This is a genomic window from Rhizobium vallis (genome assembly GCF_003985155.1).
In the GTDB taxonomy this organism is placed as follows: Bacteria; Pseudomonadota; Alphaproteobacteria; order Rhizobiales; family Rhizobiaceae; genus Rhizobium; species Rhizobium vallis.
In genome coordinates this window covers 223569-279912 of the sequence record NZ_ML133686.1, presented here as the reverse complement: position 1 = coordinate 279912, position 56344 = coordinate 223569, and the positions used below count along the sequence as shown (strand labels likewise).

General features: G+C 61.0%; 51 protein-coding genes, 1 pseudogene and 1 riboswitch (2 of these 53 only partly in view). Of the genes and pseudogenes, 24 read left to right on the top strand and 28 right to left on the bottom strand.

What is annotated here, in order from left to right; translation table 11 throughout:
• A protein-coding gene (bluB, locus tag EFQ99_RS01425; RefSeq protein ID WP_126918878.1) for a 5,6-dimethylbenzimidazole synthase crosses the window boundary here: on the bottom strand, nucleotides 1–261 show its beginning. Its footprint begins 429 nt before the window's first position; only the first 261 of its 690 coding nucleotides appear in the window; the start codon lies at nucleotides 259–261; its stop codon lies off the left edge, out of view.
• A gap of 42 nt (nucleotides 262–303) precedes the next feature.
• Nucleotides 304–491, bottom strand: a riboswitch (cobalamin riboswitch).
• Nucleotides 492–766: 275 nt separating this feature from the next.
• On the opposite strand from bluB, the gene EFQ99_RS01415 reads away from it, so the two are divergent.
• Together EFQ99_RS01415 and EFQ99_RS01410 are read left to right on the top strand one after the other, a co-directional pair.
• The gene (locus EFQ99_RS01415) at nucleotides 767–2638 is read left to right on the top strand and encodes a methyl-accepting chemotaxis protein (protein WP_126918877.1); all 1872 of its coding nucleotides are present in this window, start codon (nucleotides 767–769) and stop codon (nucleotides 2636–2638) included.
• 55 nt (nucleotides 2639–2693) lie between these two features.
• Nucleotides 2694–3278, top strand: a complete 585-nt coding sequence (locus tag EFQ99_RS01410; protein WP_126918876.1) for a hypothetical protein — start codon at nucleotides 2694–2696, stop codon at nucleotides 3276–3278.
• 116 nt (nucleotides 3279–3394) lie between these two features.
• On the opposite strand, the gene EFQ99_RS01405 is transcribed toward EFQ99_RS01410, so the two are convergent.
• A complete protein-coding gene (locus EFQ99_RS01405) occupies nucleotides 3395–3781 on the bottom strand; it encodes a putative quinol monooxygenase (RefSeq protein WP_425376259.1) in 387 nt (128 codons plus the stop codon).
• Nucleotides 3782–4045: 264 nt separating this feature from the next.
• Between EFQ99_RS01405 and EFQ99_RS01400 the strand changes: the two genes are divergently transcribed.
• Complete coding sequence (locus EFQ99_RS01400) at nucleotides 4046–5113, top strand: 3-deoxy-7-phosphoheptulonate synthase (RefSeq protein ID WP_126918875.1); 1068 nt, start codon at nucleotides 4046–4048, stop codon at nucleotides 5111–5113.
• 104 nt (nucleotides 5114–5217) lie between these two features.
• Here EFQ99_RS01400 and EFQ99_RS01395 read toward each other — a convergent pair whose 3' ends face one another.
• Genes EFQ99_RS01395 through EFQ99_RS01385 form a run of 3 tightly spaced genes read right to left on the bottom strand, consistent with a single transcriptional unit; the run spans nucleotide 5218 to nucleotide 8166 of the window.
• Complete coding sequence (locus EFQ99_RS01395) at nucleotides 5218–5571, bottom strand: hypothetical protein (RefSeq protein ID WP_126918874.1); 354 nt, start codon at nucleotides 5569–5571, stop codon at nucleotides 5218–5220.
• 35 nt (nucleotides 5572–5606) lie between these two features.
• Nucleotides 5607–6440 (bottom strand): TolB family protein, encoded by an 834-nt coding sequence (locus tag EFQ99_RS01390; protein WP_126918873.1) that lies wholly within the window; start codon nucleotides 6438–6440, stop codon nucleotides 5607–5609.
• 46 nt (nucleotides 6441–6486) lie between these two features.
• Nucleotides 6487–8166: an NAD+ synthase gene (locus EFQ99_RS01385; protein ID WP_126918872.1), complete on the bottom strand. Its 1680-nt coding sequence runs from the start codon at nucleotides 8164–8166 to the stop codon at nucleotides 6487–6489.
• A gap of 191 nt (nucleotides 8167–8357) precedes the next feature.
• Here EFQ99_RS01385 and EFQ99_RS01380 point away from each other — a divergent pair, with 191 nt between their 5' ends.
• Complete coding sequence (locus EFQ99_RS01380; RefSeq protein WP_126918871.1) at nucleotides 8358–8888, top strand: DUF1003 domain-containing protein; 531 nt, start codon at nucleotides 8358–8360, stop codon at nucleotides 8886–8888.
• A gap of 20 nt (nucleotides 8889–8908) precedes the next feature.
• Here the strand turns inward: EFQ99_RS01380 and EFQ99_RS01375 are convergent, their stop codons facing one another.
• Nucleotides 8909–9556, bottom strand: a complete 648-nt coding sequence (locus EFQ99_RS01375; RefSeq protein ID WP_126919566.1) for a VOC family protein — start codon at nucleotides 9554–9556, stop codon at nucleotides 8909–8911.
• A gap of 124 nt (nucleotides 9557–9680) precedes the next feature.
• On the bottom strand, nucleotides 9681–10082 hold the full coding sequence (locus tag EFQ99_RS01370) for a GFA family protein (RefSeq protein WP_126918870.1): 402 nt from the start codon (nucleotides 10080–10082) through the stop codon (nucleotides 9681–9683).
• Between the two features lie 353 nt (nucleotides 10083–10435).
• Here EFQ99_RS01370 and EFQ99_RS01365 point away from each other — a divergent pair, with 353 nt between their 5' ends.
• The 3 genes and pseudogenes from EFQ99_RS01365 (at nucleotide 10436) to EFQ99_RS01355 (ending at nucleotide 14645) form a co-directional block, all read left to right on the top strand.
• The gene (locus EFQ99_RS01365) at nucleotides 10436–10858 is read left to right on the top strand and encodes a TadE/TadG family type IV pilus assembly protein (RefSeq protein WP_126918869.1); all 423 of its coding nucleotides are present in this window, start codon (nucleotides 10436–10438) and stop codon (nucleotides 10856–10858) included.
• Between the two features lies 1 nt (nucleotide 10859).
• Nucleotides 10860–12595 (top strand): annotated as a pseudogene (locus EFQ99_RS01360) (pilus assembly protein TadG-related protein).
• 211 nt (nucleotides 12596–12806) lie between these two features.
• Complete coding sequence (locus EFQ99_RS01355) at nucleotides 12807–14645, top strand: ABC transporter ATP-binding protein (protein ID WP_126918868.1); 1839 nt, start codon at nucleotides 12807–12809, stop codon at nucleotides 14643–14645.
• A gap of 125 nt (nucleotides 14646–14770) precedes the next feature.
• On the opposite strand, the gene EFQ99_RS01350 is transcribed toward EFQ99_RS01355, so the two are convergent.
• Together EFQ99_RS01350 and EFQ99_RS01345 are read right to left on the bottom strand one after the other, a co-directional pair.
• Entirely contained in the window at nucleotides 14771–16744 is a 1974-nt protein-coding gene (locus EFQ99_RS01350; RefSeq protein WP_126918867.1) for an acyltransferase family protein, read from the bottom strand.
• A 272-nt stretch (nucleotides 16745–17016) separates the two neighbouring features.
• Nucleotides 17017–18390, bottom strand: coding sequence for a class II 3-deoxy-7-phosphoheptulonate synthase (locus EFQ99_RS01345; protein WP_126918866.1), 1374 nt, complete (start codon nucleotides 18388–18390; stop codon nucleotides 17017–17019).
• Nucleotides 18391–18612: 222 nt separating this feature from the next.
• Here EFQ99_RS01345 and EFQ99_RS01335 point away from each other — a divergent pair, with 222 nt between their 5' ends.
• On the top strand, nucleotides 18613–19902 hold the full coding sequence (locus EFQ99_RS01335; protein WP_126918865.1) for a vWA domain-containing protein: 1290 nt from the start codon (nucleotides 18613–18615) through the stop codon (nucleotides 19900–19902).
• A 10-nt stretch (nucleotides 19903–19912) separates the two neighbouring features.
• On the opposite strand, the gene gor is transcribed toward EFQ99_RS01335, so the two are convergent.
• Nucleotides 19913–21298, bottom strand: a complete 1386-nt coding sequence (gene gor, locus EFQ99_RS01330; RefSeq protein ID WP_126918864.1) for a glutathione-disulfide reductase — start codon at nucleotides 21296–21298, stop codon at nucleotides 19913–19915.
• A 177-nt stretch (nucleotides 21299–21475) separates the two neighbouring features.
• Between gor and EFQ99_RS01325 the strand changes: the two genes are divergently transcribed.
• On the top strand, nucleotides 21476–21694 hold the full coding sequence (locus tag EFQ99_RS01325; protein ID WP_037171118.1) for a hypothetical protein: 219 nt from the start codon (nucleotides 21476–21478) through the stop codon (nucleotides 21692–21694).
• A gap of 44 nt (nucleotides 21695–21738) precedes the next feature.
• Here EFQ99_RS01325 and EFQ99_RS01320 read toward each other — a convergent pair whose 3' ends face one another.
• The 3 genes from EFQ99_RS01320 to rpiA all read right to left on the bottom strand — a co-directional run bounded on the left by EFQ99_RS01320 (nucleotide 21739) and on the right by rpiA (nucleotide 23400).
• On the bottom strand, nucleotides 21739–22023 hold the full coding sequence (locus EFQ99_RS01320) for an acylphosphatase (protein WP_126918863.1): 285 nt from the start codon (nucleotides 22021–22023) through the stop codon (nucleotides 21739–21741).
• Nucleotides 22024–22119: 96 nt separating this feature from the next.
• Nucleotides 22120–22686, bottom strand: a complete 567-nt coding sequence (locus EFQ99_RS01315; protein WP_126918862.1) for a DUF2059 domain-containing protein — start codon at nucleotides 22684–22686, stop codon at nucleotides 22120–22122.
• Nucleotides 22687–22701: 15 nt separating this feature from the next.
• Entirely contained in the window at nucleotides 22702–23400 is a 699-nt protein-coding gene (rpiA, locus tag EFQ99_RS01310; protein ID WP_126918861.1) for a ribose-5-phosphate isomerase RpiA, read from the bottom strand.
• Between the two features lie 267 nt (nucleotides 23401–23667).
• On the opposite strand from rpiA, the gene EFQ99_RS01305 reads away from it, so the two are divergent.
• Nucleotides 23668–24372, top strand: a complete 705-nt coding sequence (locus EFQ99_RS01305; protein WP_126918860.1) for an HAD family hydrolase — start codon at nucleotides 23668–23670, stop codon at nucleotides 24370–24372.
• A gap of 130 nt (nucleotides 24373–24502) precedes the next feature.
• Here EFQ99_RS01305 and EFQ99_RS01300 read toward each other — a convergent pair whose 3' ends face one another.
• Nucleotides 24503–26419, bottom strand: a complete 1917-nt coding sequence (locus EFQ99_RS01300; protein ID WP_126918859.1) for a L,D-transpeptidase family protein — start codon at nucleotides 26417–26419, stop codon at nucleotides 24503–24505.
• Between the two features lie 91 nt (nucleotides 26420–26510).
• Nucleotides 26511–26840: a hypothetical protein gene (locus tag EFQ99_RS01295; RefSeq protein ID WP_126918858.1), complete on the bottom strand. Its 330-nt coding sequence runs from the start codon at nucleotides 26838–26840 to the stop codon at nucleotides 26511–26513.
• On the opposite strand from EFQ99_RS01295, the gene fumC reads away from it, so the two are divergent.
• On the top strand, nucleotides 26839–28230 hold the full coding sequence (gene fumC / locus EFQ99_RS01290; RefSeq protein ID WP_126918857.1) for a class II fumarate hydratase: 1392 nt from the start codon (nucleotides 26839–26841) through the stop codon (nucleotides 28228–28230). The genes EFQ99_RS01295 and fumC overlap by 2 nt on opposite strands.
• A gap of 375 nt (nucleotides 28231–28605) precedes the next feature.
• Here fumC and EFQ99_RS01285 read toward each other — a convergent pair whose 3' ends face one another.
• Nucleotides 28606–29433, bottom strand: a complete 828-nt coding sequence (locus tag EFQ99_RS01285; protein ID WP_126918856.1) for a VCBS domain-containing protein — start codon at nucleotides 29431–29433, stop codon at nucleotides 28606–28608.
• 256 nt (nucleotides 29434–29689) lie between these two features.
• On the opposite strand from EFQ99_RS01285, the gene EFQ99_RS01280 reads away from it, so the two are divergent.
• The gene (locus EFQ99_RS01280; RefSeq protein ID WP_126918855.1) at nucleotides 29690–31297 is read left to right on the top strand and encodes a fumarate hydratase; all 1608 of its coding nucleotides are present in this window, start codon (nucleotides 29690–29692) and stop codon (nucleotides 31295–31297) included.
• A gap of 119 nt (nucleotides 31298–31416) precedes the next feature.
• On the opposite strand, the gene EFQ99_RS35445 is transcribed toward EFQ99_RS01280, so the two are convergent.
• Nucleotides 31417–31617: a hypothetical protein gene (locus EFQ99_RS35445; protein ID WP_126918854.1), complete on the bottom strand. Its 201-nt coding sequence runs from the start codon at nucleotides 31615–31617 to the stop codon at nucleotides 31417–31419.
• A 228-nt stretch (nucleotides 31618–31845) separates the two neighbouring features.
• Between EFQ99_RS35445 and EFQ99_RS01270 the strand changes: the two genes are divergently transcribed.
• Complete coding sequence (locus EFQ99_RS01270; RefSeq protein ID WP_126918853.1) at nucleotides 31846–32913, top strand: GGDEF domain-containing protein; 1068 nt, start codon at nucleotides 31846–31848, stop codon at nucleotides 32911–32913.
• A gap of 48 nt (nucleotides 32914–32961) precedes the next feature.
• Here the strand turns inward: EFQ99_RS01270 and EFQ99_RS01265 are convergent, their stop codons facing one another.
• Both EFQ99_RS01265 and EFQ99_RS01260 read right to left on the bottom strand, forming a co-directional pair.
• Entirely contained in the window at nucleotides 32962–33573 is a 612-nt protein-coding gene (locus EFQ99_RS01265) for a pyridoxamine 5'-phosphate oxidase family protein (protein ID WP_126918852.1), read from the bottom strand.
• A gap of 37 nt (nucleotides 33574–33610) precedes the next feature.
• The gene (locus EFQ99_RS01260) at nucleotides 33611–34591 is read right to left on the bottom strand and encodes an alpha/beta hydrolase (RefSeq protein WP_126918851.1); all 981 of its coding nucleotides are present in this window, start codon (nucleotides 34589–34591) and stop codon (nucleotides 33611–33613) included.
• Nucleotides 34592–34637: 46 nt separating this feature from the next.
• On the opposite strand from EFQ99_RS01260, the gene EFQ99_RS01255 reads away from it, so the two are divergent.
• Complete coding sequence (locus tag EFQ99_RS01255) at nucleotides 34638–35105, top strand: MarR family winged helix-turn-helix transcriptional regulator (protein WP_126918850.1); 468 nt, start codon at nucleotides 34638–34640, stop codon at nucleotides 35103–35105.
• A gap of 3 nt (nucleotides 35106–35108) precedes the next feature.
• On the opposite strand, the gene EFQ99_RS01250 is transcribed toward EFQ99_RS01255, so the two are convergent.
• Together EFQ99_RS01250 and EFQ99_RS01245 are read right to left on the bottom strand one after the other, a co-directional pair.
• Nucleotides 35109–36299, bottom strand: coding sequence for a low temperature requirement protein A (locus EFQ99_RS01250; RefSeq protein WP_126918849.1), 1191 nt, complete (start codon nucleotides 36297–36299; stop codon nucleotides 35109–35111).
• Nucleotides 36300–36328: 29 nt separating this feature from the next.
• Nucleotides 36329–36703 (bottom strand): gamma-butyrobetaine hydroxylase family protein, encoded by a 375-nt coding sequence (locus tag EFQ99_RS01245; protein WP_126919565.1) that lies wholly within the window; start codon nucleotides 36701–36703, stop codon nucleotides 36329–36331.
• 134 nt (nucleotides 36704–36837) lie between these two features.
• Between EFQ99_RS01245 and moaA the strand changes: the two genes are divergently transcribed.
• Nucleotides 36838–37884 carry a GTP 3',8-cyclase MoaA gene (gene moaA / locus EFQ99_RS01240; protein WP_126918848.1) on the top strand — a complete coding sequence of 349 codons (1047 nt, stop codon included), beginning with the start codon at nucleotides 36838–36840 and terminating at the stop codon, nucleotides 37882–37884.
• 231 nt (nucleotides 37885–38115) lie between these two features.
• Here the strand turns inward: moaA and EFQ99_RS01235 are convergent, their stop codons facing one another.
• The 4 genes from EFQ99_RS01235 to EFQ99_RS01220 form a co-directional block, all read right to left on the bottom strand.
• The gene (locus tag EFQ99_RS01235; protein WP_126918847.1) at nucleotides 38116–39066 is read right to left on the bottom strand and encodes a sugar-binding transcriptional regulator; all 951 of its coding nucleotides are present in this window, start codon (nucleotides 39064–39066) and stop codon (nucleotides 38116–38118) included.
• A gap of 21 nt (nucleotides 39067–39087) precedes the next feature.
• Nucleotides 39088–40554 carry an FGGY family carbohydrate kinase gene (locus EFQ99_RS01230; protein ID WP_126918846.1) on the bottom strand — a complete coding sequence of 489 codons (1467 nt, stop codon included), beginning with the start codon at nucleotides 40552–40554 and terminating at the stop codon, nucleotides 39088–39090.
• 68 nt (nucleotides 40555–40622) lie between these two features.
• On the bottom strand, nucleotides 40623–41579 hold the full coding sequence (locus EFQ99_RS01225; protein WP_126918845.1) for a transketolase family protein: 957 nt from the start codon (nucleotides 41577–41579) through the stop codon (nucleotides 40623–40625).
• Nucleotides 41579–42388: a transketolase gene (locus EFQ99_RS01220; RefSeq protein WP_126918844.1), complete on the bottom strand. Its 810-nt coding sequence runs from the start codon at nucleotides 42386–42388 to the stop codon at nucleotides 41579–41581. Before EFQ99_RS01220 ends, EFQ99_RS01225 begins: the two co-directional genes overlap by 1 nt.
• A gap of 205 nt (nucleotides 42389–42593) precedes the next feature.
• On the opposite strand from EFQ99_RS01220, the gene EFQ99_RS01215 reads away from it, so the two are divergent.
• The 5 genes from EFQ99_RS01215 to EFQ99_RS01195 all read left to right on the top strand — a co-directional run bounded on the left by EFQ99_RS01215 (nucleotide 42594) and on the right by EFQ99_RS01195 (nucleotide 48065).
• Nucleotides 42594–43574: an ABC transporter permease gene (locus tag EFQ99_RS01215; protein ID WP_126918843.1), complete on the top strand. Its 981-nt coding sequence runs from the start codon at nucleotides 42594–42596 to the stop codon at nucleotides 43572–43574.
• A 117-nt stretch (nucleotides 43575–43691) separates the two neighbouring features.
• Entirely contained in the window at nucleotides 43692–44621 is a 930-nt protein-coding gene (locus EFQ99_RS01210) for a sugar ABC transporter substrate-binding protein (RefSeq protein WP_126918842.1), read from the top strand.
• Between the two features lie 131 nt (nucleotides 44622–44752).
• Entirely contained in the window at nucleotides 44753–46231 is a 1479-nt protein-coding gene (locus EFQ99_RS01205) for a sugar ABC transporter ATP-binding protein (protein WP_126918841.1), read from the top strand.
• Nucleotides 46232–46309: 78 nt separating this feature from the next.
• Entirely contained in the window at nucleotides 46310–47098 is a 789-nt protein-coding gene (locus EFQ99_RS01200; RefSeq protein ID WP_126918840.1) for an SDR family oxidoreductase, read from the top strand.
• A gap of 184 nt (nucleotides 47099–47282) precedes the next feature.
• Complete coding sequence (locus EFQ99_RS01195) at nucleotides 47283–48065, top strand: glucose 1-dehydrogenase (protein WP_126918839.1); 783 nt, start codon at nucleotides 47283–47285, stop codon at nucleotides 48063–48065.
• Nucleotides 48066–48085: 20 nt separating this feature from the next.
• Here EFQ99_RS01195 and EFQ99_RS01190 read toward each other — a convergent pair whose 3' ends face one another.
• Nucleotides 48086–48850, bottom strand: coding sequence for an SDR family oxidoreductase (locus EFQ99_RS01190; protein ID WP_126918838.1), 765 nt, complete (start codon nucleotides 48848–48850; stop codon nucleotides 48086–48088).
• 337 nt (nucleotides 48851–49187) lie between these two features.
• Here EFQ99_RS01190 and EFQ99_RS01185 point away from each other — a divergent pair, with 337 nt between their 5' ends.
• From EFQ99_RS01185 to mobB, 3 genes are read left to right on the top strand one after another with little or no spacing between them, the layout of a single operon-like run.
• Nucleotides 49188–50096 (top strand): DMT family transporter, encoded by a 909-nt coding sequence (locus EFQ99_RS01185; protein WP_126918837.1) that lies wholly within the window; start codon nucleotides 49188–49190, stop codon nucleotides 50094–50096.
• A 21-nt stretch (nucleotides 50097–50117) separates the two neighbouring features.
• On the top strand, nucleotides 50118–50747 hold the full coding sequence (mobA, locus tag EFQ99_RS01180) for a molybdenum cofactor guanylyltransferase MobA (RefSeq protein ID WP_126918836.1): 630 nt from the start codon (nucleotides 50118–50120) through the stop codon (nucleotides 50745–50747).
• On the top strand, nucleotides 50744–51265 hold the full coding sequence (gene mobB, locus EFQ99_RS01175) for a molybdopterin-guanine dinucleotide biosynthesis protein B (protein WP_126918835.1): 522 nt from the start codon (nucleotides 50744–50746) through the stop codon (nucleotides 51263–51265). Before mobA ends, mobB begins: the two co-directional genes overlap by 4 nt.
• On the opposite strand, the gene EFQ99_RS01170 is transcribed toward mobB, so the two are convergent.
• The gene (locus EFQ99_RS01170; protein WP_281024220.1) at nucleotides 51197–53380 is read right to left on the bottom strand and encodes a hybrid sensor histidine kinase/response regulator; all 2184 of its coding nucleotides are present in this window, start codon (nucleotides 53378–53380) and stop codon (nucleotides 51197–51199) included. The genes mobB and EFQ99_RS01170 overlap by 69 nt on opposite strands.
• Nucleotides 53337–54848, bottom strand: coding sequence for an ATPase domain-containing protein (locus tag EFQ99_RS01165; protein WP_126918833.1), 1512 nt, complete (start codon nucleotides 54846–54848; stop codon nucleotides 53337–53339). Before EFQ99_RS01165 ends, EFQ99_RS01170 begins: the two co-directional genes overlap by 44 nt.
• A gap of 435 nt (nucleotides 54849–55283) precedes the next feature.
• Between EFQ99_RS01165 and EFQ99_RS01160 the strand changes: the two genes are divergently transcribed.
• Nucleotides 55284–56344: the 5' portion of a multidrug effflux MFS transporter gene (locus EFQ99_RS01160; RefSeq protein WP_126918832.1), read on the top strand. It continues 136 nt past the right edge of the window; the window shows 1061 of its 1197 coding nt (coding positions 1–1061); its start codon is at nucleotides 55284–55286; the stop codon falls past the right edge of the window.

Below are 56344 nucleotides of genomic sequence, written 5' to 3'. Positions count from 1 at the left end.
GGCCTTGGCAAAGGCATCGCGCACCCGCGTCCTCACCTCCACACTTTTGACCAGGATGAAATTCCACGGCTGCATGAAGCCGACGGAAGGCGCGTGATGAGCGGCCGTCAGAAGCCGCTCCACGACGTCGTCGGGCAAAGGATCGGGCAGAAACTGGCTGCGCACGTCACGCCGCGTCATGATCGCGTGATAGACGGCCTCGCGTTCGGCCAAGGAAAAGCCGGATGCCGCCGAAAGGGCATCCTTATCAAAGGGTCGCATCGTCAAATCCCCAACAACGCAACCGCCCGCCGTCCGCGCGGGTTGGGTCTATCTTGCCAGGCCGGTCTTCTGACTTGGCGTCATCCGTCTGCCGCAAGCCTTCCCGGCGAAAAGCCAGTGGCATGATGTGCGGCAGGCGTCGGCCTTACAGCGTTGGGCACGTTCCGGTCTTGCACCGGATTCCCGATTCTCCCGCTGAGGCAGCGGGCACCTGACGGCGCATCTATTTCAGGAAACCAAGGCAGCGGCAAGCGGACTCGTGACCCACCACTTCCCCGCGTCGCTTTGAAGCGGCCCAGCAGGCCTCAGAGGAAAGCCCGGCCCGCCGATCCGCATGTCACTTTATCATTTCTTTACACAAAAAATACAGACTGCCATTGCGCGTTTTGGGTCGCAAGGAGGACATGGGCATGAGTGCTCATGCTGCGACCGCCTGCGTGGATGCCCGTGTTGATATGCCGGTCGGGGATTTATCCGACCGCGCTTGCATTCGAGGCCCCGCGGCATGTTCCAATTTCTCAAGACGATGCCACTGACGGCAAAGCTGGCCGCGATTATCGTCGCCGTCAATCTCTGCGGCATCTCCGCCTTCGCTGCCTATACCTGGATGAACGAAACCCGGGCATTGGTCGATGGCGCCAAGGCGAACTGGGCCAAGGACGCCGAACAGTTTGCATCCCTGGCCGCCGGCGGCGTCAAGTGGGGCAAGGCGAACGCTGTTCGCGAGGCCTACTCGCTCTACCGCGATGATCCCTCGCTCGACCTCGTCCAGTTTGCCGCGTTCAACGCCGACCTTGCCGCCGTCGATACGTGGACGCGCGACGGCATCAGCGGCTTGCCCACTGCCGACGATTTGAAGAAGCGCCTCAGTGCCAAGCCGGAAAAAACGACGATCGACGACGGCGTGTCGGCCGGCGTGGTCACGATCATTGCACCGCTTCCGCTGGATAAGTCTGGCAAGGCCACCGGTTACGTCCTCACGAATTGGTCCGTCGAAAAGATCACTTCCGAAGTCCGTCAGAAGGTCCTCATTTCGCTGCTCACGCAGTCGGTGATAACGGCCCTTGCCGTCGTCGCATTTCTTCTCGCCATGCGCAGCCTCGTCGGCCGTCCCCTCCGGGTCCTCAGCGGCAGGATCAGCGCTTTGCAGAAAGGCGATCTCGCCTCTCCCGTCACCTACCGCGAAAATGGCGATGAAATCGGCTTCCTGGCGCGGGCGCTGGAAGTTTTCCGCGAGGAGGCGATCGCCAAGGTCGAAAGGGAACGGGCTGCCGCTGAACAGAGCGCCTCGCTCGACGCCGAACGGGCGCGCAACGCAGCGCTGACGGAAGAGGCGAGCAACACGCAGCGGCAGGTCATGAGCACTCTCGCAAATGCATTGGAAAGGCTGGCCGCAGGCGATTTCTCGATAAGTCTCGCCGATCTCGGCCCCGAATTCGACAAGCTGCGGCAGGATTTCAACCGCATGGTCGAAGCGGTCGCAGCCGCCCTGACGGAGATCAAGACCGCCTCCGTCGCGGTCGAAGGCGGGTCGAGCGAGCTTGCCTCTTCCGCCGATCAGCTCGCCAGGCGGACGGAGCAGCAGGCCGCGGCATTGGAACAGACCGCCGCAGCGCTCGACGAGGTGACGACGACGGTCAGGACATCGTCGCAGCGGGCCGAAAATGCCGGGCAGCTGGTCGAGGAGACCAAGCGCAGCGCCCATGTGTCTGCAACGGTGGTGCGCGATGCGATCGGCGCGATGGACCGGATCCAGACCTCATCCAGCCAGATCGGCCGCATCATCGGCGTCATCGACGAAATCGCGTTCCAGACCAATCTGCTGGCGCTGAACGCCGGTGTCGAGGCGGCACGCGCCGGTGAGGCCGGCAAGGGTTTTGCGGTCGTCGCGCAGGAAGTGCGTGAACTCGCCCAGCGCTCCGCCAATGCGGCGAAGGAAATCAAAAACCTGATCAACGTGTCCGGGCAAGAGGTTGCCGCAGGCGTCGGGCTGGTCAACCAAACCGGCGATGCCCTGCTGAAGATCGAGGAACAGGTCAACCGCATCAGCGACAGCATCGCCTCCATCGTCCATTCCTATCGCGAACAGGCGACCGGCCTGCAGGAAATCAACGGTGCGATCAACCAGATGGATCAGGCAACGCAGCAGAACGCGGCAATGGTCGAGGAAACGAACGCTGCCTGCCAGGAATTGCTCACACAGGGACGCCTCCTGCAGAATTCGGCCGCAGGCTTCACCGTTGGCGCGCCTGCCGTCAGCCAGCCCAAACCCGCTCAACCCGTGCGCCAGCCTCGCCAGGAACAGAGAGTGGTTGCACAGCGGCACGCCGGAAATGCAGCCGTTGCCGCTTCTCCCGGCGCCTGGGAAGAGTTCTGACGTCATTCTCATTCAAGCCCTATTCCTCAACAACTGATCATCGAAGGGAACAGTTATGAAGAAAGTTTTGACCGCATTGCTTTTGACCTCAGCCGCATCAGCGCTCCCCATGGGCGTTTCCATGGCGCAGGATGCCGCTCAGCTTGCCCCGATCGCCAATTACGTGAAGAGCGATATCCAGCCCTGGCTGAACGACCCTGCCATCATCGATGCCCTCAAGGCGCAGGACGCCGCCAACGCCAATCTGAGCGCTGGGGATATCGACGCCCTCGACAAGAAATGGCGTGCCGAAGTCGATGGCTCCGACCACTCGATGATCAATGGCGTGCTGGGCAATGCGCTGTCGAAATTCCTTGAGGAAAAGAAGACGGCTTCCGGCGGCAAGATCACCGAGATCTTCGTCATGGACGCCAAGGGCCTGAATGTCGGCCAGAGCGACGTCACGTCAGACTACTGGCAGGGCGACGAGGCCAAATTCCAGAAGTCCTTCGGCGCTGGCAAGGACGCCATCTTCGTCGACGAGATCGAAAAGGATGAATCGACCCAGACCCTGCAGTCCCAGGCAAGCGTCACGATTTCAGACGACAAGGGAACGCCGATCGGCGCCATCACCGTTGGCGTCAACGTCGACGCCCTCTGATCTCGGAGACTGCGTTAGCGCATTGAACCAGCGCAAATATCGCCCGGAATCACGCGTGGTTTCGGGCGATATGCGTAGACAAGGGCCTTTGAGCTCCATCCCGACGCGGACCTCGGTCAGCTCTGATAGTCTGCCGAGACTTCGTAATCACGGCGGATCGCGCTGGTTGCGGCTCCCCATGCCGAAGCCTTGGTACGGATTTGATGTGCCTCAAACGCAAGCCTGTCAGTAAAACGTTCTTCAACGCGCCAGATCATGGGGTCTTCGGTCTGTGTAACCTCAAATGAAAGGCAACCTGGCTCTGACCTGGTCAGCCGCATGTGTTCAGGAAGATATTTCTGGACGATTTCAATCTCGTCCAAAGAGGCACAAATCAATTGTCCCGAAAGGCGGACCTTGCCCGTCTCTTCATTCGGCCCGTTGCTCTGATCCATCTCACTACCGTGTTCTTTGGCTTGCTGACTTTTATTGCACGGCGATGAAGGACGGCAAAGTCCCGTCATCCCTGCCCTACCTCCTTTGAGCCTCCGCAGAAGCGGCCCGGCTCCATGCTGCAAATTCTGCGTGACAACGCCCGAACGTGACGCTACATACGCCTCATGTCGATCACGTCTGTCTACACCTCGCGATTTCATTGGTACCGCTTCTCACAGCGGACGCGGGTCCATGCGTAACTGAATTCGACGCGACGACAACCCGAACAGCCGCTAGTCTACCTGGCGGCTTTTTTTGTTCCGCGCGGGTATGACCAAACAGGAGCATACCCCGTGTCCGATACCATTGATGATCTTCGTATCCTCGAGATCACCCCGCTTACCAAGCCTGCCGATATCATTGCCGAAATTCCCCGCAACGCTCATGTGAGTCAGACCGTGACCAGCAACCGCGATGCGATCCATCAAATTCTCCGGGGCGAGGACGATCGCCTGATCGTCGTCATCGGCCCCTGCTCCATCCACGATCCCGTTGCGGCCCGAGACTATGCCGCGCGGCTTGCAGAGCAGCGACGACGCCTTTCGGGCGATCTCGAGATCGTCATGCGCGTCTATTTCGAAAAGCCCCGCACGACAGTCGGCTGGAAGGGCCTGATGAACGACCCGCATCTCGACGGGAGCTACCGCATCGAGGAAGGCTTGCGCATTGCCAGGCGCTTGCTGCTCGACATCAATGCCATGGGCCTTCCCGCCGGCGTCGAATTCCTTGATACGATCACGCCGCAATACATCGCCGACCTCGTGAGCTGGGGCGCAATCGGCGCGCGCACGACCGAAAGCCAGATCCATCGCCAGCTCGCCTCCGGCCTCTCCTGCCCGATCGGCTTCAAGAACGGCACCGATGGCGGCGTCCGCGTGGCGCTCGACGCGATCCTCGCCGCCTCGCAGCCGCATCACTTCCCGGCGGTGACCAAGGACGGACAGGCGGCGATCGCGTCGACGACGGGCAATGAGGACTGCCACATCATCCTGCGCGGCGGCAAACGGCCGAACTACGAGCCGGCCGACGTCGAAGCCGTAACGAGCGAAGCCATCAAGCTCGCCGTCGCGCCGCGTATCCTGATCGACGCCAGCCATGCCAACAGCGGCAAGGACCCGATGAACCAGCCGATCGTCGTCAAATCCGTCGCCGCACAGATCGCCGCCGGAAACAGCGACATCAAGGGCATGATGATCGAAAGCAACCTCGTTGCCGGCCGCCAGGATCTCGTTCCCGGCAAGCCGCTCGTCTACGGCCAGTCCATCACCGACGGCTGCATCGACTGGGATATGTCGGTTGCTGTGCTGGAAGATCTGGCGGAAGCCGCTCGTACGCGGCGCCGGGCAGCGACCGCGGCCTGATGGCTGCCGGCTAAGTCTTCGCGGCAACTATATCTGAATCGAGAGGCTGAAGCGCGCTGTATGACACACACCTACAACGCGCTTCAAATCGATTTCGTTTCGATTCATGGATCGCGCCTCAAGAACCTATCGCTATATACATCGAATATTTTCGTCAGTATGCGAAGGAATATTCGTTCATCATGGGTATCAAAGTCAGTAACATTCCATTTTGTTGCGATCATATCCAGTTTTGTTCTGGATGCTTTACAGTTGCCAGACTCTGGATAAGAGAAAAACTTCATATCGATAAAGCAATAGTAAAATTCCGGATCATTCTGCTGAGTGAACACGATCGCACTCCCAAGGTTTTCCGGGGTCGTCGAAGACGCGGCCTCAGCTGCGTTAAGCCACCCGCCAATGCCGAAAGCGAGTGCCAAAGCTCTGGCATTTCTGCCCTTCTTGACGTCCGAAAACATTGCCGATCCCCACAAAATCGAATGCAATTTCGGAACTATGCACCGGTCGCCGGGAAGTACCGGACATAGGCAAACTCATCACCGTCAGGTGACCAGCAGGGCACGTTGATCGTGCCCTGCCCGCCGAAGAGTTCGAACACGGTCTTCAGATTGCCGCCATCCATATCCATCAGCCGCAGCCGCACATCGAGGTCGCGCGGATGGTCGAAGACCGATGGGTCGTAGGAGAGGATCAGCACCTTGTCGTTTTTAGGCGACGGATGGGCGAACCAGTTGCCGTAATCGTCCGATGTCACCTGCTGGAGACCCGTGCCGTCGGGGTGAATGCGCCAGATCTGCATCAGCCCGGTGCGGCTGGAGTTGAAATAGATCCACTGGCCGTCCGCCGACCAGTCCGGCCCGTCATTCCGGCCCTCGCCATGTGTCAGCCGCGTCTCCTCGCCGCCATCGACGGAGATGGTGTAGATGTCGAAGACGTCGTCGCGAATGCCGCAATAGGCAAGCTGGCGGCCATCCGGCGACCAGCCGTGCCAGTAGGACGGCAGGTTTTGCGTGATGAGCCGTGGCGTGCCGCCATCGATCGGCAGGATGTAGATCGCCGACTTGTCGAATTCGGTCTTGTCGGAGATGACGATCTCAGTTCCGTCAGGCGAAATGCCGTGATCGTTGTTGCAGTTGACGGCAAAGCCGGTATCGACCTGGACCACCTCGCCACCATCGAGCGGCAGCCGGAAGAGCAGCCCGTCACCGTTCAAGAGCAGATAGGAACCGTCGGGCGAGAAATTCGGCGCCTCCACCAGCTTATCCGTCTGCCAGACTTCACGGGCCCGGCCCGTCCTGACATTGTAGATCTCGACCGAGCTGCGCATGTTTTCCTCCCGAAAAGCCTGATGCCGTCAGCGACCCCTGAAGCGGTTAGCGATCCCGGAACCGGTTGGTTATGGGATAGCGCCGGTCGCGGCCGAAATTCTTCTTGGTGATCTTCACACCCGGCGCCGATTGCCGGCGCTTGTATTCGGCAAGATAGAGCAGATGCTCGACCCGGTGAACGGTCGCCACATCATGGCCGCGCGCGACGATCTCCTCGACCGCCATCTCCTTTTCGACAAGGCATTCGAGAATATCGTCGAGAACGGGATAAGGCGGCAGCGAATCCTGGTCCTTCTGGTCGGGACGCAATTCGGCCGAGGGCTCCTTGTCGATGATATTCTGCGGGATCACCTCGCCTGAGGGGCCGAGCGCATCCGGCGGCACGTTTTCGTTGCGCCAGCGGGAAAGCGCATAGACCTGCATCTTGTAGAGGTCCTTGATCGGGTTGAAGCCGCCGTTCATGTCGCCGTAGAGCGTGGCGTAGCCGACCGACATTTCCGACTTGTTGCCAGTTGTCACCACCATCGCGCCGAACTTGTTGGAGATCGCCATCAGGATGACGCCGCGCGCCCGGCTCTGCAGGTTCTCCTCGGTGATGCCGCTGTCCGTGCCCTCGAAGAGATCGGCGAGCGCGCTGCTGAAGCCCGTCACCGGCTGTTCGATCGGCACGATGTCGTAGCGGCAGCCGAGCGCCTTGGCGCAATCGGCCGCATCCTTCAGCGAATCCTCCGAGGTATAGCGGTAGGGCAGCATCACGGTGCGCACCCGCTCCTCGCCCAGCGCATCGACTGCAATTGCCGCGCAGATCGCCGAGTCGATGCCGCCGGAAAGACCGAGCACGACTGTCTTGAAGCCGTTCTTGTTGACGTAGTCGCGGAAGCCGAGCAGGCAGGCGCGGTAATCGGCCTCCTCGCGCTCGGGGACATGCGCCATCGGCCCTTCGGCGCAGTGCCAACCGTTTTCACCGCGCTTCCATGTCGTCACCGCAAGCGCGGTTTCGAACTGGCTCATCTGGAAGGCAAGCGTCTTGTCGGCATTAAAGCCGAAGCTCGCGCCGTCGAAGACCAGTTCGTCCTGGCCGCCGAGCTGAGCGGCATAGATCAGCGGCAGGCCGGTTTCGATCACCTGCTTCAGCACCACCTGGTGTCGGATATCGACCTTGCCGCGATAATAGGGCGAACCGTTCGGCGACAGCAGGATTTCGGCGCCGCTTTCGGCCAGCGTCTCGCAGACGCCGAGATCACCCCAGATATCCTCGCAGATCGGAATGCCGATGCGCACGCCGCGGAAATTCACTGGCCCCGGCATAGCGCCCTGGTCGAAGACGCGCTTCTCATCAAACTCGCCGTAATTCGGCAGGTCGATCTTGTCGCGCACCGCGATCACCTTGCCGCCGTCGAGCACGGCGACGGAATTATAGCGCCCGGTCTCGTCCTGCCGGGGAAAGCCGATGATCACGCCCGGGCCGCCATCGGCGGTGTCGGCCGCCAGGCTCTCGACAGCCTTCCAGCAGGCGCGGATGAAGGCGGGCTTCAGCACCAGATCTTCAGGCGGGTAACCGGAGATGAAAAGCTCGGTCAGGACAAGCAGATGCGCGCCCTCGCGGGCAGCATCAGCGCGCGCCTCGCGCGCCTTGGCGAGATTGCCGGCGACATCGCCGACCGTTGGGTTGAGCTGGCCGACCGCGATGCGGAAGATATCAGAAAGGGCGTTTTCCTGTGTCATGTCATTTATTTAGCCTGCACCTTCCGCGACCGCAACACGTTCGCGCCGAATGCGGTATCCGGCAGTGACGAAATTTTTATGAACGAAGCGCTGATAGCACCCGCGGCGCCGATACGCATTGCAATTTACCTCCGGAGCGGAATACTGGCGCCGAAAGCGACCGCATCGATAACGGATATCGGAAACAGGCCATGTCTAATCTTTCGAATTTCATGCACCATCATTTCGACAAGCCGGCCGATGAACTCGGCGACATCGAAAAGCGCGTGCTGGCGAAAGCGCACGCGCGTAAGGTCATCTCGACCGACGTCAACGCCGCCTTCTCCGCCGAAGCCTCATTCGGCGAGCGAATCGCCGATGGCATCGCCCGTGTCGGCGGTTCCTGGTCCTTTATCCTCGCCTTCCTGGCCTTCCTGGTCGTCTGGACTATCATCAACACCATCATCCTGGCATCAGGCGCCTTCGACCCCTATCCCTTCGTCTTCCTGAACCTGATCCTGTCGATGCTCGCCGCAATCCAGGCGCCGATCATCATGATGTCCCAGAACCGTCAGGCCGAACGCGACCGCTTCGAGGCCGCCAAGGATTACGAAGTCAATCTCAAGGCCGAGCTCGAGGTGCTCTCCCTGCATCAGAAGATCGACATGCACGTGCTGACCGAATTGACGGCGCTGCGAGAGGAAGTCACCCGTCTCACAACCGCGCTTGCCGCCAAAAGCTGAGGCTGCCTGTAATCCGGCGATCAGCCGCCCGGGCCGGCAAACAGAATGAGATTTCCATCCGGATCCAGCACGATAAAGTTTCTGGCGCCCCAAGGCTCTTTCCTCAAGGTTTGATGGAAGGACACACCTCCAGCCTGGAAATCCAGGAAGAGGCGCTTGATCTCATCTGCTGTATCGACGGTGATCGAGGCTGAAAGCAGATGCTCCCGTTGCCTGATATCGCCTGCGAATACGGGTTCGCATACCAGCCTCAGAGCGAGTTGCGCATTGTCGCGGATGACCTGTCCGTAAAACGGCGGGTCTCCATAGAGGAAATCGACCCTGAAGCCGAGCTTGTCGGTGAAGAATTCGCACGACGCCTTGATATCGGTCACGAACAACTGCGCCGATATCGAACTCAGGACGGCTTGCGGCGCGGGCTGTTTTTTCGGATCTGTCATGGCTGCGGCTCCTGTCTTGAGCGCCTGCCATCCCGCAAAACCCAATTGACGTGCGATCAGCTCCTGCGCGTCGCTGAGCTTGAACGGCGCATCCAGCACTTGCCTGTCATCAAGATGACGGAAGTGCGGCAACGCAGCTCTGATCTCGGCTGCAACAGGATAGTATCCTTCGCGGTGCCATCGCAGATACTGCTTGGCCTGCTTTTTCAGGTTTTCGAGATTCGGCATGGGCGCAACTGTTGATACAGTGTAGGCGGGCATCGCCCTTTCGACATCAGGCCGAAGCGCCCTACGCAGCATGGCAAACCTAGCCTCGGCAATCGACTTTTGTCAATCGCGGAGCCGACGAGGATCACACCGGAGGATACCTGTCATATTGCGGCAGCCCATCTGATATCTCGTAGAAATCGCCCTTATCGGCGCAGTAGATGTGATGGCTGAAGGCAAGGCCGCTCGGTTCGTCGAAGGTTCCCGCCATGACCGAGATCTCCGCCGATTGGTCGCCTTGCCAGAACAACGCCGAGCCGCAATTTGAGCAGAAGCCGCGCTGCGCCTCTTCGCTCGACCGGTACCAGCGGATAGCCTCATCGCCCTCGATCGAAAGAGCCGCGCGCGGCACGTTGACCGCGGCGTAGTAAAACCCCGTCTGCCGGCGGCATTGCGAGCAGTGGCAGCCGACGACGGGTCCGGGCTTTGCCGAAATTGAAAATCGCACGGCGCCGCAAAGGCAGCCACCCGCATGCCGTTCTGTCATAACCACTCTCCCCGTTCAGGCAGAACGTTGCCGCCGATCGTCGCCATGGTCAAATCCATTTCCCTGAATGAAAACATCAGGAAACTTGAAGCCCCGGCCCGACACCTGCCCACCGGCTGAAATGAGAACCTTCCTTTCCCATTACGTGTACGTTCCCCATGAGGCCAAAATTACCAATAGTTGTATTAGCTTACATAATTCTGGCATACCGCGGAAAATATCAAGTAAAACTCTTTTATTCATTAGTCACGACCACAGCCAGTACGTTTATTAGCTAATCCAAAATTAAGACTTTGCGATTTACGATGCAACCAGTGATCGATCTCCAGCACCATCAGTCTGCGGGGTGAAAAATGAATAGGTTCCGGCGCTTGCTTTCGAACCGGCACGGTACATCAGCGATCGAATTCGCCATTATCGCACCACTCTTCCTCATGGCAGTCCTGACGATGATCGCCTATGGCATCTATCTCAGCGCCGCCCATGCGGTGCAGCAGCTGACCGCCGATGCGGCGCGCACTGCGGTTGCCGGGGTGAACAGCCAGGAGCGCTCGCAACTGGTCGACGATTTCATCAGCCGGTCGACCATCGACCATCCGCTGCTCGAAAGGAGCAAGCTGCACGTCGCCGTCAATACCGACCCCGGCAATGCCAACCAGTTCACCGTGACGGCAGAATACGACGCCAACCAACTGCCGATCTGGAACCTCTACACATTCCCCCTGCCCGACCACATGATCCGGCGCTTTGCGACCATCCGGATGGGAGGGCTGTGAGATGCGCACGCTCAAAACCCGCCTGGCACGCATGGCCGCCGATACATCCGGCAATATCGCCATCATGGCAGCGCTCTGTGCCCCTCTCATTCTCTATTCGCTCGGTCTCGGCGTCGATTACGGCATGATGACGCTGCAGCAGCGCCGCCTGCAGCAATTGAGCGATATCGGCGCCATCGTCGCCGCCGCCGATATCAACCACGCCGCCGAAAACCTGGTCACCAATTTCGATGAGAACGGACTGAACGTCGCCGTTCGCAACGGCACGGGTTATGCGACGAAGAAAGGCTTCCTGCCGCTGACATCCGATCTCGAGCAGTTCGACGCCGTCGCCGATTTTACCCCAGGCACCTATCTCGCCGATGCCTCGGTGCCGCTCGGCAGCCGGTTTTCCGCCGGCACGCAGCCCTATGACGCCGTCAGGGTCGGCATTACCCAGAAAGCCGAGCTGGCCTTCGCCGCGACCTTCACCACTGCCCCCGATTTGAGAGCCATCGGCACCGCCTCGGCCTCCAAGCTTGCCGCCTTCTCGATCGGCTCGCGGCTTGCGAGCCTCAATGGCGGTGTGCTCAACGCGCTGCTCGGCAGCCTGCTCGGCACCAACATCTCGCTGAAAGCCGTCGATTACGAAGCGCTCGCCTCCGCCGATATCAAGCTGCTCCCCTTCCTCGACATGTTGGCGACCGATCTCAAACTCACCGCCGGCACCTATGACGAGCTGCTGGCGACCGACATCTCCTATCCCAGACTGCTGAAGACGCTCGGCAAGACGGAAGGCCTCACACCCACCGTCACCAGGGCGCTGGAAGCAATCGAAAAGGCGCTCGGCACGACACAGGTCAAGATCAAACTCGAGGATCTCTTCGACCTCGGCACAACAGGCGAGCGCGTCATTGGCAGCGGCTCCCATCTGGCGGCTGAGGCGAGCGTCATGGATATCGTCTCGGCAGCAGCGCTGGCGGCAAACCAGGAAAAGCAGGTCGCCGCCAATCTCGGCGGCTCCGTGCCAGGGCTTGCCACGGTCAAGCTGACGCTTGCAATCGGCGAGATGCCTAGGGGTGCTGCCTCGAACGGTGTCGGCCCGACCGGCGCAACCGTCCGCACCGCGCAGGTGCGCCTGGCGCTCGACATAACGCTGCTCGGCGCCAATTCCATCGCCGGGCTGAAGCTGCGCGTGCCTCTCTATCCGAGGTCGCCCATGCCGAGGCCAGGCTTGCAAGCATCTCCTGTCTCGGCGGCGGCGTCCAGAATGCCAGCGTCGGTGTCGAAGTCGTTCCCGGCGTGGCGGAACTGTCGCTCGGCGACGTCGACACCAAGGCCTTCGTCAATTTCGACAGCCCGCCACGCGTCACCCGCGCCACGCTGATCGATGCGCCGCTGCTCACCGTTTCCGGCCTCGCGCATGTCAACGTCACCAATCTCAGCAAAAGCAAGCTGACCTTCCAGCCGGCCGACATCGCGGCAAAGACCGTGAAGAACGTCTCCACCAAGGATACCCTGACCTCGGCTATGGCGTCGCTGGTCAAGGAAACCGATATCCAGGTCAGCATTCTCGGTCTCGGCATCGGTCTGTCGAAAACCCAGGTGCAAGGCGCCGTCGCCGATACGCTCTCAGGCTTGACCAAGCCGCTCGACGAGCTGCTCTTCAACCTCCTGACGCTGCTCGGCGTCAAGATCGGCGAAGCTGACGTGCGCGTCACCGATGTGCGTTGCCAGCAATCGGTGCTGGTGCAATAGGCCTGTCATCGCCGGTGCCACGCCCCGCGATTGCGCCGGCAATCTGTTGCATGACGACAACACCTGCCGACCTCGTCCCATGACCGCGTTGTATCGGACGCGGTTCTCGGCGATACTGACGGCTCAAATCCGTCCGATCCTCGGGAGACTGACATGAGAGCGACCCTGTCCAAACAGAAAGGAAACATCCCCCACAAGGACATTCAGCTTCATGAACATTCCGTTCTCCCGCGCGAGGAAAAGCTCGCGACGCCATAACCCCTTCCTGAACTTTTTCCGCGACCAGTCGAATGCCGCCGACTATGAGCGGCGCAGATTGCGTATGCGAAAATTCCTCTCCTACTACCGCCCGCATCTGCCTTTGCTGCTGGCCGACCTGCTTTGTGCGATCCTCGTCGCCGGCACGGCGGTCGCCCTGCCGCTCTGCGCCAATGTCGTCACGAGCCGCCTTCTGGCTCTATCGGATGCGCCGCAGGCCTTTGCACAGATCCTGGCGATGGGCGGCGTCATGCTGGCCGTTCTGGCGATCCAGATCGGCGCGATCTTCTTCGTCGACTATCGCGGCCACGTCATGGGCGCCCGGATCGAGGCGACGGTACGGCAGGAACTCTTCGAGCATTGCCAGAAGCTGTCCTTCAGCTTCTACGACCGCCAGCGCACCGGCCAATTGATGAGCCGCATCACCAATGACAGCCTATGGCTCGGCGAACTCTTTCACCACGGCCCCGAGGATCTTTCCATTGCCGTGCTGAAATATGCCGGCGCCATGCTGGTGCTCTTCTACATCGATCCGCCGCTCGCCGGCCTCATCCTGCTGCTCACCCCGGTGGCCGTGGCCTATGCCCTTTATTTCAACCGGCGCATGAACCGGGCGCTCGAGGCCAGCAAGCAGCAGATCGCCGCCGTCAACGAGCGCGTGGAGGATGCGCTGGCGGGCATCCGCGTCGTCCAGTCCTTCGCCAACGAGGCGCTGGAAACGCAGCGTTTCGCCGAGCAGAACCACCGCTTCCTGCAAAGCCGCGCCGAAGGCTACCGCAGCGAGGCCTGGTTTTCGGTCGGCACGGAGACCTTCGCCCAGCTTGTCACCATATTGGTGATCATCGTCGGGGCCCTGCGCATCCTGGCGGCGGACCTGACCGTTCCCGACATGCTGACTTTCTTGCTCTGCGTCGGCGTGCTGGTCGATCCGGTGCAGCGGCTCGCCAACTTCGTGCGGCTCTGGCAGGAGGGTTACACCGGCTTCGTCAGGGCCATGGAAATCCTGGAAATCGCGCCTGATATCATCGACCGGCCAGCGGCCCTTCCGATGCCGGCACCAAGGGGCGAAATCCGCTTCGCCGACGTCGCCTTCGCTTATGAAGCCGACGGTCCGCGGGTGCTGGAGCGGCTTTCCCTCACCATTGCTCCTGGAGAGTTCGTCGCCCTGGTCGGTCCTTCCGGGGTCGGCAAGAGCACGCTCTGCGCACTCATCCCGCGCTTCTACGATATCGATGCCGGGTCGATCCGCATCGACGGCACCGATATCCGCGACGTCACGCTCGCCTCGCTTCGGCGCCATGTCGGCGTGGTCCAGCAGGATGTCTATCTCTTTGCCGGCACCGTGGCGCAAAACCTGCGTTACGGCAGGCCGGACGCGACCGATGCCGAGCTGGAAGCGGCCGCCCGCGCCGCCAATGCGCATGACTTCATCTTGGCGCTTCCGAAAGGCTATGACACCGATATCGGCCAACGCGGCGTCAAACTCTCGGGCGGCCAGCGCCAGCGCATCACCATCGCCCGCGCCTTCCTGAAAGATCCGCAGATCCTGATCTTCGACGAGGCGACGAGCGCGCTCGACAACGAGAGCGAACGGGCGGTGCAGCAGGCGCTGCTGACCCTCGCCAACGGCCGAACCACCCTGGTCATCGCCCACCGCCTCTCCACCGTCCGCCATGCCGACCGCATCCTGGTCCTGACGGTTGACGGCATTGTCGAACAGGGCACGCATGACGACCTGATGGAACAAGGCGGCGTCTACGCCAACCTGCATAGCATTCAGGCGAGTATCTGAGCGCTTGGTCTACCGACAACGAAAAAGCCCGGCAATCACGCCGGGCTCAGACCGTTGCGCGGGTTTGGCTGCCATCATTCACTGGGATGGTCTGGGTATCAGAGCGTATCAGGCCTGCTTTAGGCCTATTGAGTCACGTGCCTGCTTCCTCGCGCCCCATGAACAGCAAGCTTGTGTTTGATGGTCATGGCGACTTCAGCCATTACCTTTTTCGCACCGAGCCCCGACAAATGAGTGTCGTCGGAATACAGAGGTCCGTCGTTCATGACCTCGCACTCTTTTCCGGCGCAGAGGGCATCAAATGGGTCCACGAATGTCACTGCAGGCGACAAATTTTCCGCCAGCAGATCATTGATCTCAGCTCTTTTCGAAATAGCCGGGTTGGAAATTGGTTGCTCCAGGCATCCTGGGTCAACCCGGTAGAGATTGCCGAAGCAACTGAGCGGAGACCCGATGCCGCCAGATGTAGGAACGCTTCCGAGAACAACCATCTGACGGCCCCCGAAAGACTGCTGGAGCCGCGACACCTCTGCACCCACGAACCGATAGTAGGCTTCCGGCGTCGTGACCGCCCAAGGAGCCTTGCCAACCTCCGATAGCATCCGCACGGGATACCAATACTCGCCCAGGACGATCAGGGCATCGGGGGCATTGCGAATACCGTCGAATGCCTGTTTCCGCGCTTCACGGCAATTGCCGTCATAGAGCACCGGATCGGGATATCCGGCGTAGTCTCGGGTGTATTCCAGGGAAAAGAACTGGCAACTGGGGAACGCGTAGAAGTCCACTTTGAGCCCAGCCAGCGCTTCCTTTGCGCCACGATAATACTGGCGGGAATGTGAGTCCCCGATGAATATGACGTCGGGCTTCCGGTTTTCTGTCGAAGTGCTGCACGGTGTGCGGCAGCCGCTGCCGCCATATTGCGCGTCCACTCTCCGATCTCCCCCACGAACGAACTCTGCGATGAACTCTCCACGGTCACCGAGGCGCCACAGCCAACCGTGGGACGCCAAGACCTGGAGACCGATCGCCGATACGGCAAGTGCTACTACAACAGCACCGCGCATATAGACCCGCGGCAAAATCAGATAGCCCGCGGCGTTTCTTTCCCGGAACGGCCGTTCGACGAAGACGTACATGGCCCAGGCGATTGCAAATGTCAGGATCAGGAGAGCTACGCTTTCATGGGGAGCCAGTGGCTCCGCACGTCCATATTGCCAGAACACCAGCAATGGCCAATGCGCCAGGTATAGCGAATAGCTGGTCAATCCAACCGAGGCCGTTGCCTTGTTGCGCAGAAGCAACCCAGACCACCGTGCCTGTCCGCCCCAGATAACCAGGGCCGCTCCGACTGTAGGCACCAGCGCCGGATAGGACGGAAAGAGAGTGGCTTCCGTGAAATCCCGATAGGCGTAGGCGATCATCGCCAAGCCGGCCAGCAACGCTCCCTCCATCGCAGCATTCGATCGTGCGGCCGGCACGAATACCAATCCTGCCCCTATCGCGAATTCGAAGAAGCGAAATGGCGACAGATAGAATAGCGTCGACTGATAGGGCTCCATCGCCAGGTTCGCGCCGAGGCTTGCGATAAAGACCAGAGCCAATGCAGCCATCGCAGCCTTCCGTCCGGACCGCAAAAGCCACACCAGCCCGAATGGCCAGACCAGATAGAATTGCTCCTCGACGCCCAAGGACCAGGTATGCAACAGAGGCTTCAGGTGCGAACTGACATCGAAATAGCCATGCTCCGTCCAGAACAGAATGTTCGAGCCAGAGAATACCGATGCCGCCAATGATGCGCCGAAGCCTGTCATCTGCTCCGGTGGGAAGATCAGCGCCGCAGCGACGAGAGAGCACAGCAACGTGAAGAGCAATGCCGGGAACAGCCGGCGCATGCGTCTCACATAGAACCGCTTGAACGAAAACCTCCCCTGTTCCACGTCCTCGACGATCAGCTTGGTGATCAGATAACCGCTGATGACAAAGAAGATATCGACGCCCGTGAATCCGCCGGGGAAGGGTCCGATAGAAAAATGGAACAGAAGAACGCCCAACACGGCTACGGCGCGGAGCCCATCGATATCGGGACGATAGTTCATTATCACCTGCTCATCCAGCCGCCAGCGGCTTTAATGTCGCCTCGGCTAGGAGGTCTTCCGCCTCCGGCAGCAAAACGAATTTCGTTGCCGGTCCGCTTTGCGGACGGCTTAGGCGGCGAAACCACAGTTTGGCCGTTGCTGATCGAGCGCTCCGCCTCATGCAGCAGGAGCGCAGCACGCTTTCGGCTGATTCTACAAGGGACGCGCTCTGCTTTTCCGCAAGCACGCCGAGACGTGCCTGCGAATGCGGGTCAATATCTAGCGGTCGGGCCTCAGCCGTTGGCGACCATGCGCTTCTCGTCGCGGCCGCCCTTCATGCGCTCGGCAAGCAGGAAGGCGAGTTCGAGGGCCTGGTCTGAGTTCAGGCGCGGATCGCAATGGGTGTGGTAGCGGTCCTGCAGGTCCTCGGCGGTGACGGCGCGGGCGCCGCCGGTGCATTCCGTCACATCCTTGCCGGTCATCTCGATATGGATGCCGCCGGGATGCGTGCCTTCGGCGCGGTGGATCTGGAAGAAGCTTTCGACTTCCGACAGGATCCGCTCGAAGGGACGGGTCTTGTAGTTGTTGAGCGTGATCGTGTTGCCGTGCATCGGGTCGCAGGACCAGACGACCTTGCGGTCCTCGCGCTCGACGGCGCGGATGAGGCGCGGCAGGTTTTCGGCGACCTTCTCATGGCCGAAGCGGCAGATCAGCGTCAGGCGCCCGGCTTCGTTGGCGGGGTTCAGGATGTCGATCAGCTGCAGCAGATCGTCGGCCTGCAGCGACGGGCCGCATTTCAGACCGATCGGGTTCTTGATGCCGCGGCAATATTCGACATGCGCATGGTCGGCCTGGCGCGTACGGTCGCCGATCCAGATCATGTGGCCTGACGTGGCATACCAGTCGCCCGAGGTGGAATCGACGCGGGTCAGCGCTTCCTCGTAGCCGAGCAGCAGCGCCTCATGGCTGGTGAAGAAATCGGTCTCGCGCAGGCTCGGATGGTTTTCCGAAGTGATGCCGATCGCCTTCATGAAATCCATGGTTTCGCTGATGCGGTCGGCAAGCTTGCGGTAACGCTCGCCCTGCGGGCTGTCCTTGACGAAGCCGAGCATCCATTGATGGACGTTTTCGAGGTTGGCGTAGCCGCCCATCGCGAAGGCGCGCAGCAGGTTCAGCGTCGCGGCCGACTGGCGGTAGGCCATGGCCTGGCGTTCCGGGTTCGGAATGCGCGACTCCTCGGTGAACTCGATGCCGTTGATGATGTCGCCGCGATAGGCCGGCAGCGTCACGTCGCCCTGCTTCTCGACATTCGACGAACGCGGCTTGGCGAACTGGCCGGCAATGCGGCCAACTTTAACAACCGGCAGCTGTGCGCCAAAAGTCAGAACGACGGCCATCTGCAGGAAGGCGCGGAAGAAGTCACGGATGTTGTCGGCGCCGTGTTCGGCGAAGCTCTCGGCGCAATCGCCGCCCTGCAGCAGGAAGCCGTTGCCTTCGGCGACATTGGCGAGATGCTTCTTCAGGCGACGCGCCTCACCTGCAAAAACGAGCGGCGGATAGCTGGCGAGCGTGGCCTCTGTTGCCGCCAAAGCGGCTGCATCGGGATAATCGGGAACCTGCAGGATCGGTTTTTGCCGCCAGCTGCTCGGGGTCCAGTTCTCTGCCATCTCACTCACCTCAATCACATCCGTTCACCAGGATGCCCTATCTCGATATCCGGCGGCTTATAGACTTTTAGATCAGGCTTGCAAAGGCCAATCGCCCGAAGCTTCCGCTGGGAGCCCCGCCACCCGCCGCCTTGTCGTTAAACCGGCATATACCATTTCGATTTCCCCATACTTTAGACTTTGAATGTAGAAGCGGAAGAGTTTCAACATCGGGGACATGCCATGGCGATCCTTCCGCCGGGATTCATATCGGACCGCTCGGGCAATTTCGGCATCATGACGGCACTGCTTTTGGTGCCGCTCCTTGGCGCGGCGGGCATGGCGGTGGATTTCGCCCATGCGCTGAGCCTGAGGACGCAGCTTTACGCTGCCGCTGATGCTGCCGCCGTCGGCTCGATCGCCGAAAAATCCGGCGCGGTCGCTGCCGCGATGAGCATGAGCGGCGATGGCACGATTTCACTCGGCAAGGCCGATGCCCGCAGTATCTTCATGTCCCAGATCTCAGGAGAGCTGGCCGATGTCCAGGTCGATCTCGGCATCGACGTCACCAAGGCCGCCAACAAGCTGAATTCGCAGGTTTCCTTCAACGCGACCGTGCCCACTACCTTCATGCGCGTTCTCGGCAAGGATTCGATCTCCATTTCGGGCACGGCGACGGCCGAATACCAGACCGCCTCCTTCATGGATTTCTATATCCTGCTCGACAACACACCCTCGATGGGCGTCGGCGCCACTGCGACAGACGTCTCGACGATGGAAAAAAACACCAGCGACAGCTGTGCCTTTGCCTGCCACGAGACGCAGAACAACAACAATTACTACAATCTCGCCAAGAAACTCGGGGTCAGCATGCGCATCGACGTCGTGCGCCAGGCGACCAAGGAACTGACGCAGACAGCCAAGACGACGCGCGTCTCAGACAACCAGTTCCGCATGGGTGTCTATACCTTCGGCACCAAGGCCGAAGATGCCAAGCTGACCACCATCTCCGACCCGACCACCGACCTCGACAAGGTCCGCACCTATACCGATGCCGTCGATCTGATGACCATCCCGTATCAGGGCTATAATAACGACCAGCAGACGAGTTTCGACAGCGCACTGACGCAGATGAAAACCATCATCACGACGCCCGGTGACGGCAGCACATCCGCGAATCCGCAGAAGATCCTGTTCTTCGTTTCGGATGGCGTTGGCGACAGCGAGAAGCCGAAGGGCTGCACCAAGAAGCTCACCGGCAACCGCTGCCAGGAGCCGATCGATACCTCTTTCTGCCAGCCGCTGAAGGACAAGGGCATCAGGGTCGCAGTGCTCTACACCACCTATCTGCCGCTGCCGAAAAACAGCTGGTACAATACCTGGATCAAGCCCTTCCAGAGCGAGATCCCGACCAAGATGCAGGCATGCGCCTCGCCCGGCCTCTATTTCGAGGTGACGCCGACCGACGGCATCGCCGATGCAATGAAGGCGCTTTTCCTCAAGGTCATCCGCTCGCCGCGCATCACCAGCTGAAGAATATCACTCAGATGCGCTTGCCCTCGCGGATGCGATAGCTCGGCGCATACATGGTGACGAGCTCTTCGGCCGCTGTCGGGTGCAGCGCCATCGTCTGGTCGAAATCGTCCTTGGTGCAGCCGGCTTTCAGCGTGATGCCGAGCAGCTGCGCCATCTCGCCGGCATCATGGCCGAGAATATGGGCGCCCACCACCTTGCGGCTCGCCGCATCGACGATCAGCTTCATGATCATCCGCTCGGAACGGCCGGAAAGTGTCGCCTTCAGCGGCCGGAACTGGGCGCGGTAGACTTCGAGCTCGGCGTAACGCCTGCCCGCCTCTTCTTCCGAGAGGCCGACAGTGCCGATCTCCGGCTGCGAGAAGACGGCGGTCGGGATCAGCTCGTAATCCGGCCGGGTCGGATTGTTCTTGTACTCGGTCTCGATGAAGCACATCGCCTCGTGGATCGCCACCGGCGTCAGCTGTACCCGGTTGGTGACATCGCCGAGCGCATAGATGTTTTCCACATTGGTGCGGGAATAATCGTCGACGATGATCGCGCCGCGCTCGTCGACGGCGACGCCGGCCGCCTCGAGCCCGAGGCCTTCGGTGTTCGGATCGCGCCCGAGCGCCAGCATCACGACGCCGGCATGGAGCGTGCCGCTGTTCAGCGTCTCCAGAATGAGCCCATCCTCACCCTTTGAAACCTTCTGCAGCGTGTCGTGGCAGAGGATTCGGATACCCTTGGCGACCATCGCCTCATGCAGGCCGCGCCGGAGATCCTCGTCGAAGCGCGACAGGATTTCGGCGCCGCGATAGATCAAAGTTGTCTCGACGCCGAGGCCGTGGAAGATATTGGCGAATTCGACGGCGATATAGCCGCCGCCCGCGATAACGATCGATTTCGGCAGCTCTTCGAGATGAAAGGCTTCGTTGGAAGAGATGCAAAGCTCGTGGCCGGGAAGCGCTGCATGCGGGTTCGGCCGCCCGCCGGTAGCGATCACGATCGTCTTTGCGGTCACCGTCTGCCCTGTTTTCACGAGCCGCACCGTGTGGGCATCGACGAGTTCGGCGCGCGTTTCCAGGATTTCGGCATTGGCGCCGGCGAGCCCCTTCTTGTAGAGGCCTTCCAGCCGGGCGATCTCGGTATCTTTTGCCGCCACCAGCTTCTTCCAGTCGAAGCTGCTTTCGCCGACCGTCCAACCGAAGCCAGCGGCATCCTCGAAATGCTCATGGAATTGCGAGGCATAGACGAAGAGCTTCTTCGGCACGCAGCCGCGAATGACGCAGGTGCCGCCATAGCGATACTCCTCGGCGATCGCCACCCTCTTGCCGAGCGAGGCCGCAACGCGCGCACCGCGCACGCCGCCGGAACCGCCGCCAATGACGAAAAGGTCGTAATCATAGGAAGACATGATGAGCTCCGGAAGGGAATCGCAGGAAGGACGCACCTGATATAGGAGCGATCGCCGTGAAAACAAAAGCCCGCTCCTGCATCATGCCGTTCTCTTTCGCCGAATCCTCATTGATGGTTGACCCAGCCGACCGAGACTGGCAGGCAATCCGTGGGATAAAAAATGCCGGAGCAAAAGATGGATCAAACTCTCTTCGCCAACCTCTGCAGGGCCGGCAAGTTCAAGGAAGCGCTCAACCTCGCCATCCAGGGCCACGAGGACGAAAAATTTACGCCGAGCCGCTTCGCGATGGACAAGAAGACAGGACTGCCGATCTTCTATCGCGGCAACAAACGCGTGGAGCCGGATGAGACGGGCGTGTGGCAATTGGCAAAAAGCTCGAAGGACTGGGGCTGAGCGTTTGGCGCATCTGCAATGCCATCCGTCGGCAGTTGTTGCGATCAGCCGATGATACGGAAATCGCCCGGTATCTTTTCAAGCCGGGTCGTTTCCGTTTGGACGCCTGAAACCGATGATCCCGCAGGCCCGCGCCTCAAACGCTCGATCATCGTCGAGATCGCGGTATCGGATCCGGCGATCAAAGCAGCGACGGACCCGTCCTCTTCGTTGCGAACCCAGCCCGTCAACCCGAGCCGCGCCGCCTCATTTCGCGTCCACATGCGAAATCCGACGCCCTGGACCCTGCCTGATATCCGGACTTGCACAGCCTCGTGGCCATCGGACATATCTGCCTCATCCAAAATCTGGTCGCCGGCTTTTGCCGCATCATAACAAAAAAGCCCGGACAATGCCGGGCTTTCGCGAATCTTGACAAGTAATTCTTACTGCTGGGCGGTCGGAGCAGGAGCAGCGGGAGCAGCCGGGGTTTCGGGTGCAGCCGGCGGAGCCTTGATGACCTTGGAAAGGATGGCGTTGCTCTGCTTTTCCAGATCACGCGAAATGCCCTGTGCCCAGATGTCGGCGGCCTTCGCCGTCTCGCGCGAAGCGACCGGGCCGTCGCGCAGCAGCTTCTTGCCGACGTCGGAGGTGTAAAAGGCCGCGATCGCCTTCAGCTCGTCGATCGTGAAGGCCTTGGCATAGGTGAGCGCCGCTTCCTTCTCGAGATCGCCGCGGCGCGGTGCAAGCGCCAGCGCCTGCGCATCGACCGTCGAGGAGATGGCATCCTGGTAGTTCGGCGAATCCTGGATCAGGCCGGCCTTCAGGCGCTCAGCGAGGCCGGGCAGGATGTTGTCGAACTGGGCCGTGGCGCCGATAGCGTCGATCGCCGCGCGAGATGCCTTCAGCTGCTCCTCGGAAACTTCCTGTGCCTTGACGGCGGAGCCGAAGGCAAGCCCGGAAAGAACGATGGTCGCAGCGGCGAAACGGCCAAGACCTGCAATGTTCATCATGAGTGTATGCTCCTGTTATCTGTTTGCCTGCAGCGTGCGCGCACCCGCAGGACCGGCAATGATCGCAAGTGCCGCCATATTGATAAAGAGCCCGTGTTCGACGACGCCGGGTATGGAATTCAGCTCGCTCGAAAGCGCCTCTGCATCAGGAATGCGGCCAAAAGATGCATCAATGATGTGATGGCCGCCATCCGTGGTAAAGTCTCCGTCACCGGATTGGCGCAGATTAAGTTCGCCGGAAAGACCGAGCCGGGCCGCAACCTTTTCGATCGCGATCCGCGTCGAGACGAGACCGAACGGGTTGACTTCGATCGGCAGCGCGAAGGCGCCGAGCGTATCGACCAGCTTGCTTTCGTCGGCAATGACGATCATCCGCTCGGAGGCCGCCGCAACGATCTTTTCGCGCAGCAACGCACCGCCGCCACCCTTGATCAGCCTGAGCCCGGCATCGACCTCGTCGGCGCCATCGATCGTCAGGTCGAGCGCCGGCAGTTCGTCGAGCGACTTCAGCGGCACGCCGAGTTCGACGCAGAGCCGCGCCGTCCTTTCGGATGTCGGAACGCCCTCGACCTTCAAGCCGCCTGCGACCTTCTCCGCCAGCAGCCGGACGAATTCTTCCGCCGTGCTGCCGGTGCCTATCCCGAGGCGCATGCCGCCTTCGACGTGGGCGAGCGCGGCCTCGGCGGCCTTGATCTTCATTTCGCGGGCATCCATGCGCCGCCAGCTCCTGATATTGCGTTGGATGTGCTGTTTACACGGCTCGCCCGGCAAACGAAAGTCAAAATCATCACGGAAAATGAAAAGCCGAAACAAATGCCTGCGGCCTTCCCCGCCATCGCAAGCCGTTGCTTTCCGCCGCACGATCGCCTACCTCAGAAACGACCCGTCGTTTCCGGAAAGGACCTGTCGTTTCCGGGAACAACGTGTTGTTTCCCTGGATAACCCGCGCCAAGACGACCAATCGCTCAAAGAGGCAAGCCCTTGACCCCTGCCCCCGCTCCGCTCGTCGTCTTCGATCTCGACGGCACCCTTCTCGATACGCATGCCGACCTGGTCGAGAGCCTGAACCACACGATTGCAGCCCTCGGCCTCGAACCGGTCAGCTATGACGACCTCACCCATCTCGTCGGGCAGGGCGCGCGCGTGATGATCGAGCGCGCCTGCCGGCTGCGCGGCCATCCGCTCGAAGCCGAGGCCCTGCCGGCCCTGGTCGAGCGCTTCGTCGCCCACTATTCCGCCGGCATGCCCGGCCACACCCAGCCCTATCCCGGTCTTGTCGCCGCGATGGACAGGCTGAAATCAGCGGGCTATCGCCTGGCCGTCTGCACCAACAAGATGGAGAGCCTTGCGCTCGGACTGCTCGACAAGCTCGATCTCGTCAACTATTTCGACGCCATCACGGGTGGCGATACTTTCCCGGTGCGTAAACCCGATCCCCGCCACCTCACCGGCACCGTCGAGCGCGCCGGCGGCGACATCGCCCGTACGGTCATGATCGGCGACAGCATCAACGACATCGCCGTCGCCAGGAATGCCGGCGTGCCGTCGATCGCCGTTCCCTTCGGCTATTCCGACGTGCCGGTTTCGAGCCTCGATCCCGATATTACCATCACCCATTTCGATGAATTGACGTCGGAACTGGTGGAAGGTTTGCTGAAGGGTTCTGCGGCCAAGGTTGCTGTTTAGGGCGAGGATGACCCTTATCCCCTGACGGCATTCCGTGAGGCACCCCCCTCTACTTTGTTTCGTCCTCGCCGCCCAAAACAAAACGGGCGGCCCAAAGACCGCCCGTCCGCATAAACCATCAAATCCGATATCAGATCTGCGCGCCACGCGCCTTGGTCGTCGCGTCGAAAGCCTTGTCGACATAACCGTCGCGGCCGTAGACGTCATCGAAATATTCCACAACGCCGTCCTTGTTCGGCCAGGCGGTGAAATAGGAGACGTAAACCGGGATCTTCTGCGGCACCTTTACAGCATGGTTCTGGCCGGTGGCGATCTGCTTGGCGACGTCGTCGATGGACGTGCCGAGCACGGCGGCCGCCATGGCGCGCGGTTCGGCAAGGCGCACGCAGCCGTGGCTGAGCGCCCGCATGTCACGCTTGAAGAAGCTCTTCGATGGCGTGTCGTGCATGTAGATCGCATGGCTGTTCGGGAATAGGATCTTCAGTTCACCGAGCGCATTGTCGCTGCTCGGCGGCTGGCGCACAGAGACGTTGTCGGTCGAGCCGTACCAGTCGACACTGGATGAGGCGACCGCATGGCCGTTGACCTCGACTTCATAACCGAGCTGATCGAGATAATTCGGATCCGAGCGCAGCTTCGGCAGCATCTCGTTGATGATGATCGACTGCGGCACACCCCAGAACGGGTTGAATTCCACCGTCTCGATCTCGTCGTCGAAGAAATAGGTCTGGTTGTTCTTGCCGCCGACCACCACGCGCATCGACAGCTGTTCCTTGCCGTCATTGTGGTAGTAGGCCATGAAGGCCGGTTGGTTGATCATGACATAGCGCGAGCCGAGATCTTCCGGCAGCCAACGCGCCTGCTCCATGGCGACGACGAGCTTGTCGATCTTCGAGGCGTTGGTATCGCCGCCGGTCATGGCGCGCACCGTCGCCTGACCGATGACGCCGTCGGCCTTCAGCCCGCGCTCCTTCTGGAAATCCTCGACCAGCGAGACGATATCGGGCGAATAGTCGCTGCTGCCGGTGTAACCGGAAAGCGTCGCCGCATGATCGGTCTTCAGCGCCTCGGAACCGTGCTTGCCGATCGCCTTGACGATGTTGGCGATCTCGGGCGAGCTATCGCCGGGCTTCAGCGACCGGTCGAGCGAAATGACGATTCGCTCTTCGCTGCCGCCATCGGCGGCCCGAAGCTTGGCAAGCTCGGCCTTCAAAGCCAGGAATTGCGGGCCATCGGGCGAGCGGTTGGCGAGATAGGCACCGACATCCGGGCTCATTCGAGCAAGCTTCAGCACCGGCGCCAGATTGACCATCTTGCGCTGGAAGTCATGATAGCCGGAAATCTTGTTCGGATCGATGCGGCCGCGCACCGTGTCCTGCACGAAGGCAAGCACCTTGGCCGAGAGATCGAGTTCGAACTGCGTCAGCGCGCGGTCGCGAACGGCGGGATCGGGATTGGCCGGATCGATCGCCGGCGCCTGCAGGGCGTAGTCAGCCGGATCGAGGCCGACCGAAGCCGCATCGGCAAGTGCGGCCAACGCCGATTTGGCGCGCTCGTTGATCTGGCTGCCATCGATCCAGACGAGCGGATTGCGGCTGTCGCCGTAATAGGCTTCGAGCGCCTTGGCGACGTCGGCATTGGCGCGAACCTTGGCCTGCGCCAGGAAGCGGCGCTGCACTGCCGGTTCGGCGCCGGCATCGCCGCTCGACGAAACATCGGCAACCGCGCCGGTGACGGCTGGGTCGGCGAACTTGCTGGTGTCGACGAACTGCAGCGTCTCCGTCTTATAGGTGTAATAACGCGGACCGCTCACCTTCGGCAGCGGCGCTTCCGGATCCAGTCCGCCGAGCGACCCGCCGGGGCCGACAGCGCCACGCGGCACCGGCCGGCCAGGCGCCTGGTCCATGAAAATGGTGCTCTGGCTCCGCTGCCTGTCGCCGCGCAGCATATCCATCAGCGTATAGGCATGCGCGGGAGCGGCACTCATCACTGCCAGCCCGCAGGAAACTGCCAATGCGGATACCGCGCTTTTCAAAACGAACGTCATATATCTTCCAGTCCCGGTGTCATGCTGTTCTTGTCACGAGCGCAAGGCTCAAACTCAAATCCGCGAAGCTTAAGAGCGTCCGGCCCATTCATCAGAAACCGGCCTTCGCCGCTAGCGCCGGCGGACACAATTTCATGTGAGGGAAAGCCTGCGCGGCGCTGCGCCGCAGTTCACACAAAATTATGAAATTATTAGTTAATTTTTTACCGAATTTTCCCCGGCAGACCAGTGCGGCAAAAACGTGCCCGCGCATAAAATTTTGAAAGTGGCCGAAAAAGCACGCCGCCGAACCGGCACAAACATGACTAAATCTCTCAATATTGAACGCAGCACGTGGTTTTCTTGTCGGGCTTTCCGACCTATAAGACCTCATCTTTCGAAGATGCCAGAAAACAGCATGTAAAGGGAAGACAAAACTCATGACCGCAACCCGCACCGAAACCGATACTTTTGGCCCGATCGACGTCGCCGCCGACCGATATTGGGGCGCCCAGGCCGAGCGTTCGCTCGGCAACTTCAAGATCGGCTGGGAAAAGCAGCCGCTGTCGATCGTGCGCGCGCTCGGCATCGTCAAGCAGGCCGCCGCCCGCGCCAACATGTCTCTCGGCCAGCTCGACCCCGCCCTTGGCAAAGCCATCGTCGAGGCCGCCCAGGAAGTGATCGACGGCAAGCTCGACGACCATTTTCCGCTGGTGGTCTGGCAGACAGGCTCGGGCACGCAGTCGAACATGAACGCCAATGAAGTGATCTCCAATCGTGCAATAGAAATGCTCGGCGGCGTCATGGGTTCCAAGAAGCCGGTGCATCCGAACGATCACGTCAACATGAGCCAGTCGTCGAACGACACTTATCCGACAGCCATGCACATCGCCTGCGCCGAACGGATCGCCCATCACCTGCTGCCGTCGCTGAAACACCTGCATGCCGCCCTCGACATGAAGGTCACCGAATTCAGCCACATCATTAAGATCGGCCGCACCCATACCCAGGATGCGACGCCGCTGACGCTGGGCCAGGAATTTTCGGGTTATGCCGCCCAGGTCGGCTCATCAATCAAGCGGATCGAGATGACGCTTCCCGGCCTCTGCGAACTCGCCCAGGGCGGCACCGCCGTCGGTACCGGCCTCAACGCGCCGGTCGGGTTCGCCGAAAAGGTCGCCGAAGAGATCGCTGAAATCACCGCCATGCCCTTCGTGACCGCGCCGAACAAGTTCGAGGCGCTCGCCTCGCATGACTCGATGGTCTTTGCCCATGGCGCGATCAATGCCGCCGCCGCCGCCCTGTTCAAAATCGCCAACGACATCCGCCTGCTCGGCTCCGGCCCGCGCTCGGGCCTCGGCGAACTGGCGCTGCCGGAAAACGAGCCCGGCTCCTCGATCATGCCCGGCAAGGTCAACCCGACCCAGTGCGAAGCGCTGACGCAGGTCTGCATCCACATCTTCGGCAACCATGCGGCGCTCACCTTTGCCGACAGCCAGGGCCATTTCGAGCTTAACGTCTACAATCCGATGATGGCCTACAACTTCCTGCAGTCGGTGCAGCTGCTCGCCGATGCCGCCGTCTCCTTCACCGACAATTGCGTCGTCGGCATCGAGGCGCGCGAGGACAACATCAAGGCCGGCCTCGAACGCTCGCTGATGCTGGTGACCGCGCTTGCCCCGAAGATCGGCTACGACGCCGCCGCCAAGATCGCCAAGACGGCGCACAAGAACGGCACAACGCTGAAGGAAGAAGCGCTGGCCAGTGGGCTCGTGACGTCGGAAGAGTATGACGAGATCGTGCGGCCGGAGACGATGATCGGGCCGAAGTAGGCCGGGTCCGCCCCTCCTATTGCTCGGGAACGGACGAGGCGGCAACTTGCTCCCTCAGCTGTCCTCGGGGCTTGAGCCCTAGGGTGTCGCAGGACTGAAGAGGGCTAAGACCTGCATGATGGAGCACCTGACGCACCGGCGACAAGTTTGGCTGGAACGCCAACCCCACTCTCCGTCACCCTCGGGCTCGTCCCGAGGATCCCTGCCCGTGGCTGCTGGTGGACGTGGTGTGGATGCTCGGCTCAGGGCCGAGCATGACGGAGTGTAGGGTTGGCGGGAGGAGCCAATCAGGGCGCGGACGCCCCGTGTCAGGAATTGCTATCCGGCAGTGAAGCCACAATGCCGGCTCGGGCTGAACTGAGGGCGCGTAAAGCCTCAAACCAACAGCGAGAAATTGTCCATCACCACCGAATTGCCCATGAAATCGAAACGGATTTCTTCGATGTCTTCGAGATTGACCTCGAGATTGGGGCCGGTGACCTCAAGCTCCTGCTGATAGACGATCTGCCCGTCGTTCAAGGCGGTCAGCGTCAAGTGAAACGACGACGCCGACAATTCGGCGATCGAAACGCTCTGAAAGGTGAACTCGCTGCCATCGAGCAATTTCAAGGTCACGGGCGTCGAAGCCGGGGCCAGAACGGTATCGCTGAAGCCATCCTCGGTTATGGCGTCGACGCCGGGGATGGTATCATAGACGAAGCCGTTCAGAAGCGTCACGTCATGGCTGCCGTTCACGGCAAGCGCAAAGCCCCGGTAATTGGGCAGCGAGAAATTATCCGCCCTCGATAAGACGCCCATATCGTCGAAATCCAGGACTTCATGGTATTTTTCGCCTTCGTTGACGCCATCGATCGCAAGGGTGAGCACGCCGAGGTCCGTGCCGCCTGAGCCATCGGACATCTTGTAGCTCAGCTTCTCGATGAGCTGGTCGTGCTTCGCTAAATTCTTCACCACGTCGAGCGTGTAGTCCAGCTCGTACGTGAAGTGACCGTCGGGTTTCACTTTGAAGGTTCCGTACTCGCCCCTTATGATCGTTTCATGGTCAGGCCCATGCTTTGCGTCGATACGCACGCCATTGACGAAGCGAGCATACATGTCCGCGCCCTCGGGATCGCTGGCGAGGCGCAGCAGATCCCCACGAATCCAATCATGTTCGAAAAAAACGAGAAGGTCGTCGACAGCAGTTGGCTTTGCATTTGTCATTGTAAGCCCCGGCAGGTTAACGCTGCCGGGAATATGAACTTGGCCCGAATGGAAGGCAACCTGAAGTCGTCCATTTCACGGCAAATGTCGATCTTGTTGTTTCTTTCACTCGCTTACCGCGCATGACGTGCCGACTACAAAACGCGGCACGACATGACCCCTCCCAGAGTCCGCCGCATCCCGATTGCTTTTGCTCCGCGGCGGATTTAGACCGGTTCCAATCTAGCGACGCACGCCCAGCAGAAAGGTCACTTCGATGGCTGACGATCTCTTCCCCCTCGGCAAGGATGCCACCCCCTACCGCAAGATCAGCAGCGATCATGTCTCTGTCGATACGTTCAAGGGCCAGGAGATCCTGACGGTCGAGCCGGAAGGCATCCGCCTGCTCGCCGAAACCGCCTTTGCCGACATCAACCATCTGCTGCGCCCCGGCCATCTGAAGCAGCTCGCCTCGATCCTCGACGATCCCGAGGCGACGGACAACGACCGCTTCGTCGCCTACGATCTCTTGAAGAATGCCAACATCGCCGCCGGCGGCGTGCTGCCCATGTGCCAGGACACCGGCACGGCGATCATCATGGGCAAGAAAGGCCGCAGGGTCTGGACCGAGGGCGGCGATACGGCAGCACTCGCCCGCGGCGTACTGGACGCCTATGAGAAGAAGAACCTGCGTTATTCGCAGCTTGCACCGATCAAGATGTTCGAAGAGAAGAACACCAGGAATAACCTGCCGGCCCAGATCGATATCTATGAAGAAGGCACCGACGCCTACGAATTCCTTTTCGTTGCCAAGGGCGGCGGTTCGGCCAACAAGACCTTTCTCTACCAGGGCACGCCCTCGCTTTTGACGCATGACCGGATGATCGACTTCCTTAAGGAGAAGATCTTGACGTTAGGGACGGCAGCCTGTCCTCCCTACCATCTGGCGATCGTCATCGGCGGCACCTCGGCCGAGATGAACCTGAAAACCGTCAAGCTCGCCTCCACCCGCTATCTCGACGAACTGCCGACCGAAGGCTCCGACAGCGGCCACGCCTTCCGCGACGTCGAGATGGAAAAGGAAATCCACAAGCTGACACAGCAGATGGGCGTCGGCGCGCAGTTCGGCGGCAAGTATTTCTGTCACGACGTGCGCGTCATCCGCCTGCCCCGCCACGGCGCCTCGCTGCCGATCGGCCTCGGCGTCTCCTGTTCCGCCGACCGCCAGGCCAAGGGCAAGATTACCCGCGACGGCATCTTCATCGAACAGCTCGAGACCGACCCGTCCAAGTACATGCCCGAGATCGACGAGGCGAAACTGTCGGAATCGACCGTCCATATCGACCTCAACCGACCGATGACCGATGTGCTTGCCGAGCTTTCCAGGCATCCGGTCAAGACACGGCTGTCCTTGACCGGCACCATCATCGTCGCCCGCGATCTCGCCCATGCCAAGATCCGCGAACGGCTGGAAAACGGCGAAGGCATGCCCGACTACCTGAAGAACCACCCGGTCTACTACGCCGGCCCCGCCAAGACGCCTGTTGGTTACGCCTCCGGCTCCTTCGGCCCGACGACGGCCGGCCGCATGGATAGTTACGTCGACCAGTTCCAGTCCTTCGGCGGCTCGATGGTGATGCTTGCCAAGGGTAACCGCTCACGCGCAGTGCGCGAGGCCTGCAAGAAACACGGCGGCTTTTATCTCGGCTCGATCGGCGGCCCCGCCGCCCGCCTCGCACAGGACTGCATCCGCAAGGTCGAGGTATTCGAATATCCCGAACTCGGCATGGAAGCGGTCTGGAAGATCGAAGTCGAAGACTTCCCCGCCTTCATCGTCATCGACGACAAGGGCAACGATTTCTTCCAGGAATTGAATTTGGGGTGATTGCGGCGCGCGCGGGGGATTTTCGTAAGGATCCCGCTGCGGACGCTGGGGTCGAGCGGGATGTCGCAACATCAAGGGCGGTGACGCCCTCTCGATCACCTGCCCCTTCGGCACACTGCCTACCGCGCCGACGCCCTATCCAATGGACCGGCATCTTGCGCTATCTCCGCAGCACTCACCACATCCCCGTCATCGACCCTCGCAAGGATCTCCGTGCGGAAAGCTCCGGTGAAGAGCCCGGCGCGTTCCGACAGTAAGGCGCCGCCGGCAAACATGGTGAAAGCGAGGATGGCGAAAGAAATATGGCGAGATGCTTTCATGAATCACGAGAAGAACTGTAAGTTTTTCTGACACCATTCCCGTGCAACGGGCATGCATTGTCCCGCAGAAGATACATTTTCTGATGCAAAATCATAGGCCTGATCGAAGTATTGGCCCGTTTGGAAGTTGTCGTATGTAATCTTTGGTATATGTCGCTTTAATCTTTTCCCAAGAAATTTAAGCTAACAAATAAATTATCGCCTTCGAATATATGAGGAGTTCGCCGGATGAATACGGCTGTCGCGCCCAAGGTGCAGGTTCCAGACGTAGCGGGCCAAATCACCTATGCCATGCGTTCGATGGGCGTTGCGCCGATACCCCGCAATTACGAACTCTTCTACGAAGCCTATATCGGCTCCAATCCGGCGTTGACCCGCGAGCTTGCCGCCCTCGGCAGCCAGGCGACGCAGGCCGAACTCGACGCGCTCGGCGCGCAATATTTCACCACTAGCCCTGCCCGCGTCTTCGATGACGCCCACACGCGCATATCAGGGGAACTCGACGGATTGCTGCGGATCCTGAAACAGGAACAGAGCTCGCTCGAAAGCTATACCAGGCTGCTCGGCGAGACCCACAAGCGCATCACCTCCAAGAGCAATGCCAGCGTCGAACTGATCGAAAACGCCATCGAGCTCCTGAGTCAGGCGACCGGCGACACCATGGCGCATGGCGAACGCACCGTCGAAGACGTCGTTCAGCGCTCGCAGGAGATGGATCAGGTCCGCAAGGAACTCGACGAATACAAGCGCATCGCCAACACCGACTCGCTGACGCGCCTTTCCAACCGCCGCGCCTTCGACGATCGCCTTGCCGCCGTCTTCAATAGTCCCGGCATGCGGCCGGTGACTGCGCTGCTGCTCGCCGACATCGACAATTTCAAGAAGATCAATGACACCTACGGCCATCCGGTCGGCGACAAGATTCTTGCCACCGTCGCCTCCGTCATCCGCAGCAATGTCCGGCGTGACGTCTTCGTTGCCCGCGCCGGCGGCGAGGAATTCGCGCTCATCATCGAGGGCAATACGCCGGAGGAAGTGATGGCGATCGCTGAGCGCATCCGCCGCACGCTGGAAACGACACCCTTCAAGAATTCCCGCACCCGGGTGAATTACGGCCCGGTCACCGTCTCGATCGGCGTCTGTATGGCATCCAGCGCCGACGATGCCGGCGAACTCTACAGCAAGACCGACATCGCACTCTACGGCGCCAAGAACGCCGGGCGCAACTGCACCATCCTCTATGAGCACGGCATGCAGAAAGATTTCACCAAGAGCTGGCTGATCTACAAGGCCTGACGGCGAAGCTTCGATGCGCACCCGCTGTCACCATAAGGTGACGGCGGTTTACCACATCGTCTTCGCCGCGCGTCCCGGCCATTCCCGATCGTAGGTCTCCTGGTCGAAATCACTGACCGCGGCCTTCAGCATCTGCCCCGGCGTCGGCAGGCTCGCCGGATCGGCAAAGCGCTCGGCGTTCCAGAGTTCGGCCCGCATCACTGCGCGGGCACACTGGAAATAGACCTCGTCGACCGTGATGACGACGACGGTGCGGGGATGTTTGCCGTCCATCTCGAAGCTTGAAAGCAGCGCCTCGTCATCGGAGACCACGCCGCGGCCGTTGATGCGCATTGTCGTATTTGAGCCCGGGATGAGAAACATCAGCGCAAGCCTCGGATCGCGCACGATGTTGGAGAGCGAATCGACGCGATTGTTGCCGCGCCAGTCCGGCAGATGCACCGTCTCGTCATCGACGACGCGCACCACGCCGCCGAGATCGCCGCGCGGGGAGCAGTCGAGCCCTTCCGGCCCGACGGTCGCAAGCGCCGCGAATGGCGAGGTCTCGATCATCTCGCGATAGAGCGGCGTCAACCGCTTGGTCACCTTGTCGACCGAGGCCTGCGACAGCCCAGCGCCATAGATCGTATTGAGCTCTTCGATACTGCTGATGATTTTCATGAGGCGTCCCGCCGCGGCTTGATCTTCGCCGCGGACGCTACAATGCCGCGCGCCTCGCCGGAAGCTCAAAAAATGGAATGATCTCCGCATCTTTTTTGATGCTTTCGCCCGGGACATCCCGCTCGTCCTGATAGCCTTCAAGAAAGGCTGCGATCGCGGCAAGCACCGGAGCCGCACCGACGATGCGCCGGTGCCCGAAACCGTTGGCCCAGAACAGCCGGACGCGCTGGCCCGCCGCGCCATATCGCCTGGCATGGACCGGCGACACCTCCTTGTCGTCCTCGGCATGGATGACGAGCACCGACCGGCCGATGCCGCTTGCCGCTTCGCCAGCGTCGAAATCCTCGAGTCTCCGCCCGGTGACCAGGTGAACCTCATTCTCCAGTACTGTTTGCGCAGTGGGGCGAAGGCCGACCATCCGGCCGAAATCGGTAAACAGCCAGGCCATCTCGCTCGGCGCGCCGATCAGCACCAATCGCTCGGCCGTGACAGGCGCCACGCCAGGCAGCAAGCCCGCCGCGGTGACCATCAGCGCCGCACCGCCGAAGGAATGGCCGATCGCCGCATCGAATGCGCCGAACCGTTCCTGCGCGGCCGCGATCGCCTCGACTGCAAGTCCCATATGCAGGAAGCGCCCGCCCGCGCGCCCATGGCCGGGAAAATCGAGCGCCACGACCTCCGCACCCGTGGCCGCCAGCATTGAAATCAGATCTGCCATGTATACGGCGCTGGAACCCCAGCCATGGGTGACGAGATAGCGCTTGCGCCGGCCGATCGCTCCGCCGTTCAGCCGGTAGGCATGCGCCTTGGCGCCACCCGCAAGCCTGAGCACAAAGCGCTCGGCGCCGGCAAGCCGCGCTACACCCGCCGCATGCGCCGCCTTGGCCTTCCCGCCCTTCGACCGCAGCGATGGTGTGCGGCAAAACAGCAGGAACGCCGCCCTGCCCGCCAGCTGCGGCGAAACCGCCTGCAGGGCCGAGAACCCGAGGCGGATGACCTTGAGCGCGAAATTTGCCATAGTGGGAATCCAAAATCTGTTCAACACTGAACAATAAAGTACAACGATGAACAAAAATCAATCCCTTCCCTGGGATCATCCGCGTTTTCGCAGCTGGATCGCGGTGGCTCGCGCCTGCCAGCTCATGCAGCAATCATTGGCCCGCTCGCTTGCCGATCTCGACATCAAGCCCCCGCATCTCGATATCCTGGTCAATCTCTATCGTTTCGAGGGCATCTCGCAGCAGGAGCTGGCGCGCAAGCTGCTGGTCGGCCGCTCCAACATGAGCATGCTGCTGCCGCAGATGGAAAAACGCGGGCTGATCGAGCGGCGCGGCGATGAACGCGACAAGCGCGTGCTGCGCCTCTACCTCACGCAAGAGGGTCGCAGGCTGACCGAATCGGCGATGGCGATCCAGACCGATCTCATCGAACGCACGCTCTCCGACGAGCCGATCGAGCAATGCACGGCGACCGCCACCTCGATGGAGCGCATCATCACCGTTCTGCTGAAAGATCTGCGCGACGAGGATTGATGATCAATGGAGTGATGGCGCCGCCGATGTGCCGCTCAGCGATCGGTATTCCCAGGCTGCGACGATGATCAGCACCAGCGTCGCCAGGATGCCGAGCAAATAGACCTCAACAAAAGGTGCCACGAAGGCAAGCAGGATCAGAAGCACGAGGCCGGCAAGGTGCGACAATGGGAGCTGCCCGCTGGTCGCACCCTTGAACCAGAGATTGCCAATCAGGAACAGGCCGGAGCCGCCGAGCACGGCGGCGGCGATACCGAGATCGCCGGTCTCATGCGGATGAGAGAACATGAACTCCACAGCCACCGCATGCACGATGATCCCGGCCAGGATCGGGATATGCCCATAGGTGAAGGCCTGCCGCGCCAAGGCCCCCGGCGTTTCCTCATGCTCGATGCGATGGGCGGCGCGCCCGTGGCCGAAGCGGAAATAGAGCCACCACATCGCGACCGTGCCGATGAAGGCGGTGACGAAGATAAGGCTGGTCAGGCCCGAGATCGGAAGCTCGGAAAAGGTACGTCCGGAAACGAGGATCGCTTCGCCGAGGCAGATGATGACGAAGAGCGCACAGCGCTCGGCCATATGAGCGCCGGACACATCCCAGTCGCTCGGCGTCGAGCGGCCAAGCCCCGGCACCGCAAAGCCCGCCGCCGGTCCGACATATTCGATCGCGAGCGCAATCACCCAGGCGATCAGCCGGGCCTCATGCTCAAGCAGCCCGCCGGCGATCCAGAAGACGGCCGCCACAACAAGCCAGGTTGTTATGCGGATGAAATTCAGTGTGTTGGCGCGGTCGACGCGCGTCATCGCATAGGTCGTAAACAGCGACCGCCCGACCTGCATCGCCACATAGGCGCCGGCAAAGAGCAGCCCCTTGTCGCCGAAGGCCTCGGGGATGGAAGCAGACAGCACCAGCCCGAGCATCATCAGCACGACAAGCATGCCGCGCACCGGCATCTTGTCGGGGTCGAGCCAGTTCGTCACCCAGGCGGTGAAGATCCACACCCACCAGACGGCGAAGGTCATCAGGCCGGCTTCGGCCGCCCCGAGCGGCGTATAATGAGCGGCGAGCGCATGCGAAAGCTGCGAGATCGAAAAGACGAAGACCAGGTCGAAGAACAGCTCGAGGAAGGTCACCTTGCTGCCGGCCGCGCTGCCCTTGCCGCGCAGCCAGTTCTTGTTATTCGCTTTCGCCATATGTCCCCCGATGGCTGTGAATTGGAAGTTCAGCGCGGCTTTTCCGTGGTGTCGCGGTTCATGCCCTTTTCGCTCAGCTCGTCCTCATAGGCCGAAAACAGCTCAGCGCCCCGTTCGCCGAGTTCACGCAGATAGGTCCAGGTATAGATGCCGGTATCGTGCATGTCGTCGAAGCCGATCCGGACCGCATAATTGCCGGTCGGCGTCATCGAGATGATCGCAACGTTGCGCTTGCCAGGCACCGTCACCTTCTGGCCCGGCCCGTGCCCCTGCACCTCGGCCGAAGGCGACAGCACGCGCAAAAGTTCGGCCGAAAGGTCGAAACTCTGACCGTCATTGAAGGTCACCACCAGCCGCTGCCGGTCTTTCGAAACGCGAAGTTCGCTCGGCCAGATATCACTCATCATTTTGTCCTCTTCTATTGCGAGGAGTAGGCGCTGATCTTTTTCAGTGCAAGCTGAAATCGGCATGCACGCAGGCTGTTTCCCTTGACGTGACAATAGCATATGCCCACATTCACTAGAGTACGGAGATACAGGTGAACAGCAGAGTTGGAACGATAGGCAATGCATCGCCGCTGGTGGCAGGTGCGCATCCGATGGTCGACCCTTTCGGCCGGGCCGTCACCTATCTCCGCGTCTCCGTCACTGACCGCTGCGACTTCCGCTGCACCTATTGCATGGCGGAAAACATGACCTTTTTGCCAAAGAAGGATCTGTTGACGCTGGAGGAGCTCGACCGGCTCTGTTCCGCCTTCATCGCCAAGGGTGTCGGCAAGATCAGGCTGACTGGCGGCGAGCCTCTCGTGCGCAAGAACATCATGTATCTCGTGCGCCGTCTCGGTGAAAAGATCGGTTCCGGCCTCGACGAGCTAACCCTGACGACCAACGGCTCTCAGCTTTCCCGTCATGCCGAGGAGCTTTACGATTGCGGCGTGCGTCGCATCAACGTCTCGCTCGATACGCTCGATCCCGACAAGTTCCGCAAGATCACCCGCTGGGGCGATTTCGCCAAGGTCATGGAAGGCATCGACGCCGCGCAGAAGGCCGGGTTGAAGATCAAGCTCAACGCCGTGGCGCTCAAAGATTTCAACGATACCGAGATTCCCGACCTCCTGCGCTTCGCTCATGGCCGTGGCATGGATTTGACCGTCATCGAGACCATGCCGATGGGCGAGATCGAGGAAGACCGCACCGATCAATACCTGCCGCTCTCCCAGCTGCGCGCCGATCTCGAAAACCAGTTCACGCTTGCCGACATCGATTACCAGACAGGCGGCCCGGCACGTTATGTCAGGGTCGAGGAAACCGGCGGCCGCCTCGGCTTCATCACGCCGATGACCCATAATTTCTGCGAGAGCTGCAACCGCGTCCGCCTCACCTGCACCGGCACACTCTACATGTGCCTCGGCCAGAACGACGCCGCCGACCTGCGTGCGGCTCTGCGCGCCACCGAAGACGACGCCCTCCTCCACGCCGCCATCGACGAAGCCATCACCCGCAAGCCCAAAGGCCACGACTTCATCATCGACCGCACCCATAATCGTCCGGCGGTGGCCCGGCATATGAGTGTCACCGGGGGGTGAGGCCCGGTCCTCGCAAAGCGGGGAGCGATCGATCCAGTGAATCGATCGCAGCGCCGAACGCCCTGAGCCCAAGCGAAGGGCCAGGATACGGTGCGGCAAACTCCCTAAGCTCTTCCTGAGGCGCGCGAAGGGCGAGGCGAGCGCTCGACACCAAAAAGCAAGACTGGCAGCGAGCAACCTTTCGGCGGTCCTTCAAGGCTCACCCGATGCGCCACCACCTCACTTGCCCCGTCAGTCGATCAATCGCTGCGCAGTAAACTTGTCCGTAACAAGCATGTCGATGACGCCCACACGGAGCGCGCCAGCGATAGCGTCGATCTTTTTGGACCCGCCGGCAAGCGCGATGACCCGGTCCACCCTTTCGAGATCCTCGAGTGGAAGCCCTATGACGCGGTCGTCTAGCGGCGTCTTGACCGGCTTGCCGTTTTTATCGAAGAAGCGAAGCGAAATATCGCCGACGGCTCCCGCTTCCGCGAGGTCAGACAGTTCGCGAGACGAAAAGATGTTGCCGGATCGTGCGAGAAGTTCAGACGGTTCGACGGCTCCGATTCCGACGATCGCAAGCGTTATGCTGCCGAACAGGTCCATCGTCTCGCGCACGAATGGATCGGCCTGCATAAGAAGTTTTGCCTCTCTGGACGACGTAACGCCCTGTACAGGCAGCAGTTTTGGCTCGGCGCCGGTCAGCCGGGCAAGCCGCGTGGTCAGCTGCGTCGCATGCGTCTGCACGGAAGGATCGCCCATGCCACCAAGGGTTTGGACGACGTACTTCGCCTGAGCGCTCTTCAGGGGATGAATGTTTTCGACCATCTTGGAGATGGTCTGGCTCCAACTCGAAACGCCGATGATCTCCCCTGGCGCAAGCGTCACCTCCAGGAGATGAGCCGCTGCCTCTCCGATACGGGCCATGATGGCGCCGTCCCGATCTTCCGTGCACTCCACGACGATCGCCTCCGGCAACTCGTATTTCTCGCGAAGTGCGCCCTCAAGCTCGCTGTAGGTGCCAACCGGTGGGGTCACGCTGGTTCGCACGATATCTTCAGCCTCGGCACGCTTGAGCATGCGTGACACTGTCGCCTGTGACAGGCGAAGGTGCTGCGCGATCTCCGCCTGCCGCCGTCCCTCCAAGTGGTACATCTGGGCGACCCTTGAGATGAGACGGAGTTCGTTGAGGCGAGTCATCGCTAATCCTGGAGTGAATTTTTATTCATCATTAGCGGTTGTTTCGCGTGACGTCGAGCGGGCAAGTGCATCATTCCAGGTATTCAGAAGCACCGCTCGATCCGTGGGTTCCGGGTCAATGACATGTGAATTCCGGGGCAACTCTGCGATAACATCAAGATCGCTCCACAAGCCAAGTGAGAGACCCGCGAGATATGCGGCCCCCAAAGCAGACGCCTCGGGCGCTTCGCATTGGATCACGGGATGTTCGATGAGGTTCGAGACACACTGCATAAGGAAGCGGTTTTGGCTCGGTCCGCCATCGACATAGAGCGCCCCGAGCTCGCCGCCGCTTTGTGCTCGCATGGCGGCGATGACGTCATGCACCTGGAAGGCGATCGAATCGGTTACCGACCGCGCCATTTGCGCACGTGTCGTATTGAAGTTGATCTGGGAGAACAGGGCACGGGCGTCAGAGGTCCAATAGGGTGCGCCCAGCCCCACGAATGCCGGCACGAAGCCCGGTCCGCCCGGTTCGGCGCTCGCCGCAAGTTCGACAAGGGCCGCCACATCCGAAAGGCCGAGAATGCCTGCCATCCAGGGGAGACTGGCGGCACAAACGAGAATATTGCCTTCGAAAGCGAAAGTCGGCTTTCCCCCGATGCGCCACGCGACAGTCGTTGTGACGCCGTTGCGCGGGGGAATAAATCGCGGAAGCGTCGTCATCACTGAAGAGCCGGTTCCGAAGGTTACCTTGCCGTCACCCGGCTTGAATGCTCCATGGCCGAACAGCGCAGCATGACTGTCTCCGATCGCGGCCAATATGGGAGTTCCATCCGGCACGCCTGGCAACCCTTGCGTCCTGCCGAAGTCGGCAGAGCTGTCGAGTACCTCGGGAAGGAGCGCGATATCGACGCCGAAAATCTCGCCAAGTTCCTCGCTCCATCTCTGCTCCTGGAGATCGAACAACTGACTCCTGGCGGCATTGGAAGCATCGCAGACATGCCGCCGCCCACCCGTCAGGCAGTGCACGAGCCAACTGTCGACCGTTCCCAGCCGGACCGATCGCCCGGCCGGCATACGGTCGAGCAGCCATCGGAATTTCGAACCCGGGAACATCGGATCTAGTGGCAGGCCTGTCAGCGCCTGCACACCGTCAAGATGGCCTTCGACAATGAGGCGCTCGCAATCCTGTGCCGTTCGGCGGCACTGCCAGCTTACCAGCGGTCCAAGTGCTTCTCCCGTTTCGGCGTCCCAGGCAGTGACTGACTCGCGCTGATTGGAAATCGCCACGGCCTCGATAGCCACGTCGGGGGCGGCGTTCAGGCAGGCGTCGATCGCCTCGCAGACGGATGCGTAGAGCCGGCGTGGATCCTGTTCGACCCAGCCTTGTTTCGGATAGGTGATGCCGACTGGGGCCGAACCTCTGCCAACAATTTCTCCCGTTTCGGAAACGAGAACTGCCTTTGAATTGGTCGTGCCCTGGTCAATTGCCAGAATTGCCCGCATTCTATCCTCCCCGGATCAGACGGCAGCCGGGACGACAAAAGGCGTCCCGGCTGATCCCGTGATCCCAGTTACTTGCGCCTGATCAGCGACTGCGCTGCGTCGGCGATTGCGAACGGCGCCATCCCGAATTCATCGAGCAGGAACTCTGCCGAACCGGTCGGAGCATAGACGCCGGGAACGCCGAGACGTTTCATCGGAACAGGAGCATTGTCGACCACCACTTCGGCGACCGCGGAACCGAGCCCGCCAAAGATCGAGTGCTCTTCGGCTGTGACGATCGCTCCGGTTTCCTTCGCCGCAGCGATGATGGCGTCCTCGTCGATCGGACGAACCGTTGCAAGGTTGAGCACTCTGGCATTGATGCCGCGTTCTGCGAGGATCTCGGCAGCCTTCAGGATTCGATGAGTCAAAGTGCCGTTTGCGATAAGCGTGACGTCAGAACCCTGGCGAAGGAGGTTTGCCTTGCCAAGTTGGAACTCGTGACCCTCCGGAAGGAGATCGGGCACTCCGACGCGAGACAGACGCAGGAAACAGGGACCGTTGTAGGCCGCGGCCCACTCAACTGCAGCAGCTGTTTCGATGCGGTCACAAGGCGCAATGACCGGAAGATTGGGCAGAACCCGCGTCCAGGCGAAGTCCTCGATCGAGTGATGTGTCGGGCCGAGCTCGCCATAGGCCATTCCAGAAGAAATGCCGACCAGCTTGACGTTGGCATTCGAATACGAAATGTCGGCCTTGATCTGCTCCAGCGACCGTCCCGTCAGAAACGGCGCGGCGGCGCACACGAACGGAAGGCGTCCGCCATTGGCGAGGCCTGCTCCAACCCCCACCATGTTCTGCTCGGCGATACCGACATTGACGAGGCGCTCAGCAAACTTCGCCTTGAAGCCGCCGAGCTTGGAGGAACCGACGGAATCATTGCAGACGGCAACGATCGTTTCGTTTTCGGCTGCCAGCCGCTCAAGCGTAGCGGCGAATGCGTCGCGGCAATCGTAGAGCTTGGGTGCGTTTATTGGCGCGTTCATTACGGTGCCTCCGACAATTCTGCCAATGCGATTTCGTATTGTTCCCTACTCGGCACCTTGTGGTGCCAGTCGACCCGGTCTTGCATGAACGAGATGCCATGCCCCTTGTTGGTGTGAGCCACGATGCAATGCGGTCTCGATCCCCGGTGTTCGAGGGCTGAAACGACTTCGCTCATATCGTTCCCGTTGATCTCGGTGACTTCCCAATCGAAAGCTTCAAGCTTCGGACGAAACGGCGCGAGATCGTTGGTTTCCGCCAGCGCGGCACCCTGCTGGAACCTGTTATGGTCGATGACCAGCGTCAAGTTATCGAGCTTGAACTGGGCTGCCGCCATGATCGCTTCCCAGTTGGAACCCTCCTGCATCTCACCGTCGCCGGTGACGACATAGGTGTGATATTTCGCGCCCGAGAGCTTGGCGGCTTTTGCCATTCCGATGGCGACTGGAAGACCGTGGCCGAGCGGCCCGGTATTCGTTTCGACGCCAGGAACCTTGTTGCAGTTCGGATGCCCGTTCAACCTCGAATGCGGCTGCAAAAAGGTGGAAATCTCTTCCTCCGGAATGAAGCCGCGTTTCGCGAGCGTCACATACAGAGCGCATGCCGTATGTCCCTTCGAAAGAACGAACCTGTCGCGGTCGGGGTGCTTCGGCTGATCGGGCCAAACATTCAGCACCCGAAAATAGAGGGCGGTCAAAATGTCGATGACCGACATTTCCCCGCCAATATGGCCGGCGCCCGCTTCGAAAACCGCCTGGAGATCGCGCAATCGGATCTCGCGAGCGACCCGCTCGAGTTCTGTCGTATTCATAGGTTCCTCGTGTGCATAAATATTCAGTTATCAATATTTTTGCACAACAACTCGATTAGTCAAGCCCTTTAAGCGGCTCTCCAGCAGCAGCAAGTCCAGAAACCAGGTTGACAGCTGGGAAGCAACTTGTTAATGAATTTTCCAGCATCAGTGAATATTTATTCTTAAGATGAATTAGCTGTCAGGCTAGGCATAGGGAGGAACAATGGTGGCGCTTGATATCAATGAACACGGGCTTTCGTCCGGCGCTTGGTTGAGCAAGCTCAAGGGCGCCACGGGCCCGCTCGTGGGGCTGCTCGCGCTTTGCGTCTTTCTGAGCTTCAGCACCGACACTTTTCTTTCGGTTCGCAATGGCCTGAACATCCTCGATCAGATCACCGTCCTCGGCATCATGGCCGTCGGAATGACCTTTGTCATCCTGATCGGTGGCATCGACCTCTCGGTCGGCTCGGCACTCGCTCTTGCGATGATGGTCATGGGCTGGACTGCGAATGTCGCCGGCCTGCCGCTACCGGTCGGGATCGTATTTGCTTTGGTCGCCTCGGGGGTCTCGGGGCTGATCGTCGGACTTCTGGTGACGCAGTTCAGGGTTCCAGCGTTTATTGCCACTCTTGCGATGATGTCTGCGGCTCGCGGAGTCGCGAATATGATCACGGACGGCCAGCAGATCGTGGGGTTCCCCGACTGGTTCATGATGCTGGCAATAGATCGCCATTTCGGCGTGTTGACAGCCACCGTGTTTCTCATGCTGGCGGTTGTTCTTGCGGCGTGGCTTTTCCTGCACTTCCGGTCCGAAGGTCGCATGCTCTACGCGGTCGGAGGAAATCCGGAAGTCGCTCGGCTGGCGGGTATCAACGTCCCGCTCGTGACGATTGGCGTCTACATCGTAAGTGCAGTCCTTGCGGGGCTTGCAGGCATCGTACTGGCGGCCAGGCTCGATTCCGTCCAGCCGTCCAGCGGTCTGGGCTATGAGTTGGACACCATCGCTGCGGTCGTCATCGGCGGGACTTCGCTCTCGGGGGGCGCGGGCGGCATCGGAGGAACACTGATCGGTGTTCTCATCATCGGCGTCCTTCGCAACGGGCTCAATCTTCTCAACGTCTCGCCGTTCCTGCAGCAAGTGATCATCGGCATCGTCATCGTGCTCGCGGTCGGCGCTGAGACTATTCGTCGGCGTCGCGCCTGACGAACGGGGTCCGCCGCATCGGCGGGCTTGGAATTCCGCTCAAAGAGTTGGGGGCGGATCAATACCCCGAGGGGGAGGACATACCCGAGGGTTCCATCAAACAACGGAGGAAATACAATGAAAATTGCGCGCACCATGCTCGCGTCTGCTGCACTGCTCGGCCTCACGCTCGGCCCCGTACACGCGGCGGAACTGAAGAAGCTCGGCCTGGCCGTTGCCAACCTTCAGGCAAACTTCTTCAACCAGATCAAGCAATCGGTCGAAGCCGAAGCCAAGAAGCGCGGCATTGAAGTCATCACGGTCGACGCAAAGGGCGACGGGCCGACGCAGGTCAACCAGATCCAGGATCTCCTGACCCAGAAAATCGACGCGCTGATCTACATTCCGGCAGGTGCGGCGGCTGCGACCGTTCCGGTCAAGCTCGCGAAGAACGCCGGCATCCCGGTCGTAAACGTTGACCGCAACGCCGACGGAGCACCCGGCGATACCTTCCTTGCAACGGATTCCGTCGCGTCTGCCAAGGCGGTGTGCGACTACATCCTGAAGGAAGCCGGCGGCAAGGGGAAGATGGTCATCATCCACGGTCAGAAGGGCACGACGCCGGAAGTCGATCGCTCGAAGGGCTGCGGTGAATCTCTGAAGGCATATCCGGATGTGAAGGTTGTCGCCGAGCAATTCTCCAACATCTGGAGCCAGGACGAAGGCTTCCAGATCATGCAGAACATGCTGCAGGCAAACCCGGACGTTTCGATCGTGTTCGCACAGGCCGATGGTCTCGCACTTGGCGCCGCCCAGGCGATCAAGGTCGCCAATCCGTCGCAGAAGATCGTGGTCGGCGGTTTCGATGGCGACACCGCAGCTCTCGAAGCCCTCAGCAAGGGTGTCTTCAACGTCACTGCGACACAGCAGACGCAGAAGATGGGCCGCGATGCGGTCGAAAATGCAGCCAAGCTTGTCGCCGGAGAAAAGGTACCCCCGGTACAGCTCATGGATGCCACGCTGACGACCAAGGAAAATGTCGCAGGCTTCATCGCCAACCATCCGTAACGCATCGGCCCGAAAATCGGAATCGATTTTCGGAAAGCACGATGCGTAGATTCAAAGTGTTAGAGCGTCCTTTGTGCGTCCGAACGGACGCACGGCGCTCTAACGAAGTTGAGGTCTTGAGGAGGTGTGCGATGACTGACCCAGTTCTTTCCCTGAAGGGCATATCCAAGTGGTATGGGCCGCTCCAGGTTCTGAAGAATGTCAGCCTGGACGTCCATCCGGGCGAGGTGGTTGCTCTTCTCGGTGAAAACGGAGCGGGCAAGTCAACGCTATCGGGCATCATCGCCGGCTCCCGCACGCCGTCCGAAGGATCAATGACATGGCTGGGGCAGCCTTATGCCCCGGCCACCCCCAGGGAAGCGATCGACAAGGGCGTCGTCCTGATCCACCAGGAGCTGCAGCTTCTCCCGCAGCTGTCGATCGCGGAAAACGTCTTCATCGGACGCTGGCCAATGAAGAACGGCGTCGTCGACCGTGCCCAAATGGTTCGCCGAGCCCAGGATCAGCTCGCCCGATTGAACCTCCACATACCCGCAACGCGGACGGTCGCCGGCCTTTCGACGGCAAATCAACAACTCATCGAGATCGCCAAGGCGCTGGCTCTCAACGCAAAGCTCCTGATCCTCGATGAGCCGACAGCCGCCCTTGGCGGCGCGGAGACGGAAGCTCTCTTCGAACAGGTTCGGAAGCTTCGCTCAGAGGGCGTCGGCATCATCTACATTTCCCACCGCATGGAAGAGATCAAGCAGATCACCGACCGGATCGTCGTTCTTCGCGACGGGGAGCGGGTGCAGGAATTCTCAGATAGCGCAACTCCGGTGCGAACGATTGTCGAGAGCATGGTCGGACGCCCGCTCGACCGTTTGTTCCCCACCCTGCCCGTTCCGACGGACCGTCCGGTGCTCCAGGTGTCGGGGCTGAGCTCGCCGGATAATTCGTTCCGTGACGTTACCTTCGAGGTGCGGGCAGGCGAAATTCTTGGGATCGCCGGATTGGTCGGCGCCGGCCGCACCGAGCTGGTTCGTGCCATTTCGGGAGCAGATCCGATCAGCGCCGGTTCGATCAAGCTGGAAGGTGAGGAACTCAGGCTGCGAGATCCCGCTGACGCGATCGCCAAGGGTGTTGTGATGGTTCCGGAAGACCGCAAGGAACAGGGTCTGATCGTCGGGCACCGGATCAGCGAGAACATTATCTACGCCAATCTCGACAAACTGGGCGGCGGTTGGATTACGCCGCGCATCAAGCGCGCGTTTGCGGAGAAGGCAGTTGCCAAGTTCGGCGTAAAGGGCCGTGCGGAGCAATATGCCTCGGACCTATCAGGCGGCAACCAGCAGAAGGTCGTCATCGCGAAATGGCTGATGCGCGATCCCAAGGTCGTCGTACTCGACGAACCCACGAGAGGCATCGACGTCGGCGCCCGAGCGGGCATCTACGACATCATCGTCAATCTTGCCAAACGGGGCGTGGCGGTCATCGTCGTCAGCTCGGATCTCGAGGAGGTTCTCGGAGTGTCCAATCGCATTCTCGTGCTTGCCCAAGGCAAACAGGCAGGCATTCTCAATCGTGACGAGGCGAATGACGTTTCGGTCATGGAGCTAGCCACCATCTAAAGCAATTCCAGCAAAAGTGTGCAGCGGTTTTGCGTCAGGAATTGCGTGAAAACAAAACAGACAGAGAAAGGAAGAGCGGTGTCCGACATCACTCTGAACGCCCCGAAGCTTTTCGATCTCAGCGGCCAGGTTGCCATCGTGACCGGAGCCGGCAGCGGCATTGGGCAGCGCATTGCCATCGGCCTTGCGCAATGCGGCGCCGACGTAGCGCTGCTCGACCGCCGGACCGACGACGGACTGGCCACGACGGCCGAACATATTCGCGCCGCCGGCCGCCGCTCGATCCAGATCGCGGCTGACGTCACGAGCAAATCGTCCCTTGCAGATGCGGTTGCACGGACCGAAGCAGATCTCGGCGCGCTGACGCTGGCAGTCAACGCCGCAGGCATCGCCAACGCGAATGCGGCCGAAGAGATGGAGGAGGATCAATATCAGACGTTGATGGATATCAACCTCAAAGGCGTATTCCTTTCCTGCCAGGCCGAAGCCCGCGCCATGTTGAAAAACGGACGCGGCTCCATCATCAACATCGCCTCGATGTCGGGTGTGATCGTAAACCGGGGGCTGAGCCAGGCGCATTACAACGCCTCCAAGGCGGGCGTCATCCATATGTCGAAGTCTCTGGCCATGGAATGGGTCGACCGCGGCGTTCGCGTCAACACCATCTCCCCAGGATACACGGCAACGCCCATGAACACCCGTCCGGAAATGGTCCATCAGACCAAGCTCTTCGAAGAGCAGACACCGATGCAGCGCATGGCAACGGTGGACGAGATGGTCGGTCCGGCGGTGTTCCTGCTGTCCAATGCAGCAAGCTTCGTGACCGGCGTCGATCTTCTCGTCGACGGCGGCTTCTGCTGCTGGTGATGCGAAAGCTCATTGCCGCCGCTGGAAAATGAACGGTCTCGCTCCCTCCCTGGCTGAGATCGAGGCGCTGAAGGGACTAACGGGCATGACGGCGTGCGAATATCGTCGCCTGCCCGCCCTTCGCGCCGAGCAGCCGTAGGCCGCGCCCAGATTTGCTGTTTATGTCAGGATACGAGGAAAGAGCATGAAACGCTTCGAAAACAAGACTGTCGTCATTACCGGGGGCAGCCGCGGCATCGGCGCTGCCATCGCGAGGCGCTTTGCGCGCGAAGGTGCCAATCTCGTCGTCTCGGCCAATGAGGACCTGGTCCACGGCGTTGCCGAAGCGATCAGGGCTGAAGGCGGCAACGCGATCTCCTTCATCGGCGATGTCACCGACAAGGCGAGCGTCACCGCACTCTACGATGCCGCCGAGAAGGAGTTCGGGTCCGTCGACGTCTCGATCCAGAATGCCGGCGTCATTACCATCGCCCGCGTCGAGGACCTCACCGAAAACGAGTGGGACAAGGTGATGGCCGTCAACACCAAGGGCGTCTTCCTCTGCGCCCAGGAGGCCATCGCAAGAATGCGCAAGCAGAAGCGCGGCGGCCGCATCATCAACACCGCCTCCGGCCAGGCCCGCGACGGCTTCATCTACACGCCCCACTATGCCGCCTCGAAAATGGGCGTCGTCGGCATCACCCAGAGCCTCGCCAAGGAAGTCGCGACCGAAAACATCACCGTCAACGCCTTCTGCCCCGGCATCATCGAAACCGATATGTGGGCCTATAACGACCAGGCCTGGGGCAAGCTGCTCGGCAACTACGCTCCCGGCGAATTGATGAAGGAGTGGGTCGAGGGCATCCCGATGAAACGGGCCGGCTCCGGCGAGGATGTCGCCGGTCTGGTCACCTTCCTCGCCAGCGACGATGCTGCCTACATCACCGGCCAGACGATCAACGTCGACGGCGGCCTGATCATGTCATAAGGCCGCCGTCTATCACCCGCCTACGTCCTGCTGATCGACACTCCGCCATCCGCCAGCATTGCCGTGCCGGTGACGAAACTCGATAGGTCCGACGCGAGAAAGAGCGCCGCGTTGGCGATCTCGTCCGGTTGCGCCATGCGTTTCAGCGCATGCAGCCCTTCCACGAAGGCGAGCACCTCCGGCGTTGCATCAGGCGCGTTGGTGATGCTGGCGGGCGTGTCGGTGCCGCCGGGCAGCAGGGCGTTGACGCGGATCTTCCTGGCGCCGAGCTCGGCGGCAAGCACCTGCACGAGACCGATCAATCCCGCCTTGCTGGCCGCATAGGCGCTCATGCCGGGCATGCCGACAGTATGGCCAACGAAGGTGGAGGTGAAGATCAGCGATCCGCCCTCACCCATCGCCGCCGACTGGTGCTTGGCGCCGAGGAAGGCGGCGGTCAGATTGGTCTCGATCGTCTCACGCCAGCCCTCCAGCGACAGGCCGGCGACCGGTCCCATCTCGCCGAGGCCGCCGGCATTGTTGAAGGCGATGTCCAGCCGGCCGAAGCGCGAGACCGCCGTCTCGACGAGCCGCTCCTGCAGCACCTCGTCCCTGACATCGCCCGATATGGCGACGGCCTGCCCGCCCTCCGCCTCGATTTCGGCGACGACGGCGTCGAGCGCCTCAGCCCGCCGGCCGTTGATCACGAGTTTTGCGCCTTGCCGCGCAAAGACCTTCGCCGCCGCGCGGCCGATGCCGGAACTTGCGCCGGTGACGATTGCGATCTTGTTGTTCAGAAGTGCCATGTCCGTTTCCTCGGTTGTCGAGGTCTCCCAGATCTCAGACATCAAGCGACGCAGCCACCCGATTCCCGCGCGGCAAACGAAAGCCGCACGCGGGCGATGATGTCCGACTGCGATTCCGCCCGCAGCCGAACGAGGTCGGAAGCCCCAATTGCAGCATCGGAAACGTCGAAATTCTCTTTGTAAAACGGTGATTTGCCGCGATTTCAGCTTGCAGACCTGCCGTAGCGTCAGCGCCATTGTGCGCTGCATCATCGATTTATCCCAGGTGTGACATTCATTCGATTCCCATCATGTATCTTCCCGACTAAGAAGGGGCTGACGTAACGGGAATCTGTTCATGCCGCGGTCACGCAATACTGAGGGCGCCATCTATATGAGCATGGCGATGGCTGGCTTTTCCGCGAGCGACGCTCTTTCCAAATCGGTGGTCGCCCATATGAACGCAGGCGAAATCATGTTCCTGCGCGGCCTCTTCACAAGCCTGCTCGTCTATCTGATCGCCCGGAAGATGGGGGCACTGCGCTCCTGGAGCATCATGCTGAAGCCGATCATTCTCCTCAGGATCGTCTGCGAGATGCTGTCGGCCGTCACTTACATTACCGCGCTCGGCATGATGCCGATCGCCAATGCCTCGGCAATCCTGCAGTCGCTGCCCCTGGTCGTCACCTTCGGCGCCGCGCTGTTCTTCAATGAGCCCGTGGGCTGGCGGCGCTGGTCGGCGATCCTCGTCGGCCTCGTCGGCGTGATGATCATCATCCGCCCCGGCCCCGAAGGTTTCACCGCCGCCGCCCTCCTCTGCGTTGCCGCCGTGCTGACGACGGCCGGCCGCGACCTCGCCACCCGGTCAATAGATCCGGAGATTCCCTCGCTGATGATCACCGTCATCACCGCGACCTCCATCTCCTTCTTCGGCGCTCTGCTCATCCCCTTGCTCGGTGGTTGGCAGCCGGTCAGCGCCACCTCGCTCGGACATCTCCTGCTCGCCTCGGTGCTGGTGCTCGTCGGCTACCAGTCTGTCATCCTTGCCATGCGCACCGGCGAAATCTCCTTCGTGGCGCCCTTCCGCTATACGAGCCTGATCTTCTCCTCGCTGCTCGGCTTTTTCTTCTTCGCCGAAGTCCCGGACGGCTGGACGCTCCTGGGCGCTGCAATCGTCATCGCCTCCGGCCTCTATACGTTCTATCGTGAGGCCAAGCGCCGCGTATCGCCGATCGCCCAGGAATCGGCGCCGCGCGCACCGGTCTGACGAAGGTTCCGAGGCAGGACAATGGCTGAATTTTCGCTCGACAGGTCCGATATAGCAGGCGTCGTACTCGCCGGCGGTCGCTCCCAACGCATGGGCCGCGACAAATCAGGCGTAATGCTCGGCGCCGAAAGCCTGCTCCACCATGTGCTCGACCGGCTCTCGCCGCAGGTTTTCTCGGTTGCCGTCAATGCCGATGCCAGAGCCGAAAACGTGCCCGTCATTCCCGATCGTATTCCCGGCAAGGCCGGGCCGATGGCCGGCATCCATGCGGCCATGACCTATGCCAGCGGCCTTCCCAAGGTCAGCCACGTCGTCACCGTCTCTGTGGACTGCCCGTTTTTCCCGGCCGATCTCGTCGCCCGGCTGGCGGCGGCGGTCGAGCGACCCTCGCAGATCGCCATTGCCTCCTCCGAGGGCCGCAGTCATCCCGTCTTCGGTCTCTGGCCGGTGACACTGGCCGCCGATCTCGAAGCCTGGATCGCCACCGACGAAAAGCGCCGCGTTCGTGACTTCCTGTTACGGCATGACGTTACGGAAGTGGCGTTTCCGCTGCATCCGACCCGCGCCAGCCTGCTCGACCCATTCTTCAACATCAACACGCCTGACGATCTCGTCGAGGCGGAACGCTGGCTGGAGGCCCTGCGCGCATGACCGCACCGAAAATTTTCGGCATCGCCGGTTGGAAGAACTCAGGCAAGACGGGGCTCGCCGTCCGTCTGGTGACCGAATTCACCAGCCGCGGCTACAGAATCTCGACGATCAAGCACGCCCATCATGATTTCGACATCGACAAGGTCGGGGCCGACAGCTACCGCCACCGTCAGGCCGGCGCCCATGAAGTCACCATCGTCTCCGGCACCCGCTACGCCATCATGCACGAGCTGCGTGGCGCTCCCGAGCCTGCGTTCGAGGAGATCCTCGCGCGCCTCGCCCCCTGCGATCTCGTACTGATCGAGGGCTACAAGCGCGAGCCGATCCCGAAGATCGAGGCCCGCCGCCTGGAGGCCGCCAACCGCGAACCACTGGCGCCGAGCGATCCCCATATCTGCGCCATCGCCGCCGATCATGCCGTCACCGACACGGCCCTACCGATCTTCGATCTAGACGACACAGGCGCCATCGCCGATTTCATCGCCGACGTTGTCGGCCTTGAGAAGGCGCGCCCCTGAAGCACCGGCATTGCGGCCGGATCTAGAAACCGGAGGCGCTTCGCCTGCCATCGCCTTGATGATTTCCTTGGCAAGCTGGGCCTGATTATAAGGTTTTCCCAATCGTGGAAGATCGATGTCCGTGCCGGCGGGAAGGTCGGCATAACCAGTCGCCAGCACGATCGGCAGCGCCGGATGAATGTCGCGTACGGCCTGGGCGAACTGTGCACCGGTCATACCAGGCATTGAATAGTCGGTGATCACAAGATCGAAGCGCTGGCCGCTCCTGATCAACTCGAGCGCCTGCGAGCCGGAATTTGCCTCGACGACGTCGTGGCCGAGATCTTCGAGCATGTCGACGGAACTCATGGCGATCAGGGCATCGTCATCGACCAGGAGAATCCTCAGCCTGGCTGCGGCCTCAGGGGCGAGCGTCTCGCCTTCGGCGGCCGTTTCCGGGCACTGTTCGGTCGCCGGAAGCCACAATTCAGCGGTCGTACCCACGCCAGGCTCGCTTGTCAGAACAAGCGCGCCGTTGAGCTGAACGGCCAATCCGTGGATCATCGACAAGCCGAGGCCGGTGCCCTTGCCCACCTCCTTGGTCGAGAAAAACGGATCGACCGCCTTCTTCAGAGTCTCCGCGTCCATACCGGTGCCGCTGTCGGCTACCGCCAACACAAGATAGGTTCCCTCACCGAGATCACCTGCGCCGCCGACAACCTGTTCTTCGCGCAGCGATATCGACAATGTCCCGCCATCCGGCATCGCATCGCGGGCATTGACGGCAAGGTTGAGCAGCGCCAGCTCCACTTGGTTCGCATCGACCAGCGCCGGCGGCAGCGTCGCCGGCAGGATGGTCTCGATGCTGACCGAGGATCCGACCGAACGTCGCAGCAGGTCGTTCATGCCGGAGACCAGCTCGGCCAGATCAACCGGCTTGACCTGCAGATCCTGCTGCCTGGCAAAAGCCAGCAAGCGCTGCGTCAGCGCCGCCCCCCGGCGCGCGCCCTGGAGCGCGCCGTCAACCAGACGCGTCGCCTTGGCGTCTCCGACAACGTGTTTGCCGAGCAGCTCCAGATTTCCGAGGACCACCATCAGCAGATTGTTGAAATCATGCGCAACGCCGCCGGTGAGCTGGCCGATCGCTTCCATTTTCTGGGATTGGCGAAGCTGTTCCTCGGCTCTCTCGCGCTGCGCGACCTCCTCAAGCAGCGTCTGATGGGCGGCGTCGACCTGCCTCGTTCGCTCCCTGACACGCTCTTCGAGATTTTCGTTGAGCCGCCTCAGATTTTCCTCTGCGGCCTTGCGGGCGGTGGTATCGGAGCAGACGCCGACAAGTTTTCTCGCCGAACCATATCTGTCGGCATAGAGCTGCGCATGGACCTCGGTCCAATGCAGTGATCCATCCGGCCAGATCGTTCGGTGCTCGATCGAATAGTCGCGTCCGGTATCGATCGTCTGGCGCAGGCTTGCTTGGACGAGGTCCCGATCATCGGGGTGGATGCTCGCGATCAGCTCGTCATGCTTCACCTCGTCATCCGGTTCCCGGCCGAAGATTGCCTTGCAGGTCGCCGAGACGGACAAGGCCATCGACGACAGTTCCAGCTCCCATGCCCCGAGACGGCCGGCGGCGAGCGCCGTCTGCAATCGCCGCTCTCCTTCGCCAAGCGCCTCGAGCCGGGCGCGCGCTTCATATTGGCGCAGGCGCCCCTTTAGCGCGGTCCGCGCAACGCTGATGAAGGATGTGGCATGGAACGGCCTTTCCAGGAAGGTGACGTTGCCGAGGACCTCGGAAAGTCTGGCCGCGGCAGGGTTTCGTTCAGGTCCCCCGCCACGCTGGGTGAGGACGATGAACGGCAGGTCGGACCAGCTCGGCTGGCCGGCAACCCAGGCAGCAACCGGTTTCAGGTCACTGCCGCGGACCGCCTCTTCCGTCAGGACCCCGACCGCGATGCCGTCATCGAGTGACGATGCGAAGAGATTCAAATCGGCAACTGATAACGAAGATAATCCAGCCTCATCGATCAACGATGCCGCCACCTGGGCGTCGCGTCCGGCCGGTGCGTAGATCAGGGCCTTCGGGTCATGGGAATTAGGAATTGACGCCGTCCTCGCTGTCGGTTGGCAAAAGCGCAGCGGACGTTGCGACGAATTCCGGAACCCCGCGAAGCACTCCCTGAAAACCGACGATGGGATCTCCGATCGTCAGGCCGTCAGCATCGATCCGATACTCCCGGATGGTATCCTCGTGGTGGCCGGTCCTTTTCTTGATGACGGAGACCGCCCGCCGCACACGTCCCACCGCCTCGAAGTAACGCAGCAGGATGACAGTGTCGGCGAGGTAGGTCACGTCGACAGGCGCCTTCATGTCGCCAACCAGGCCATGCTGGGCCACGGTGAGGAAGGTGTTTGCGCCTTGCCTGTTCAGATATTGCAGCAGCTCGTGCATATGCAAAATCAGCGAATTCTCATCCGGCATGGCAGCCTGGTAACCGTTGATGCTGTCGATGACGACGGTCTTAGCTCCCAACTTGTCGACGGAAGCACATACGCGATGGGCGAATTCACCGGGTGACAGTTCGGCGGCATCGAGTTGCTCGATATGCAACAGACCCTGATCCCTCATGGCCTCGAGATCCATGCCGAGCGCTCTCAGGCGCGTGAACAGCAAACCAAGCTCCTCGTCGAAAATGAAGGCAGCCGCCCTTTCGCCGCGCGCGATGGCTGCCATCAGGAATTGAAACGAGAAGGTGCTCTTGCCGGTGCCGGCCGGACCGAGGATCAATGTACTCGACCCTCGTTCGAGCCCGCCGCCCAGAAGCAGGTCCAGCTCGGCAATATCGCTGGGAAGCTGATCGCGAGCATAACTCGATCTGTGTTCGGCGGCGACGAGACGCGGAAACACGACAACACCGCCGGTCTGGATGGTGAAATCGTGGTAGCCGCCGCGGAAAGCTTGTCCCCGATATTTCGTCACCCTCAAGCGTCGCCGCTCGGCGCCGTAAGTCGGCGCCAGCTCGTCGAGATGGATGACCCCGTGCACGACGCTGTGCACCGTCTTGTCGAGCATTTCGGAGGTCTGATCGTCGAGAAGAAGCACGGTCGCTCCCTGCCGGGCGAAATAATGCTTGAGCGCCAGGATCTGCCGGCGGTAGCGCAGTGAGCTTTGCGCGAGCAGCCGTATCTCCGACAGGCTGTCGAGAACCACGCGGCTCGGCTTGACCCGCTCGAAAGCAGCGAAGATTTCTCTAGTCGTCTCACCAAGCTCAAGGTCGGACGAATAAAGCAGGCTCTGCTGCTGGTCGGCGTCGAGCAGGCTTTCCGGCGGCACGACCTCGAAGACCTCGATATCGCCATCGATGATCATGCCGTGGGACGCGGCGCCGGCTCGCAGTTCCGCTTCGGTTTCCGAAAGGGTGATATAGAGCCCGCGCTCGCCGAGCCGCGCTCCTTCGATCAGAAACTGCAGCGCAATGGTCGTTTTGCCCGCTCCCGGATTTCCTTCCAGAAGAAACACGTGCCCTTGGGACAGCCCGCCTGCCAGAACTGTGTCCAAACCGGACACCCCGGTGCGGGCTTTCGTGGCAGGCGCGGCAGTATTCATTCATTCTATCCTTCAGTTTTACTTTGAATTAGTGGCGAGCGACGGAATGTCAAATCGCCCGGAAAGCATATCGCCCCTTGCGGATTGGCAGCGGGATGCGGCGAAATCTATCCTCGATGGCGAAGCGCATCGACGACGAGAGCGAATGCCGGCAGGCAGATGAGAAACTGAACACCTGGGATAACGAACATCCCAGAAGCATTCATGAGCTCTGCTCATAAGTGCATGCCGTTTCCACCCGCTATTCAAAGAACAGCAACGAACCTACTCTCCGCCGCCCTCGCACCCGGAATGCAAAAGCGCGCATTGGAAACAGCGACCGCCTTCGTCTAGAGGCCGGGCGTTTTGGCTGCACGCGACTGCTCATTCCCCATCAAAATCGGAGCACCTGTGGACCAGAATATCGACAGCATTTCCCAGCCGCGGCAGGAGGCCATGAAAACAGATCTTCGGCTTCTGGTCGTTCTCAGCACGCTGATGGCCTTCGCGGCGATCTCCACCGACCTCTATCTGCCGGCACTGCCGCGGATGAGTGTCGCGCTTGGCGCGAGCCCGGGCACGCTCGAACTCACCATCACAGGATATCTTATCGGCTTCACCCTCGGCCAGCTGTTCTGGGGACCGGTCGGCGACCGTTATGGCCGTCGCGGACCGGTCGCGCTCGGCCTGATCGTCTTCGTGATCGGCTCGGCCGGCTGCGCCCTGTCGACGGATGCGTGGCAACTGATCGGCTGGCGGGTAGTCCAGGCGCTCGGCGCCTGTGCCAGCGTCGTGCTGGCCCGGGCGATCGTGCGGGACCTTTTCGAACGCGATCGCGCCGCCGGGCTGCTTTCGACCCTGATGACGATCATGGCGATCGCGCCGCTGCTCGGGCCGAGCGTCGGCGCGCTAATCCTGAAAGTCGCATCATGGCAGGCCATATTCTGGACGCTGGTGCTGATCGGCCTGGCGACACTTGCCGCTCTCTCCACGCTGAAGGAAACGCTGCCGCCGGAAAGGCGCAACACCGAGAAGCTCAGCCGTGCGTTCCTCGGCTATACCTCACTGCTTGGAAATCGCCGGCTTCTCGGATATGCGGGCGCGGTCGGCTTCTTCTACAGCGGCGTCTTTGCTTATATCGCCGGCTCGCCTTTCGCCTATATCGACTACCATCACCTCTCGCCGCAACTCTACGGCGTGCTGTTTGCGGTCGGCATCATCGGGCTCATGGCCTCGAACATGGTCAACGCCCGGCTGGTGACACGCATCGGCAGCGACCGGCTGCTGCTCTTCGGAACGATCGGCGCAGCGCTCGCCGGCGTGATCGTGGCGTTGGTAGGTGCGACTGGCCTTGCCGGGCTCTTCGGCCTTGCGGCGGCGCTCTGCCTCTACGTCGCCATGAACGGTTTCATCGCCGCCAACGCGATCTCCGGCGCGCTTGTGGATTTCCCGGCGCGGGCCGGCGCCGTATCGGCATTGCTCGGCGCCATCCAATATGGCAGCGGCATCCTCGGCTC

Bases quoted from the DNA above. Each gene is read 5' to 3' on its own strand.
- EFQ99_RS01365 (WP_126918869.1), top strand. From the start codon at position 10,436: ATGAATAGGTTCCGGCGCTTGCTTTCGAACCGGCACGGTACATCAGCG.
- EFQ99_RS01410 (WP_126918876.1), top strand. From the start codon at position 2,694: ATGAAGAAAGTTTTGACCGCATTGCTTTTGACCTCAGCCGCATCAGCG.
- rpiA (WP_126918861.1), bottom strand. From the start codon at position 23,400: ATGGATGCCCGCGAAATGAAGATCAAGGCCGCCGAGGCCGCGCTCGCC.
- EFQ99_RS01285 (WP_126918856.1), bottom strand. From the start codon at position 29,433: ATGACAAATGCAAAGCCAACTGCTGTCGACGACCTTCTCGTTTTTTTC.
- EFQ99_RS01165 (WP_126918833.1), bottom strand. From the start codon at position 54,848: ATGAATACTGCCGCGCCTGCCACGAAAGCCCGCACCGGGGTGTCCGGT.
- EFQ99_RS01185 (WP_126918837.1), top strand. From the start codon at position 49,188: ATGCCGCGGTCACGCAATACTGAGGGCGCCATCTATATGAGCATGGCG.
- EFQ99_RS35445 (WP_126918854.1), bottom strand. From the start codon at position 31,617: ATGAAAGCATCTCGCCATATTTCTTTCGCCATCCTCGCTTTCACCATG.
- EFQ99_RS01220 (WP_126918844.1), bottom strand. From the start codon at position 42,388: ATGAATACGACAGAACTCGAGCGGGTCGCTCGCGAGATCCGATTGCGC.
- EFQ99_RS01190 (WP_126918838.1), bottom strand. From the start codon at position 48,850: ATGGCACTTCTGAACAACAAGATCGCAATCGTCACCGGCGCAAGTTCC.
- EFQ99_RS01385 (WP_126918872.1), bottom strand. From the start codon at position 8,166: ATGACACAGGAAAACGCCCTTTCTGATATCTTCCGCATCGCGGTCGGC.
- EFQ99_RS01405 (WP_425376259.1), bottom strand. From the start codon at position 3,781: ATGACGGGACTTTGCCGTCCTTCATCGCCGTGCAATAAAAGTCAGCAA.
- EFQ99_RS01390 (WP_126918873.1), bottom strand. From the start codon at position 6,440: ATGCGCAGCTCGGTCGAGATCTACAATGTCAGGACGGGCCGGGCCCGT.
- EFQ99_RS01205 (WP_126918841.1), top strand. From the start codon at position 44,753: ATGACTGACCCAGTTCTTTCCCTGAAGGGCATATCCAAGTGGTATGGG.
- EFQ99_RS01345 (WP_126918866.1), bottom strand. From the start codon at position 18,390: ATGGCAGAGAACTGGACCCCGAGCAGCTGGCGGCAAAAACCGATCCTG.
- fumC (WP_126918857.1), top strand. From the start codon at position 26,839: ATGACCGCAACCCGCACCGAAACCGATACTTTTGGCCCGATCGACGTC.
- EFQ99_RS01245 (WP_126919565.1), bottom strand. From the start codon at position 36,703: ATGAGTGATATCTGGCCGAGCGAACTTCGCGTTTCGAAAGACCGGCAG.
- EFQ99_RS01395 (WP_126918874.1), bottom strand. From the start codon at position 5,571: ATGTTTTCGGACGTCAAGAAGGGCAGAAATGCCAGAGCTTTGGCACTC.
- EFQ99_RS01325 (WP_037171118.1), top strand. From the start codon at position 21,476: ATGGATCAAACTCTCTTCGCCAACCTCTGCAGGGCCGGCAAGTTCAAG.
- EFQ99_RS01415 (WP_126918877.1), top strand. From the start codon at position 767: ATGTTCCAATTTCTCAAGACGATGCCACTGACGGCAAAGCTGGCCGCG.
- EFQ99_RS01370 (WP_126918870.1), bottom strand. From the start codon at position 10,082: ATGACAGAACGGCATGCGGGTGGCTGCCTTTGCGGCGCCGTGCGATTT.
- EFQ99_RS01315 (WP_126918862.1), bottom strand. From the start codon at position 22,686: ATGATGAACATTGCAGGTCTTGGCCGTTTCGCCGCTGCGACCATCGTT.
- EFQ99_RS01350 (WP_126918867.1), bottom strand. From the start codon at position 16,744: ATGAACTATCGTCCCGATATCGATGGGCTCCGCGCCGTAGCCGTGTTG.
- mobA (WP_126918836.1), top strand. From the start codon at position 50,118: ATGGCTGAATTTTCGCTCGACAGGTCCGATATAGCAGGCGTCGTACTC.
- EFQ99_RS01355 (WP_126918868.1), top strand. From the start codon at position 12,807: ATGAACATTCCGTTCTCCCGCGCGAGGAAAAGCTCGCGACGCCATAAC.
- EFQ99_RS01320 (WP_126918863.1), bottom strand. From the start codon at position 22,023: ATGTCCGATGGCCACGAGGCTGTGCAAGTCCGGATATCAGGCAGGGTC.
- EFQ99_RS01225 (WP_126918845.1), bottom strand. From the start codon at position 41,579: ATGAACGCGCCAATAAACGCACCCAAGCTCTACGATTGCCGCGACGCA.
- EFQ99_RS01230 (WP_126918846.1), bottom strand. From the start codon at position 40,554: ATGCGGGCAATTCTGGCAATTGACCAGGGCACGACCAATTCAAAGGCA.
- EFQ99_RS01375 (WP_126919566.1), bottom strand. From the start codon at position 9,556: ATGCCGAATCTCGAAAACCTGAAAAAGCAGGCCAAGCAGTATCTGCGA.
- EFQ99_RS01265 (WP_126918852.1), bottom strand. From the start codon at position 33,573: ATGAAAATCATCAGCAGTATCGAAGAGCTCAATACGATCTATGGCGCT.
- EFQ99_RS01210 (WP_126918842.1), top strand. From the start codon at position 43,692: ATGAAAATTGCGCGCACCATGCTCGCGTCTGCTGCACTGCTCGGCCTC.
- EFQ99_RS01335 (WP_126918865.1), top strand. From the start codon at position 18,613: ATGGCGATCCTTCCGCCGGGATTCATATCGGACCGCTCGGGCAATTTC.
- EFQ99_RS01380 (WP_126918871.1), top strand. From the start codon at position 8,358: ATGTCTAATCTTTCGAATTTCATGCACCATCATTTCGACAAGCCGGCC.
- EFQ99_RS01235 (WP_126918847.1), bottom strand. From the start codon at position 39,066: ATGACTCGCCTCAACGAACTCCGTCTCATCTCAAGGGTCGCCCAGATG.
- EFQ99_RS01195 (WP_126918839.1), top strand. From the start codon at position 47,283: ATGAAACGCTTCGAAAACAAGACTGTCGTCATTACCGGGGGCAGCCGC.
- EFQ99_RS01280 (WP_126918855.1), top strand. From the start codon at position 29,690: ATGGCTGACGATCTCTTCCCCCTCGGCAAGGATGCCACCCCCTACCGC.
- gor (WP_126918864.1), bottom strand. From the start codon at position 21,298: ATGTCTTCCTATGATTACGACCTTTTCGTCATTGGCGGCGGTTCCGGC.
- EFQ99_RS01215 (WP_126918843.1), top strand. From the start codon at position 42,594: ATGGTGGCGCTTGATATCAATGAACACGGGCTTTCGTCCGGCGCTTGG.
- EFQ99_RS01255 (WP_126918850.1), top strand. From the start codon at position 34,638: ATGAACAAAAATCAATCCCTTCCCTGGGATCATCCGCGTTTTCGCAGC.
- EFQ99_RS01250 (WP_126918849.1), bottom strand. From the start codon at position 36,299: ATGGCGAAAGCGAATAACAAGAACTGGCTGCGCGGCAAGGGCAGCGCG.
- EFQ99_RS01270 (WP_126918853.1), top strand. From the start codon at position 31,846: ATGAATACGGCTGTCGCGCCCAAGGTGCAGGTTCCAGACGTAGCGGGC.
- EFQ99_RS01260 (WP_126918851.1), bottom strand. From the start codon at position 34,591: ATGGCAAATTTCGCGCTCAAGGTCATCCGCCTCGGGTTCTCGGCCCTG.
- EFQ99_RS01300 (WP_126918859.1), bottom strand. From the start codon at position 26,419: ATGACGTTCGTTTTGAAAAGCGCGGTATCCGCATTGGCAGTTTCCTGC.
- mobB (WP_126918835.1), top strand. From the start codon at position 50,744: ATGACCGCACCGAAAATTTTCGGCATCGCCGGTTGGAAGAACTCAGGC.
- EFQ99_RS01295 (WP_126918858.1), bottom strand. From the start codon at position 26,840: ATGAGTTTTGTCTTCCCTTTACATGCTGTTTTCTGGCATCTTCGAAAG.